This is a genomic window from Streptomyces sp. HP-A2021, from assembly GCF_022807935.1.
Taxonomy (GTDB): Bacteria; Actinomycetota; Actinomycetes; order Streptomycetales; family Streptomycetaceae; genus Streptomyces; species Streptomyces afghaniensis.
Genome location: NZ_CP094344.1, coordinates 6141356 through 6197496 on the forward strand (window position 1 = coordinate 6141356; position 56141 = coordinate 6197496).

The window sequence follows — 56141 nt, forward strand, 5'->3', positions numbered from 1 at the left end:
GGGCCGCGCGCTGGGCGAGACGCCGACGACGAAGACGGCGGACCCGCTGGTCGACGCGTACCTGTGGGTCAAGCGGCCGGGCGAGTCGGACGGCGAGTGCAAGGGCGGACCCAAGGCGGGGCAGTGGTGGGGGGACTACGCGCTGAAGCTGGCCAAGGCGAGTTCCTAGAAACCGGGGCAGACGTCCTCGACCTGGTCCGGATCGGCCGCCAGGTCCTTCTCCTCGTCGGTCGGCTCCCGCTCCGCCAGGGCGCACAGCCGGTCCGTCCAGCGCTCCGGATCGAGCGGGATGGTGGAGGTGCGGGAGCCGTCGACGAGCGTGAGGTTCTTGCCGTCGGTACTCGGGGAGAGGGCGGAGCCGTACCCCACGTAGTAGCGGTAGGTGTCCTGGCGCTTGTCGATGTCCCAGACGACTTGTTCGCCGGCGGCGGTGGTCGTGTGGAGAAGGCGGTCGCCGAGGAAGCGGCCGAGGTAGTAGACGCCGTGGTAGGTGAGGGACGGCTTCCAGCCCTTCTTTCGCACGTCCCACAGTCGCACCCGACCGCCCGCGTATTGCACGGCGAGGACCTTGCCGTCGGGGGAGAGGGCGAACGACCGGACCGACCGGTCGTAGTCCTCCTTCTTGATCCACCTCTTGAACTCACCGGTGGTGAAGTCCCACACGCCGATCTCGGCCACCGTCCGCACCACCGCCTGCGGCTTGCCGGGTACGGCGGAGGCGAAGGTGCCGGCCGCCTCGTTGGCCAGCTGGGCGCGGTCCTGGACGGGCGGCCGGTAGATCTCGCCCTCCGGCTTGCCGGTCTCGAGATTCCAGCGGGAGACGTACGACAGTCCCGAGATCACGGCGTGGTCGTTGTCGGAGAAGCTCAGATTGATCCAGGACGGGACGCGCCCCGTGGTGGGGTCCGGACCGGACGCGGTGATGCCGTCGGGTGCGGGCAGCTCGAGGACGTGCTCCTCTCTGAGGGAAGAGCCGTCGATCCGCCAGACGAGCACCGTGCGCTGGTCCTCGGCGATGGTCAGCATTCGCCGCCCGCCCGGGCTGAAGGCCGCGTACATACGGGCCAGCGGCCGGGACGGTCGCGCCGTCGCGAGGAGACGGTGGTCGGCCAGGTTCCACAACTGGAGCCCTGTGCCCTTGGAGTCGACGACCGCCATCCTGCCGCTCGGCGCGTCCGGTGTGCGGATGCGGTTGAGCAGGGCGTTGGTGTCGAAGGACGTGGGCGGCTTGACGCGTACGGTGACGATGCTGCCGCCGACTCCGACGGCGGCGCGCAGGTCGTTGGGCGGGCCGGCCAGGGCGACCGGGGGAGCGAAACCGCGGCCGGTGATGTTCTGGTCCTCCGGAGCGGCGGCGGGCGTGTCGAACGTGGCCGGCCAGCCCCTCTCCAGGTCGATGACGAGGAACCGCATCCGGCCCAGGTCCGTGCCGATGCGCCCGGTGGGATTGATCAGGTAGCGGCCCGTCGCGTCGACCCGGGGCGTGTAGAGCGGGCACAGCCCCTGGAAGCTGCTGTTGCTCCAGCTCTGGAAACGCCGCGGGGCGGTGCCCAGCCGCCAGGCTTCGAGTGCGCCCTGCTCGGTGCAGGTGACCAGGACGCGGCCGTTGCCGCTGACGGTCGCGGAAGCCGTGGTCCGCTCGTCCCAAGGGCGGTGCAGTGAACCCGTCTCCAGGTCCCAGGAGACCAGCCGTCCCCGGGTGTCGTCCGCTTCCGCTCCGGAGGGCACGATCCGCGCCACGACCGTGTCGTCCGCGGCGAACCAGGCCTGTGCCGCGTCCCAGCCGCGCGGCGGAACGAGGGTGCGGCCCAGCCGTCGGCCGTCGTCCGTGCGCCACATCAGCACGCCCTCGCGCGGGATCGTGGCGAGAATCCGCCGACCGTCCCCGTCGAAGCGCAGGTCGTAGGCGGCGCGCGGGTTCTTCTTGACGGGGTCGCCCTCACGCAGCGGGACGGTCCTGAGGACGCCGGGGTCGGCGGCGGTCGGCACTCCGAGCGAGACAAGGCCCCAGTTGCTCGCCCGGGCCATGATCCGCCCGTCGGGCGACACGGCGATCCGCTCATTGTCGCTCCGCTTTTCACGGAGCGTTGGCACGGGCCGTTTCTTCCCGCGTAGGTCCAGCTTCGCGAAGTCCCCGTTGCTCAGCAGGGCATAGGCGTGCGTGCCGTCCTCTGTGAGCTTCACGTCCTTGACCTCCGCGTGCCCTTCCATCACCACCCGCTCCACGTCCTGCAACCGCAAGTACTGTGCGAGCAGGGCGGAGCGCGCCTCCGGCCTTGCCTCCGACCGGTAGGCCCCGACCGCGTAAAGGGAGGAGATGGTCAGGGACGTGCTGTCGATACTCGCGGCCTGCTGCGCCAGCCGATCCGACGCCAACCGCCGCTGCTCCCTCAGCAGATTCAGATACAGCACGGACACCACCGTCGCGGCCACGACGGCCAGGACCGTGACAACCGCCCACAGCATCCGCAAGTACCGCTTCCGGCGCTCGGACCGTGCGGCCTCGCGTTCCTTGCGGTCCCGCAGCCCGACACTCGCCTCGATGAACTCGCGGTCCTCCTCCGTCAGTTCGTCACGCCGCTCGTCGAGCGTTCGGACCGCCACCGACAACGCCGGATCCTCCAGCAACAGCCCGTCCGGCCGCCCTGCCCGCCACCACCGGGCACGGTCGTAGCGCAGTTCGCCGCGCCAGGTGAGGAATGTACGGTCCTTTTCCAGCTGCTGCGCGAGCGGCTGCCAGTGTTCGATGAGGGCCTCGTGGGCCAGCTCGACCGTCTCGCCCCGCTCGGGGTCCGCGCCCAGGACCAGAACCCGGGCCTCGGCGAGTGCGCGGGCGATGGCCCACTGCTCCTCGCCCACGTCGCGGCGGGCGAGCCGGGCGCGCAGGGCCGTGCCGCTGCCGGGCGGGATCTGGACCAGCGCGCGGAGCAGGCCGGTCGCGGCTTCCTCCGCCGTGCCCCGCAGCGCCCGCTGCCACGCGGAGTCCGCCCTGCTGCTCAGCACCCCGCCGAGGCCGCCGAGTTCGCGGTAGGTGTCGAGGCGCAGCCGGCCGCCCACCTGCCGTTCCCACAAGGTGGTCAGGACGAACCCGAGCAGGGGCAGGGCTCCCGGCCGGCCCGCCGCGTCATCGATGAGCCGGTCGGCCAGTCCGCTGTCGTACTCCACGCCGGGGAAGGCCCTCAGCGGCAGCCGGACCACCTCGGTGAGCTGCTCGCGGGTCATCAGGCCCAACTGGTGCGCGGGCGCCCCGCCGACCAGCCGGCTCAGCTCCGGGTGGCGCAGGGCCGCGTCCTGGAAGTCGGTCCGCAGCGCGACCAGGACCGCCACTCCGGGGTGCCGGCAGGCGTCGAGGAGGGCGTCCACCAGGGCGCGCAGCTCCTCCTCGGGGCGCAGCAGCAGCGCCTCCGCCTGGTCGAGGGCCAGCACGAGTCCGCGTGCCGAGCGGTGGGTTCGCGTCGCGTCCCGGACCGTCGCGGCGTCCGGTCGGCGGCCTTCCGCGCGCAGGGTGACGACCTCCGCCTCCTGCTCCTGCAGGCGGGGCAGGACGCCCGCCATGAGGAGGGAGGACTTGCCGGAGCCGGAGGGGCCGGTCAGCGTCACGCAGCCCTCGGGCGGCCCGTGCGGGCAGAGCAGGTCGACGACCGCGGTGACGTCCTCGTCCCGGCCGAAGAAGTGCGCGCTGTGCTCCTCGGTGTACGGGCGCAGGCCCGGGAACGGGGAGTCGGGCGCGAGCAGTTCGGCCAGCTCCGGCAGTTCGTCGAGGACAGTACGGGTCGGGATGCAGAAGCTCTGCCCGCGGTGTGCCGGTGAGATCGAGGCGACGATGCCGACCACGGCACCGAGGTCCTCGTCCCACACGGCGGAGCCGCTGAAGCCGGGCTGGATCGGGTCCGACTGCCCGTCGAGCGGCGACATCTGAAGCCGGCCGGTGCCGGTCCGGGCACGCAGCCGGGCGGTGTGCCAGCCGCCGCCGGTGTCGTCACGCGGCAGTCCGAAAACGATGGCTCTGTGGTCCCAGACGTCCCGGGGCGCCGCCATCAGGACCGGCCGGGCCTCCGGAAGCGGGCGGGACAGGGACAGTACGGCGACGTCGCCGGTGCCGTTCGCGCGTACGGGCACCCAGTCGCGGACGACGGCGTCCACCGGCTCGCCCTCGCGCAGGACCAGACGGACACCGAGGGGGCCGTCGGGGCGCTCCTCCTGGTGGGACGGCCGCCCCGAGGCCTCCAGTACGACATGGGCGCAGGTCAGCACCAGTGTGGGCGCGATGAGCACCCCGAGGCCGCCGATGTGCCCGTCCGTGCCCGTGACCTGGACGGTCGCGGCGGCCAGGACTTCCTCGGCCACCGGATCCGACGTGGTCGACTCGGTCATCTCCCGTTTCCCCCGCCACCGCCCGCCACACGTGTCGATCTGGTACCGAGGGCACACCATCTACGTGCACAGGTCAAGCATGTTTCCCGTCAGCCGTCGGACTCCGGCGACGGGAGGTAGGCGCCCGGCACGTCCTTCGGCGCGTACACCTTCTTGTCACCGGGGTACGGCTTGGTGAAGGTGTGCGTCTGGTACCAGGTGTAGCGGTTCATCTGCTCGGGGTTGGCGTAGTCGGGCACGGCGTTCGGGCCGGTCAGCCGCTGGTGCGACGCCCAGGTCTTCCACTGCGCCGCCACCGTCCGCGCCGCCTGTGGCACCGCCGTGGACGTCGGCGCGGCCGCTGCCTTGGCGTCCTGCGGCGCCGGGGTGTCCGAACCGCAGGAGGGCTGGGGGCTGACGCCGAGGGTCAGCGAGGTCCGGTTGGGCACCGCGGTGAACGGGGTGTCGTCCGCCTTCCGGGTGAACGCCCCGTGCATGGGGGTGGCCGCGCTGTCGAGCTGGTTCATCGGGTGGATGCCGAGGATCTGCTCGATGGTGCGGACCATCGTGATCTGCGAGTAGTAGTGGTTGTCGACGGTGCCGTGCTCGGCGTACGGGCTGATGATCTGGACCGGCGCACGGTGGCCGTCGACGTGGTCGAGACCGTTCTGGGAGTCGTCCTCGGCGACGAAGATCGCCGAGTCCTTCCAGTACTTGCTGTGCGAGATCTCGTCGACCATGCGGCCGACCGCGAGGTCGTTGTCCGCGACCTCGGCGGAGGCGTTCGCCGGGCCACCGGTGTGGTCGTTGGAGAACCAGAACATGTTCAGGTTCGCCGGGCCGTTCTTCTCGAAGTCCTGCTTCCAGATCTGTTCCTTGTAGATGTCCGGGACATCGAGGTCGAACAGCGGGAAGCCCTGCACCGAGACCTTGTTGAGCGAGGGGATCGCCGAACCGGTCTTGATGGGGTACTGGGTCTGCGCCCCGGTCGCGGCCATGTTCTTGCTGTCGCAGTACAGGTTCTGCCAGGTCGCGCCCGCCGGCTTGGACTCGATCGACTGGAACTCGCCGAAGTCCTTGACGGACTTCCCGGCCGCCTGCGCGCCGGTCCAGAGGAAGCCGGTCTTCTGGTGGCCGAGAACGTCGTCCTCGGTGTCGTAACTGCGCGTGTATTCGCCGGCCGAGGACTCGGTGTACTCCGGGTTGTCGGCCTGCATCATCCAGTTGTGGCCCTCGGCGGAGTTCGTGCCGACGTCGTAGAAGTTGTCGTACAGCCCGAACTGCCGGGCCAGCGCGTGCTGGTTGGGCGTCACGTTCTCGCCGAACGTCGTCAGCGAGGAGTCGCCGTCGCCCTGTGGCATGTCGCCGAAGACCTGGTCGTAGGTCCGGTTCTCCTTGACCAGCAGGAAGACGTGCTTGATGGTCGAGGGGTCGCCGAGGCGCGCCGGGACCGGCAGCGGCTTGGCGTGGCGGTTGCCCTGGGCGGTGAGGACCGAGCCGGCCGTCCAGCCGTTCTGCTGGAAGACCTTGGCCGTCTGGGAGCGGACGACGCTGTCGTCGGGCAGGGTGAACTGCGTCAGGCTGGACGTCGTGTCGTGGGTGCCGTGGCCGGCGCCGGCGGTGGGACGGCGGGCGTCGACACCACGGGTGTTGGAGACGACGACCTGCTTGCCGACGGTGGTGATCTCCGAGGGGAAGTAGTCCGTCGGGAGCAGACCGACGTAACGGGCCGGCTGCTGCGCGGAGGTGTAGCGGTAGACGGCCACGGCGTTGGCACGGCCGAGCGTCACCAGGAGGCGGCCGTCGTCGGTGAGCGTCACGGCGTCGGGCTCGTAACCGACCGCTGCCTCCGGCCACGGCTGGGTGGCGATGGTCTGGACGACCTTGTCCTTGGCCGTGTCGATGACCGAGACGCTGTTGTCGGCGGTGTTGGTGACGAACACGGTGCCCTTCTCGGCGTACACGGCGGTCGGGTGCAGACCGACGTCGATGCTGCCGACGGCGGAAGAGGGGTCCGCCGTGTCGATGACGCTGACCGTGCCGGTCGTGGCGGCACCGGTGTCGGGGTCGGCGGGCACCTGGGTGCCGTAGGAGTTCATGGTGGTGTCGCCGGCCTTGGCCGGACGGCCGCCCTCGTTGCTGACGTAGAGCTTGCCGCCGACCAGGGCGAGACCGCGCGGGGCGTTGCCGACGGCCCAGCTCTGCTTGATGGTTCCGCCGGCCGCGTCGATGGCGACCACCCGGTTCTGGCCGTTGACCGCCGAGTAGACGGTGGAACCGTCGGCCGAGAAGACCGCCGCGCCCACCAGCGCGTGCTTGGTGCCGTCGGCCGGGACGGAGACGGTCACCGGGTCGGTGAGGGTGCCGTCCGCGTTGACGGTGAACTTGGTGTAGCCGTCGGCCTGGCCCAGCCACAGCTGCTTGCCGTCGGGCGAGTACGTCGGGCCCTCCTGGCCGACGGAGCCGGTCTTGATGCGCAGGTCGTCCGCCGCGTTGGTGCCGACCTTCTGCTTCACCTGCCCGGTTGCGCGGTCGAGGACGACGAGTGAGGCGTCGCCGTCGGTGACCGCGGCCGCCAGGTGGGTACCGTCCGGGCTGACCGTCGACGACATGATCTTGCCGTCGTTGACGACGGTGCGACTGCCGTAGGGCTTGATGTACTGGTCGCTGGAGATGACCTGGCCGTTGCGGGTGGTCTGGGCGACCTGCTGCGTGCCGAACTGCCACGTCGAGGCGACGGCGGTGCCCGTGACGCCGAGGGCGACGGCGATGCCCGCCGTCACCAGTACGGAACGACGGCCGACGTGTCTGCCGAAGAGGCTGATCTGCTCTTTCTCGTCAACTCGGCGTTGCCGTGTTACCTGCATGGGATTGTCCCTTCGAGGTGGTGTCGAGCAGCTCGACGTTGCCGTCGAACTGCCAAAGGGGGTTCGGGGCGTCCCCGGTGGGGGTACGGACGAGGAAGTAGCCGTTGACTTCCTTCGGTCCGTCGCCGTCGGCCACGAACCGCCCGTCTGAGGCGACGTCGAGCTGGTAGACGGCCGTCCCGGCCACCGCGACGTCGGGGAGATGCCAGGTCACGACGCAACGCCAGTCGTTGCCCGCGCCCTCTTGAGCGCCCTGGCCGTCGCTCTTGGTGCACGCCGCCGTGGCCCGCAGCCGCGCCTCGGTGACGGCGGGGCGGTGCAACTGCCGGGTCTGCAGGCGGTAGAGGTGCGCGAAGGCCGTGGCCACCGACCGCTGGACCTTGTCCTGCCGGATGCCCGAGCCCATGGACGGGGTCGCCACGGCGATCACCGCGACGGTGAGGGCGGTCAGTGCGGCCAGGGGCAGCAGGCCGAGCGTGAACGCGCGGCGCCCGGCACCGTCGTAGGCCGGGTTGGTGAAGTCCCGCCGCAGCAACAGCAGATGGGCCAGCGCCGTCGCGAGCACGGCCCACACCAGGCTGACCACGACACCGATCAGGAGCGGGCCGGCCTGGGCCGGGCTGGTGAACAGACCGTTCCAGGAGATGAAGGCGTAGCCGGGAAGGGCGAGGCGCACGGCAACGGGCAACGGCAGCATCTGGGCGACCTGCATCGCGAGCGCGACGAGCGCGGGCAGCAGCAGCCCCATCGGGGACCGACCCAGCGCGACCGACCCGAGCAGTCCGATCGCGGCGAGGGCCAGGGTCGGTGCGAGTGCGCAGGCCCAGGCGAGCACAACCCTGCCGGCGGCGTCCCCGGGCGCCAGCAGTTGGCCGTCGAGGCCGACCAGCGGCCGGCTGCCGACCGCCACGACCCCGCCGGCCGCGCTGGAACAGGCCAGCCCCGCCACGAGCAGCAGGATGACGGTGAGGCCGGCCAGTGCCTTCGCCGCGAAGATCCGCCCGGGTGAACGGACCGCCACGAGCAGGTGGCGCCAGGTGCCGAGCCGGTCCTCGGAGGCGAACACGTCACCGGCGACCACCGAGGTCAGCAGCGGGAGCGCCCACGTGCCCGCGAAACCCAGCATCACCAGGGGTCCGGCCCACCCGGTGGCGTGCATCCAGCGACCGAAGAGGGTGTCGGAGGGGAGCGTGCTCTGCAGACTCACGCCGGCGACGAAGAACGCCGGAGCGATCCAGCAGGCCAGGACCAGCAAGCGGATCCGCCACTGCGACACCAGCTTGACCAGCTCGAAGCGGTAGCCACGTGGAAGGGGGACCGGGCGGGCGCTGACAACGTTGTGGGCGATGGCCGCGGTCATCGGCCGGCCTCCTGCCGCTCGGTGAGGGCGAGGAACGCGGCTTCGAGCGGCGACACCAGGGGTGCGAGTTCGCGCACCGCGATACCCGCGTGCACGAGCCCCGCCACCAGTTCGTCGACGGCGGGCACCGGCGCGCGTACGACGAGCACCTCGGGGTCGTGCCGTGCTCCGGCGTCGTCGACGACGCTGATTCCGGCCGTGTCGACAGCCAGCCGGCGGGCGGCTTCGGGGTCGGAGGTCCGCAGCCGGTAGTCGAGTTCACGGCTCTCGGCTGCGAGCTTGCTCAGCGGCCCGGAGAAGACGACCCGTCCGGTGGCGAGGATGGTGACCTCGGAGCACAGTGCCTCGAGGTCGTCCATGCGGTGGCTCGAGAGCACGACGCTGGTTCCGTCCGACGCGAGCCGCGTGAGGACACCGTGTACGTGTTTCTTGCCGGCCGGGTCGAGGCCGTTGGAAGGTTCGTCGAGCACGAGAAGCCGGGGCCTGGTGAGCAGGGCGGCGGCGAGCCCCAGCCGCTGACGCATGCCGAGGGAGAAGCCGCGGGCCCGGTCGTCGGCGACATCGGTGAGCCCGACCTGGTCGAGCGCGTCGTCGACCCCCGCTGTCCGCGCGTCGCGGCCGCGGAGAGCGGCCAGCGCGGCGAGGTTCTGCCGGGCGGTGAGCGAGGGGTAGAGACCGGGCCCGTCCACGAAGCCGGCGACACCGTCGGGAGCGGCGAGCGCCCGGCCGACCGGCGTTCCCAGGATCTCGAGTCGGCCGCTGTCCGCGACGGCCAGGCCCAGCAGGAGACCGAGCAGTGTCGTCTTGCCGGCGCCGTTGGGTCCGGCCAAGCCGTGGATCTGCCCCTGCGTCACGTCCAGATCGACGCCGTCGAGTGCGACGACATCCCCGAACCCCTTGGTGATCCCGCGAGCGCGGACTGCGAGGAGTGTGTCCATGAGTGCCTTCCTTCAAGCCCTCAGGGACCTTAGGGACGGCACACAGGCAGACGCGGACGGAGGACTGAACGGGCACGGAACGGGTCGTCAAGCCGTCGGCAAGCATTGGTCATGAACAGCCGACATTGAGCCGGACTTGGGCAAGGCGCGGACGCACGAGTACGGATGAAGTACCCTGCGTCCGCGATGCGCGGTGGCGCCTACGGCACCTTGACCCACTGCGCCTTGCTCGGCGTGCCCCGGTCGTCCGTCACGAACAGCATGTACCAGCCCGCCTGGACGAGGTTCCGGTTCTCCGGCACGGTCACCGTCAGCTTGTCGCCGGACGCCTTGAAGTCCAGCGCGATCGACCGCTGGTCCACGTCCGTGACGTGCGTGGCGGCGCTCGGGCGGATCAGCCGGACCTTCTTGACCTTGGCCGCGTCCGACGAGGTGAACGTGCCCGTACCGCCGCGCTCGATGGTCTGCGGCCCGCCCGACAGCGAGGGCTGGTCGCCGTCGCCGTAGAGGTACGGCGGCGTGTAGATCTCGATGCGCTGCTCGAACTTGCCCGGCTTGGTGTTGGCCTTGTCGCCGTACAGCGAGTCCGAGCCGAAGAACATCACGCGGCCGTCGGGCAGCAGGATCGACCCGGAGTGGTAGTTGCGGCCGACCAGCGGGTCGGCGACCCGCCGGAGCTCGTTCTTCTCGGTGTCGTAGAGCCGCGCCTCGAAGATGTTGGAGTCGCTGCGGCCCCGGTAGTCCTCCGAACCGCCGGAGATCAGCACGCTGTCGTCGGGCAGGATCGAGGCGTTCGGGTAGCGCGTGCCCTTGTCCAGGGACGGGCCGTCCACGAAGCGCGGGTCGTCGGCCTTCAGGTCGACGATCCGGGTCTTCTCGCTGGACTCCTCGGACTCGCCGACGCCACCGCCGCCGATCACCATGTACTTCTCGTCCTGCGCGGGCGGCAGCAGCACCGTGCCCGACGTCTCCATCAGCTTGGAGTCGCTCAGGCCGGGAATCTTTGTGAACTTGTTGGTGTCCACGTCCCACACGCCCGGCTCACGGCCCACGTTGTCCGGCCCGTAGCCCGCGTTGGAACCCGAGTAGAAGACCTTGCCGTTCTGCATGAGGAACAGCGCCGGGTAGGTCGGGAACTGCCGGACCTTGTCCGTGTAGCTCCACTTCTTGGTCTTCGGGTCGAAGACCTCGTTCTTGCCCGGGACGAGCTGGCCGATGTCGTCGAGGCCGGAGACGCTGAGGATCTTGCCGTCGCTCAGGGTGGTGAGCGTCGGGTACCAGCGGGCCTCCTTCATCGGGTCGACCTTGATGTACTTCTCGGCTACGGGATCGAACTCGAAGGCGTCCCGGATGCCCTGGAAGTCCTTCTTGTCGAGGGCGAGTTTCTGCGCGATGCCGTAGGTGTTCTTGGCGTCGGCGCCCTTCAGACCGTGCACGCGGTAGTTGTCCTGCGTGCCCGTCTCGTACTTCTGGCCCCGCTTCTGCGCCTCGACGTAGATCCGGCCGAGGCCGGGGTCGTTGCGCAGGAACTTGCCGGTCGCCTTGTCGAAGACCTTCTTCGCCCGCGGCACGAGCACCGGGTCCTTCGACACGAAGGTCTTGCCGTTCTGCTTGCCCGTGAACTTGGTGCCCGCGGGCAGGGTTATCGGCTTGTCCGGGTTCTCGTTGTGGACGATCATCAGGCCGCCGGCCTTGGTGACGTCACCCTTGAGTTTCTCGTACCGCTTGGTGCCGCCCGCGATGAGCAGGTTGCCGTTGGCGAGCTGGGTGTGTCCCGTGCAGAACAGGTCGCTGGGCGTCGGGACCTTCTTGATGGTGCCCTTGACCGGGTCCCAGATCCGGGTGTCGAACTTCTTCGCGTCGAAGTTGTCCTGGTTGTTGCCCGACCCCGCGACGAGCAGCACCTTGCCGGTGCGCAGCAGCGCCGCGTGGATCGTGTTCTGCCGGTACTCCTCGGGAAACTCGATGATCTCCCACTTGCCGTTCGCGGCTTTGTACTCCGGCTTGTTGATTGTGTACTGGTGGTATTTCTCGGTGCCGAAGCGGTAGAGCCACGGCCCGTTCATCCCGGCCAGCGCGAGTACCACCGCCGTGCCGATCGCGAGTCGACGGGCCCGGCGGCGGCCTGCACGGTCGTTCATTCCTTACGTCCCCCAAGTCCACCAAGGGCGATCTGCATGGTCTGGTCGGTCCCCCCGACCTCCCCGTTTGCGCCAGGGGTGGCGGCCCAACTGGGCTTGTGCTGCGGGGCGTGCGTCGCCGACGGCTGCTGTGGGATGGGCAGCGGCTGCGTCCGGTGCGGCCCCGCAGGGTCCTGCGGCTGCTCCGCGGCGGGAGCGGCGGGCTTCTTCGCGTCCTGCCGCAGCTGCCAGCGCCAGGCGAAGACCGGCGAGGCGGTGATCAGCAGCGCGAACGTCGCCCAGATGATCATCGCGGGGTGCGAGTGGCCGAAGACGAAGCCGGCCGCGATCGACGCACCGAAGATCGCGACGAAGTACCAGTGGTAGCGGAACGTCCCGAACCAGCGGTCCGGGCTCGCCGAGTCGCCCTTGGGCGTGACCACGAACTTGCTCTTGCGCCGCAGCACGGAGTCGATCAGCGCCTTCGCGTACAGCGGCGCCGACAGCGCGGACATCACCATGCCGGCTACACCGCCGGAGCCCTCCGGCTCGTGCGGCGAGACGTTGTGCCGGCGGTTCCAGACGTACAGCCCGATCTGCAGCGCGGAGGCGTTGCCGTAGAGCATCAGCCAGACCGCCGGGTCGATGTTCACACCCGAGGCGCCCAGGCCCAGGAACAGGCAGCAGCTCAGCGCCGCCAGGATCCAGTTCAGGGCCGACATCGGGTAGAAGATGATCATCATCGTGTAGTTGAAGAGCTTGCTCGGCGGCAGCGAGTACCAGCCCTTCCAGTACTGCTTGAGGATCGTCTCGTACGTCCCTCGCGACCAGCGCATCTGCTGGGTGAAGAAGTCCGTCCAGGCGCTGGGGCCCTCACCGACCGCGAGCACGTCCGGCGTGTACACCGAGCGCCACTTCTTCCCCGTCGCCGGGTTCTTGTGGCGGTGCATCTCGAAGCCGGTCGCCATGTCCTCGGTGATCGAGTCGTACAGACCGCCGATCTGCTTCAGCGCCTTGATGCGCACGGCGTTGGAGGTGCCGACGAACATCGGGGAGCCGTAGCGGTTGCCCGCGCGCTGGATCAGCGCGTGGAACAGGAACTGCTGCGACTCGGCGGCCTTGGTGATCGGGTTGTCGTAGTTGCCGTAGACCTGCGGGCCGATGACGAAGCCGACGTCCGGGTCGCGGAAGAAGCCGAGCATCCGCTCCAGGTAGTTGGGCAGCGGCACGTGGTCGGTGTCGACCGAGGCGAAGAAGTCGTAGTCGTCGCCGTGCGCCTCCAGCCAGGCGTTGTAGTTGCCGTGCTTGGTCTTGGCGCGGTGCGGGCCCTTGGCCTGGTTCCACTTGGCGACGCCCTTGCGGGAGAAGTGGTGCACGCCGAGACGCTCGCAGACCGCCTTCACCTCGGGGTCGTCGCCCTCGTCGAGCAGCCACACGTGCATCAGGCCCCGGTGGCGGATCTTGACGGCCGCCTCCAGGGTCTTCGTCACCATCTCCAGCGGTTCCTTGCCGGGCACGAAGGAGGTGAGGAAGGCCACTCTGGTGCCGGTCTCGGGCACCACCGGGATCGGGTCGCGGGCGACCAGCGTGGCGTGCGCGTTCGACACCACGTTCATGCAGCGGAAGAACTCGATCAGACCGATCGCGACCAGCATCACGATGTCGAGCGCGGGCAGCCAGTCGAAGGCCGGGTAGTCGCGCTCGGTCCAGTGCTCGGGCTGGAGCAGCCACACCAGCAGCACCACGGACAGCACCGGGGCCGCGGCCAGCATCAGCGCGACTCTTATCCGGTGCGGTTCCTGCGAGATCAGCGACCGGTACTGCACCTTGTACGGTCTGGTCGGATCAGGCTGGGTGAGGGGACCCGCGAGCCGGCTGTAGTGCTCGTAGTCATATCTCGGCAGCGTCTTCTTGATCCGCCGGAACGTCCCCGTGGTGCTCATCCGATGCGCCGGAACCCTGAGCTGGGTGGTCTGGGACGGGTCGTGGTCCTGCTGCCGGGCGCCCGTCGGCCTCGACGTCATGAGTCATTCCCCCCACACGCGGACACCGCGTGTTTCGTCGCTTCCTTCCGTCTGCGGGAGGTCCCCCTCGACCTTCACAGACGTATCAGTGGTGGGTCGCTGTCACCACGTCATCCACACCTTATAGACATGGCAACGCGACCTTCCGGTTGCATGATGCCCCCCTCGGCATCGCTTCAGGTACGGGGCCCCTACCCCCGCCCGGCCCGCAACCGGCTCTGAATCCCCCCAACTGCCGCGAAACCGCAGCATCTTGAAAAACCAGAAAACCAGGGTTCTACGGCGTTCATCATGATCGCAAGATGCGAAACGCGGTGTTTACCGGTCATACGCGTTCATTGTGGCGGGTGTGGGGGCCCTGTGGAGCCGTTGTGGACAGGCGGGCGCGGATGTTCCCGAAGTGCTCTCTTATGGCCTCCTCCGCCCGCATCGAGTCGCCGGACCGGACCGCGTCGAGGATCTCCCGGTGCTGCCGACAGGTCACCTTGGGGTCCTGCGGCTCGCCTCCGAGGTCGGTGCGGACCCGGTGGAAGGCGTCCCAGAACGCCTCCAGGACCTCGCTCAGCAGCACGTTGTCCAGCCCTCGGTAGAGGGTGGCGTGGAAGGCCCGGTCGGTCTCGGCGAGACCGGCTCCGCGCGCGGCCTGCTCTTCCATACGGTCGACGAGCCCGTCCAGTTCAACGAAGTCCGGTTCCGGTATCCGCCCCGCGAGCCGGGAGACCAGACCGGTCTCCACGGCCTCCCGCAGTTCCAGCAGCTGGAGCAGGGAGTCCTCGCCCCGGTAGTGCCCGGCGACCGTGCGGAAGGCGAGGCCCTCGATCATGGGGGCCAGGGACATCGGGCCGACGTAGGTGCCGAAGCCGTGCCGGATCTCCACGATGCCCATGGCCTGGAGCGCCTTCAGCGCCTCCCGCACCGAGTTCCGGCTCGCGCCGAGGTACTCCATCAGCTCGGGCTCGGTCGGCAGCGGGGCCCCGGAGGCCAGCCGGCGGTCGATGATGAGCTTCTTGATCCGCTCCTGGAGGTCTCGCGCTGCCATGGCGAGAGGGTATCCGGCCAATCGCACGGTGGGCCGGGTTCCGGCCAGACCGCACCGGGGCCGTACACAGGCATGCGAAAAGCCCCCCGCTTCCGCGAGGGGCCTCCCAGTCGGTGCGCCGCCAGGGACTCGAACCCCGGACCCGCTGATTAAGAGTCAGCTGCTCTAACCAACTGAGCTAGCGGCGCGCGCTGACGACGTAACTCTACAGGACGCTCGGAGGTGCTCCGGACCACCCGGTGCGGCCCCGGGAAGGGGTCCGTACGGCGCGGCGTACATCATTCGGACCGTCAGCATGCGCGTGCGGATGACAGTTGAGAAACTGGCGACGCGCGCCCGGACGGATACAGGCGCGGGCCTTTTCCGTCGGAAGTGTGAGGGGTGTCGCATGAGGTCTCCGGTATTCGAGGAATTCGATCCCGGGAGCGACTGCGACTGCCCCGGATGCGTCCACTGGCGCCGCGTCCTGCCGCATTCCCGGGCCGGCCGCACCACCGCCCACCCGGCCGCACACCGTGCCCTCGCCCTGGCCGCCGTGGCCTCGGCGGCGCTCGGCGCGGGCCACGCCGTACCGGCCGCAGCCGCCCCGCACGCACCCCACCGCCCCGGTGTTTCCGCAGGTGACGAGCATGACACCCCTCAGGGCGGCCAGGCCCCGCTGTACGGCCCCGGCGGCCGTCCCGCGGAACCCTCCGCCACCCTCAAGCCCACGGCCATCACCCGTACGGAGATCATCAACCGGGCCAAGACCTGGGTCGCCGCGAAGGTCCCGTACAGCATGAACGGGTACTGGTCCGACGGTTACCGGCAGGACTGCTCGGGATATGTCTCGATGGCCTGGAAGCTGCCCGGAAACGAATGGACGGGCAGCCTCGCCCAATACGGTGAGCGGATTTCCAAGGAGGAACTCCAGCCGGGCGACATCCTGCTGTTCCACAATACGGCCGACCCGGAGAGCGGCTCGCACGTCGTCATTTTCGGCGGCTGGACGAACCGCACGCACACCTACTACACCGCCTACGAGCAGACCCGCCCGCACACCCGCCGGAAGTCCACCCCGTACGCCTACTGGAACGACTCCGACCGGTACGTCCCCTACCGGTACAAGGGCGTCACCGCGGAGGAGCCGGCCACGGAACCGGGGACCGTACCGGGCAAGGAACCGGTCAGCGGGGGCGCCCTGGCCGCCACGCCCTACCCGGGAGCGGCGTATTCCGGCCCCGGCGCGCACAGCGCATACGTCACGCTGCACGGCCTGACGCTCGTCGGGGACGAGGACGTGAAGGCCGGGGCGGCCGGGCCGTCGCCCTCCTCCCACGGTGTCCCCGGCTACCCGGGGCGGGCGATGTTCCGGCCCGGCGCCGACAACGCCTACGTCACCCAGCTGGGGAGGCAGCTGGTGCGGAAGGGGTTCGGCGGGTTCTACCCGGCAGGGCCGGGGCCGCGCTGGGGTGAGGCGGACCGGCGCGCCGTCGAGGCCTTCCAGCGCACCCAGGGCTGGCGGGGCGGTGCGGCGGACGGCTACCCGGGCCCGGAGACCTGGCGGCGGCTCTTCTCGTAGGCCCCGGCACACACCGGGGACCACCGTTGTGACGCATCTGGCGCGGAGGCTGGAGGCACCCATGAGTACGACCACTTCCCACCCGTCCGAACCCGACGGGCCGGCAGACGGGCCGGCCAGACCCGCCCGGCTCATCCAGAACGAGTCCACCACCGAGATCCCCGTCCACCTGCTGTTCCGCGACGAACCCGACCCGGCGCCGCTACCGCTGAAGCCGGCGGTCATCGCCCGCAGGCAGGGCACGGGGGAGCAGCCGCGCCTCAGACGCCCGGCGGCCGTGACGCCGCGCCCGGCGCCGCAGGTCGATGCCGACCTGGCGGAGCGGCCCGCGCGGGTGCTGCCCGGGGCGGCGGGCGTGCTGGCCGGGGTGTGCGGGGCGGCCGGGTGTGTGGCCACCACCTGGTGGGCCGGGCTGCTCCCGCCGCTCGCGCTGGAGGCACTGCGGCTGCCCGCGCACGCCGGGGCAGGGCTCGGCCCCGCGCAGTGGGCGGCGTACGCGGGGGCCGGGGCGCTCGGGCTGTTCGGGTTCGGCGGGCTGGCCCGGGGCCGGACCGGGCGGGCCTGGGTGCTGGATCTGTTCGGCCGCTACCGGGGGACCGTCCGGCGCTCGGGTCTGTTGTGGGTCAACCCGCTGCTGCTGCGCCGTCGGGTGGACGTACGGCTGCGGCACTGGCGCAGCGAGCCGGTACCGGCCGCCGACGCGAGCGGGGTCGCGCTGCGGGTGGTCGTGCAGGTGGTGTGGCGGGTGCGGGACACCGCGCGGGCCACGCTGGGCGTCGAGGACCACGAGACGTATCTGCGCGAGTGCGTCGAGGCGGCCCTGACCCGCGTGCCGGTGGAGATGCCCGGCGGGACCAAGGGCTCCACGGACGCGGCGGCCGAGGCGCTGACCCGGCTGGTGGCGGCCGACGCGGCGCCGGTCGGCCTGGAGGTGTTCTCGGTGCAGCCGCTCCGGGTGGAGTACGCGCCCGAGGTCGCGGCCGCGATGCACCGCCGCCACATCGCCGCGCTGGACGCCCGGCACCGGGCGAGCGTGCTCACCTCGGTCGTGGACTCGGTGGAGGACACGGTGACCCGGCTGACCATGCGGGGGCTGGTCGAACTCGACGACTACGAGCGGAAGGTGCTGGTGCGGGACCTGACGGTGGCGTTCTGCGCGGGCCGGGGAGAAACAGCTCCGTGATTGGTATGGACATGTTCAACTAGCGTCCTTATTCTCAGACTTGGTCTAGACCTACGTGCACAGCTCACTGAACCTCCCCCACGTTCTCCAGGAGCGGCAGCATGCGCACAAGGACCAAGTTGTCCGCAGCCGCGGTGGGACTGGCCACGACCGGAGCCCTCGTACTCTCCTCCGGCGGCGCCAGCGGCCACGGCTACACCGACCTCCCCGTCAGCCGGCAGAAGCTCTGCCAGAACGGCACCGTGACCAACTGCGGTCCGATCCAATGGGAACCGCAGAGCGTCGAGGGCCCGAAGGGCTTCCCGGCCTCAGGTCCGGCCGACGGACAGATATGCAACGCCGGACTCGGCCAGTTCAGCCAGCTCAGCGCACCGCGGACACCGTCCGGCGGGGCCTGGCCCACCACCAGGGTGACGGGCGGCCAGACCTACACGTTCCGCTGGCAGTTCACGGCCATGCACGCCACGACCGACTTCAAGTACTACATCACCAAGCCGGGCTGGAACCAGAACCACAACCTGGCCCGGTCCGACCTCAACCTCACGCCGTTCTTCACGGTGCCGTACAACGGCCAGCGGCCCCCGTCCACGCTCAGCCACAGCGGCAGGCTGCCGTCCGGGCTGAGCGGCCACCACGTCATCCTGGCGGTGTGGACGATCGCCGACACGGGCAACGCCTTCTACGCGTGCTCGGACGTGACGTTCTGAGGTTCTCCTGAGGCGGTGGTACGGCCGGTGTGGGTAGTTTCCCCATGCCGGCCGATCGCGACCGTGCGGGACATCGGGGGACACCATGGCGGCATTCCAGGCCTTCTTCTACGTCGTACCGGCACTCATGATCGCGTTGGCGGTCTTCGCTCTGACCGGGATCGCCCGCCGCGCGCAGGATGTGAGCAGGGCCTGGAGCAGCGGGTACACCTCCCAGGCGCGGTGCCTGCGGGCGTACACGACGACCAGTGGTGGCGGTGACACCGGTGTGCGGACCACCTTGCACCACGTCTACGAGTTCGCCACGTTCGACGCCCGCGTGATCCGCTTCGACGAGGCGAACGGCCCGGCGACGACCGTGGAGGGTGACATCGTCACCGTGCACTACCTGCCCGACCGCCCCGAGCGTGCAACGGCCCACGCGCCGGCGCGGGGGAGGCTCGCGGCAGGCATGGGCTGCGCGGCGGTGTTCCTGGGCGTGGTCATCGTCTTCTGCCTGGTGTTCATGGTCATCGCCCATCTCATGTTCACCGTGGTGTGACGCCGTGACAGCCCTCCACATCTGACATGGCATCAGCTACCTTGCGGCCCATGGAGTCCACAGGACGTACGGTCGCGGAACTCATGGCCGATCGGTGGGGCGACCACCGGCCGGGACTGTGGTGCGAGGACGAGGTCCTGACCCACCACGAGGTGGCGGCCGGAGCCGCGGCCCGGGCGGCCCTGCTCGCCGACCTGCTGCCGCCGGACGCCGAGCCCCACATCGGGGTGCTCCTCGACAACATCCCCGAGTTCCCCCTGTGGCTGGGCGCGGCGGCCCTGGCCGGAGCGGCCGTCGCCGGCGTCAACCCCACCCGGCGGGGGGCCGAACTCGCCCGCGACATCCTGCACACCGAGTGCCGGATCCTGGTCACCGAGCGGACCCACCTGCCGCTGCTCAGGGGCCTGGACCTGCCCGGCGTGCGGGTGCTGGTGACGGACAACGAGGAGTACGCCGACCTCCTGGCCCCCTACCCCGACGCCCGTCCGGACGCCTCCCGCGCCACCCCGCGCGACCGCTTCCTCCTCTACTTCACCTCCGGCTCGACCGGCGCGCCCAAGGCCGCACTCTGCTCCCAGGGCCGCCTGGCAGCCGCCGGACGCTCCCTGGCCGGCCAGTTCGCCCTGGGGTCGCAGGACGTGCACTACCTCTGCATGCCGATGTTCCACGGCAACGCGGTGATCGCAGACTGGGCCCCCGCGCTGGTGACGGGCGCGGGCGTGGCGCTGCGCCGGCGCTTCTCGGCGTCCCGCTTCCTGCCGGACGTCCGCCGTCACGGCGCGACGTACTTCACCTACGTCGGCCGGGCGATCCAGTACGTCCTGGCCACCGAGCCCGGCCCCGACGACCGGGACAACCCGCTGCGCCTGGGCTTCGGCACGGAGGCGGGCGCGGTGGACGCGGCGGCCTTCGAGCGGCGGTTCGGGGTGCGGCTGGTGGAGGGATACGGCTCCTCGGAGGGCGGGGCGGCGGTGCAGTGGTCGCCGGGGACACCGCCGGGCGCGGTCGGCCGGGCGGCTCCGGGGCTCGTCGTCCTCGACCCGGAGAGCCGCGAGGAGTGCCCGCCGGCCCGCTTCGACGCGGCGGGGCGGCTGCTCAACGGGGACGAGGCGATCGGCGAACTGGTCAACCAGGGGCCCAGCCCCTTCGAGGGCTACTGGCGCAATGCGACGGCTGAGGCGGAACGGCGCAGGGACGGCTGGTACTGGACGGGCGACCTCTTCTACCGGGACGCCCACGGCTACCTCTACTTCGCCGGCCGCACCGACGACCGCCTCCGCGTCGACGGCGAGAACCTGGCCGCCGCGGTGATCGAGAACATCCTCGCCCGGTACGAGGGGGCCGCCGCCGTCGCGGTGTACGCGGTGCCGGACCCGGTGACCGGGGACCAGGTGATGGCGACGATCGCCGGGACCTTCGCCCCGGAGGGGTTCGCGTGGTTCCTGCTCGCGCAGCCCGACCTGGGCACGAAGATGGCGCCCCGGTTCGTGCGGGTGGCGGGGCGGATGCCGGTGACGGCCACGAACAAGATCCATCGGGCGGCGTTACGGAGGGAGGGCCTGCGGTGCGCGGACCCGGTGTGGTGGCGGCCGCCGGGGGAGAGCACGTACCGCCTGCTGACCAGGGAGGATCTCGAACATGCCGAAGGGCCTCCCGCTCCCACGAGAGGCCCTTCACCAGTGCGCCGCCAGGGACTCGAACCCCGGACCCGCTGATTAAGAGTCAGCTGCTCTAACCAACTGAGCTAGCGGCGCATGACTCCCGCCGACCGCGTTCGCATCGCGTTCTCGCGGCTGGCGACAGAAAAATAATACCCGGTCCCGAGGGGTGCTCCGGACCACCCGGAGCGGGGTCCAGCACCCCCTAGATCGCCATGGACAGCAGGACCGGCGCCGCGTTGCGGTTGAGGGCGTCCGCGGCCTGGCGGAGCCGGTGGGCGTGCTCGACCGGGAGGGACAGGGCCAGGCAGCCGACGGAGGAGCCGGCCGTGACGGGGACGGCCGCGCAGACCGTGCCGACCGCGTACTCCTGGAGGTCCAGGACCGGCACGGTGGGCGGCTGGGACTCCAGCCGGGAGAGCAGCAGCCGGTCGCTGGTGATGGTGCGCGAGGTGAGGCGGGCCATCTTGTGCCGGGCGAGGTGGTCGCGGCGGCCGGCGTGGTCGAGCTGGGTGAGCAGGCTCTTGCCGATCGCGGTGGCGTGGGCCGAGGACCGGAAGTCGACCCACTCGTTGACCTTGGGCGTGGCCGGGCTGTCGGCGTACTGGGTGACGCTGATCTCGCCGTCGACGTACCGGCTCATGTAGACGGCGGCGCCGACCGAGTCGCGCAGCCGGTCGAGGGTGTGCTGGAGCTTGTCGCGCAGGGCCTGCTCGCGGTGCTGGGCGGAGCCGAGGCGGGCCAGCGTCTCGCCCGTGACGTACGCGCCGTCGGCGATCTGCTCGACGTAGCCCTCGCGGCGCAACATGCGCAGCAGTGCGGTCAGCCGCTCCGGTCCTATGCGGGTGTGCCGGGCGAGCTCGGTGTCGGTGACTCCGGTGGAACTCCGCGCCACGGTCTCCAGGACGCGCAGGGCTTCCTGGGCCGAGTGGTACGGGGTGGTCGGCGGCTCGTGCTTCAGCGCCACGGTGGTCTCCCCCTGCGCTTGCTGTTGGGCCGTGGATCCGGACAGCGATTCCCCTCCACGATAACCGGCAAAGGGCCTGCGGAGAGCGGGGGTTGACAAGATTCCCGGGTCCCGGACTGGGGCATCGATCCTCTGGCATATGCCAGAGGAATGCCCCAGTCGCCGGGCCCGGACGTTCCGCCTGGTCACGCGGTGTAGTCAGAGGACCGCGCTGAGGAACTCCCGCGTGCGGTCGTGCTCCGGCTCGCTGAAGATCTTCTCCGGCGGGCCCGACTCGATGACCCGGCCCGAGTCGAACATCAGTACCTGGTCGGAGATGTCCCGGGCGAAGTTCATCTCGTGGGTCACACAGAGCATCGTGATGTCCGTGGAACGGGCGATGTCCCGCAGCACGTCGAGGACGCCCGCGACCAGCTCCGGGTCGAGCGCGGAGGTCACCTCGTCCAGGAGCAGCACCTGCGGCCGCATCGCCAGCGCCCGGGCGATCGCCACCCGCTGCTGCTGCCCGCCGGACAGCTGCGCCGGGTGCGCGTCGCACTTGTCGGACAGGCCCACCAGGTCCAGCAGGCCCTTGGCCCGCTCCACGGCCTCGTCCTTGGACATGCCGAGGACGGTGACCGGTGCCTCGGTGATGTTCCGCAGCACCGTCATGTTCGGGAACAGGTTGAACTGCTGGAAGACCATCCCGATCTTCTTGCGGACCTCCCGCACCTCCTTGTCGGAGGCCGGGAACAGCCTCTGCCCGTCGACCGTGATCGTGCCCTCGTCGGGCTTGAGCAAGGTCATCAGCAGCCGCAGGATCGTGGTCTTGCCGGACCCGGACGGTCCGATCAGGGTGACGTGCTTGCCGGCGTCGACGGAGAAGTCCAGGTGGTCCAGGACGGTGTTGCTCCCGAACCGCTTGGTGACCTGCTCCAGCCGGATCAGCTCGCCGGTGCTCCTGGCGGGGTTCTTCTCGGGGTTGGGGAGAGTGTCAGTGGGCAAGGCGTCGCTCCAGGGCTCGCAGGAGAAGGGAGGCCAGATAGGAAATGACGATGAAGGCCACGCCGATCACCGTCAGCGGCTCGGTGAACTGGAAGTGCTCCTGCGAGAACAGGCGCGCGTGGCCGAGCATCTCCAGCACGGAGATCGCCATCAGCATGGGCGTGTCCTTGAGCATCGCGATGACGTAGTTGCCGAGCGCGGGGACGACCCGGCGCACCGCCTGCGGCAGGATCACCGCGGTCCACGTCCGGCGCAGCGGCAGGTTCAGCGCCGTCGCCGCCTCCCACTGGCCGACCGGCACGGCCTCGATACCGGCGCGGTAGACCTGCATCGTGTACGTCGAGTAGTGCAGCCCGATCGCGAAGACGCCCGTGGCGAGCGCCGAGAAGGTCAGGCCCCACTCGGGCAGCACGTAGTAGAGGAAGAACAGCTGCACCAGCAGCGGGGTGTTGCGGACGAACTCCGTGACGACGCCGACCGGCCAGGTCACCCAGCGCGTCGGCAGCCGCATCAGCAGCGCCCACACCAGGCCCAGCACGAACGAGACCAGCGAACCGATCACCAGGATCTGAAGGGTGACCAGCAGACCCTTCCAGAAGTCCGGCATGAAGTCGGAGACCGCGCTCCAGTCCCAGTTCATCGGACCGCCTCCACCACGACCGGCTCAGGCGCCCGGGTCTTGCTGTCGGGCTTCTTCCCGACACCCGCCTTGAGCCTCTTCTCCAGCCCGCGCATGACCCGGGTGAGCAGGAAGGCGATCACGAAGTAGATGAGCAGGATGTACGTGTAGATCTCCGCGCTCTCCTGGAGCGCCAGACGCACCAGGTTGCCGCTGAACGCCAGGTCGCCCATGCCCATGATCGACACCAGGGCGGTGCCCTTGAGCAGCTCGATGAGCAGGTTGGAGAACGGCGGGATCATCTCCGGCACCGCCTGCGGCAGCAGGATCAGCCGCATCCGCTGCCAGGGCGTGAAGCTGAGCGCGATCCCGCCCTCCTTCTGCGCCGGGTCGACCGCGGTCAGCGCGCCGCGCACGATCTCGGAGCCGTAGGCCCCGTAGGTCAGGCCGAGCGCCAGCGTGCCCGCCCACAGCGGCACCAGCTGCCAGCCGAAGGCCGGGGGCAGCACGAAGAACACCCAGAAGATCATCACCAGGGCCGAGGTCCCGCGGAACACCTCGGTGTAGAAGCCCGCCAGGAAGCGGACGATCCACAGCCGGTGGGTGCGCGCGACGCCGACCACGAAGGACACCGCAGCCGCCAGCAGCGCGCTGCACACGAGCAGCTGGATCGTGACCCAGACGCCCTTCAGTACGAGTTCCCAGAGTCCCGAGGTCATCCGCCGCAGAGCTCCTTCGCGGTCAGATCCGTCATCTCGGCCTCGGTGAAACCGAACGGCTTGAGGATGCGGAAGAGTTCGCCGCTCTTCTTGAGCTTGCGCAGCTCGACGTTGAAGGCGTCGCGCAGCTTGGTCTCGGTCGGCCGGAACGCGAAGGCGCCCCCGTCGACGTGCGGCTTGCCACCCACGATCGGCTTGAAGGGCTCGGTGGCCTCCGCCTTGGCGGACTTCTTCACCACCTCGCGTACGGTGAGCGCCGTACCGGCGAACACGTCCACGCGCCCCGCCTCGACCGCGTTCAGGCCCGCGACCTGGTCCGGGACGATCAGGATCTCGCTCTCCTTGTACCCCGCCTCGACGGCGTACTGGATCTCGGCGTATCCGGTCCCGGTGGCGAACTTCGCCTTCTTCTCGACGACGTCCTTGTAGTCGCGCAGCCCCTTCGGGTTGCCCTTGCGGACGATGAACGAGTCGAGCATCTGGTAGTCGGGGTCGGAGAAGATGACCTGCTCGCAGCGCTCGGGGTTGACGTACATCCCGGCGGCGACGACGTCGAACTGCTGGGAGTTCAGGCCCGGGATGAGCGAGCCGAACTCGGTCGGCACGGGCTGGACCCGGTCGACGCCGAGGCGCTTGAAGATCACCTTGGCCAGTTCCGGTGCCTCACCGGTCAACTCGCCGTTCTTGTCGATGAAGCCGAACGGGATCTCACCGGCGATGCCGAGGCGGACGACGCCCGCCGCCCGGAGCCGGCCGAGCAGGTCACCGCCCTCCGTGCTCGACGCCGTGGCCACTCGGCTGCATCCGGCGGCGCCCAGCGCGCCGAGCGCCGCGACCCCCGCGAGCAGCGACCGGCGTGTGGGCCTGGAGGCGGCCTGGGATATGGGTTCCGGACTTCTCAGTGGGCTTCTCTGTGGTGGAGCCATGGGCGCGCGGCTACCCGACCGCATCCGAGTTATGCCGATCTTTTCAAGCCCCGCACGTCTCCCGGTGCGCCCTTGACCGCGGGGGCGGCGGGCACTCCCATGGAGGCATGGCTGATCGCTATATCGAAGTCTCGCTGGTCAAGCGCGACGTGACCTGCCGGGCCAGGCTCCTGGACGACCGCGCGCCGATCACCTGCGCGGCCGTCTGGGACGCCCTTCCGCTGGCCGGCGACGTCTACCACGCGAAGTACGCACGCAACGAGATCTACGCCCTTTTCCCGCCCTTCGCCGAAACCGAACCACCCCTGGAAAACCCGACCGTCACTCCCATTCCGGGCGATCTGTGCTATTTCGCCTTCGCGGGCGCGGAGTTGGGCACCAAGGCCTACGGCTACGACCGCGAGGTCCGCGCCGGGACCACGCTCGTCGACCTGGCCCTGTTCTACGAGCGCAACAACCTGCTGCTGAACGCCGATGTCGGCTGGGTCCCCGGCACCGTCTGGGGCCAGATCGTCGAGGGCCTGGACACCATGGCCGAGGCGTGCAACGACCTGTGGAGGTCGGGAGCGGCGGGGGAGACGCTCAGCTTCCGGAGGGCCTGAGCCGGCCGGCGGACGCCACGCCGGCCTCGTACAACGCGTGGGCCGCCCGCAGCACCAGATCGTCCCGGTGCCGGGCGGCCACGAGCTGGAGGCCGACCGGCAGGCCGTCCCCGTCGGCGCCGACCGGCACGCTCGCCGCGGGCTGCTGCGTCATGTTGAACGGGTACGTGAACGGCGTCCACCCCGTCCAGCGCCGATGGCCGGATCCTTTCGGTACCTCGGCGCCCGCCTCGAACGCCGTGATCGGCAGGGTCGGCGTGACGAGCAGGTCGTAGGTGTCGTGGAAGCGGCCCATCCGGCGCCCCAGGTCCATCCGGACGTCCACCGCGGCCAGATAGTCCAGCGCCGAGTAGCGGGCGCCCTGTGTGCAGATCTCGCGCAGACCCGGGTCCAGCAGTTCCCGCTGCTTCGGGCCCAGATGCTCGGTCACCCGGGCCGCCCCGCTGAACCACAGGGTGTGGAAGGCCTCCACCGGTTCGGTGAGGTCCGGGTCGGTCTCCGTGACGTAGGCGCCGAGCTCCGCCAGTCGCTCCACGGCCCGCCGCACCGCCCGCGCGACCTCCGGGCGCACCGCCACCTGCCCGCCCAGCGACGGCGAGTACGCCACGCGCAGGCCGTGCACCCCGCCCGTCAGACCGTCCGTGTACGCGCCGGGCGGCGGGGCGAGCGCCGACCAGTCACGCGAGTCGGGGTGGCCGATGACGTCCATCAGCAGCGCCGCGTCCGCCGCGTCCCGGGTCATCGGCCCGACGTGCGCCAGCGTGCCGAACGCGCTCGCCGGGTAGAGCGGCACCCGCCCGTACGTCGGCTTCAGCGCGAAGATCCCACAGAACGACGCCGGGATACGGACACTGCCGCCGCCGTCCGTGCCCAGTGACAGCGGCCCCGCGCCGAGCGCCACGGCCGCCGCACTGCCCCCGCTCGATCCGCCGGCCGTGCGCGACGGGTCGTACGGATTGCGCGTCACCCCGCTCAGCGGGGAGTCCGTGACGCCCTTCCAGCCGAACTCGGGGGTCGTCGTCTTGCCGATGAAGACCGCCCCGTGCTCCCGCAGCCGGGCCACGGACGGGGCGTCCTCGTCCCAGCGCCCCGCCGGATCCACGGCCTTCGACCCGCGCAGGGTCGGCGCGCCGCGCAGCAGCAGGATGTCCTTGATCGTGACCGGCACCCCGTCCAGCAGCCCCCGGGGCTCACCGCGCCGCCATCGCTCCTCCGACTCCCGGGCCCGGGCCAGCGCGTCCTCGGCGGTCAGCCGGACGAAGGCGTTCACCTCCGGCTGGATCGCCTCGGCCCGCTCCAGCGCCGCGCGGGTCGCCTCCACAGGGCTCCACTCGCCCTTGCGGTAGCCGTCGAGGAGTCGTACGGCGGTCAGCTCGGTGAGCTCGGTCATGCACCCTCCAAGGAACGTCAGTGTCCGGGTACATACCCGCGCTGTTTGTCGACCACGTTCTCCAGCGGCTTTCCGGCCGCCCAGAGCTCGTACAGCTCCACGAACTGGGCGCCGAGCTCGTCCCGCCAGCCGACGATGTCGCCGCTCATGTGCGGGGACACGATCAGGCCCGGGACCTGCCACAACGGGCTGTCGGGGGTCAGCGGCTCGGACTCGAAGACGTCCAGTGCGGCGCCCGCGATCCAGTGCTTGGCCAGGGCCTCGGCGAGCGCGTCCTCGACGACCAGCTGGCCGCGGCCGATGTTGACGAACCGGGCGGACGGCTGCATCACGCCGAAGCGGCGGGCGTCGAACATGCCGTGCGTCTGCTCCGTGAGCGGCGCCGCGGCGATCACCCAGTCGGCGCGTGCCAGCAGCCGGTCGAGATCCTCCGGGCCGTGCACGCCGGGGCGCGGGGCGCGGCCCACGAGCGCCGTCGTGATGTCCAGCGCCTCCAGCGTGCGGGCGATCGCCCGGCCGATCGGACCGGTGCCGACCACGACGGCCCGGCTCCCGGCGATCTTCTGCGACTCGCGGTGCCGCCAGGTCCGCTCCCGTTGCAGCTGGAGCGTGCGCGGCAGGTCCTTGGCCATCGCCAGCACGAGCGCGGCGACGTACTCGGCGATCGGCTGGTCGAAGATGCCGCGAGCGTTCGTCACCACCGTGTCGGAGGCGGCGAGTTCCGGGCACATCAGATGGTCCACACCGGCGCTCGCCGTATGCACCCAGCGTGGCCGTGGGCCCTCGCCGGGCCAGGCGTCCCGCACGGCGCGCGAGGTGAAATCCCACACCAGAAGTACGTCCGCACGCGGGAGGCGTGCGGCGAGCCCCTCCGCGTCGGTGTGTTCGATACGGGCGTGGCCGGTGAGGCGGCCGAGGCGCGGGAGGGGCTCGGCGTCCAGGACGAGCAGGGTGGGGGTGGGCATGAGCAGCCGTTTCTCCAGCCGTGCGGCGGGGGCGGCCTGCCTTCGGGAGGCGGCCGGTGACGACGAGTTAACACGGTGTTGACCAAGGAATGATCCGGGCGGATTGACCACGCTCGCACCCGAACCTACCGTCGTCAACACGGGCGTTCCCACGATCCGTTGCACACTCGTTGCCCAGTGTGAGGCCGGTGCCCTGCATGGACGTCTCTTTTCTCGGCGGGCCCAGCCCGCAGCGGGGGGTCGGCGTCGTCGCCCCCTTCGACTTCGCACTCGACCGCGAGCTGTGGCGCTGGGTGCCGGACGAGGTCTCCCTGCACATGACACGAACACCGTTCGTGCCCGTCGAGGTCAGCCTGGATCTCGCCCGCATGGTCAGCGAACACCAGACGCTGAGCGAGGCGGTCCGCACGCTCAACGCGATCGCCCCCGAGGTCATCGCCTACGCGTGTACGTCCGGCAGTTTCGTCGGCGGCGTCATGGGCGAGCGCGCGATGTGCGAGGCGATGAGCCGGGCGGGCGCAGTCCCGGCGATCACCACCTCCGGCGGGCTGCTGGAGGCCCTGGTGGAGCTGGACGTACGACGCGTGGCGCTGGTGACGCCGTACACGGTGTCGGTGACGCAGTCGCTGGAGGCGTACGTCGCCCAGGCGGGCGTCACGATCTCCGGCTGTGCCTTCATGGGTCTGACCCGGCACATCTGGAAGGTCCCCTACCGGGAGGTGGTGGACATGGCGCGGCAGGCCGTACGCGACGACGCCGACGCGCTGTTCATCAGCTGTACCAACCTGCCGACCTACGACGTCATCCCGCAGCTGGAGGCCGAACTGCGGATCCCGGTGATCTCGGCCAACCAAGTGACGATGTGGGCGGCGCTGCGCCGACTGGGTACCCGTGCGGTGGGACCGTATCAAGCGCTGATCAATCCGGAGGCGCGTGCCGGTCTCGGATCGCCGGGGGCGGACCCCGGTCCCGTCGTGCCGGAAGAAGAGCAGCAGCAGGAAGGCTGGACATGACAGCACTGGGATTTCTCTACCCGGGCCACTCCGCCGAGGACGACTATCCGCGCATCGAGCAGTTGCTCGGCAGCGACATCCGGGTGGACCTGGTGCACACCGACATCGGTGAGGACGCGCACCGGGTGGACGCGCTGCTGGAGATGGGCTCGGCCGGGCGACTCGCGGCGGGCGTCCAGGAGCTGCGGCACGCCGGCGCGGACGCCGTGGTGTGGGCCTGCACCAGCGGCAGCTTCGTCTACGGCTGGGACGGCGCGCAGGACCAGGTGCGCACCCTGGCGCAGACCGCAGGCATGCCGGCCTCCTCGACGTCCTTCGCCTTCGTGCACGCGGTACGGGAGCTGGGGGCGCGCCGGGTCGCGATCGGTGCGACGTACCCGGACGACGTGGCCCGGCTGTTCGCCGAGTTCCTGCGCGCGGACGGCGTCGAGGTCGTCTCGGTGAAGAGCTCCGGCATCATCACGGCCGCCGAGGTCGGCACCTGGGGCGAGGCGGAACTCCTCGCCCTGGCCCGGCACTCCGACCACCCCGAGGCGGAGGCCCTCCTCCTGCCCGACACGGCCCTGCACACGGCGGCCCACATCCCGGCCCTGGAGAAGGAGCTCGGCAAGCCGGTCCTCACCGCCAACCAGGTCACGGTCTGGGAAGGCCTCCGCCTGGCGGACCGCCGCGTGAACGCGCCGGAACTGGGCGCCCTGTTCACCAGGGAGCCGCTCGTCCAGGCGTGAGTCCGCGCGCCGTGCTCGCCACCGACGCCCGGAATCGGTCCCACCTCTTCGGCGGGGCAGATCCGGGCATAGGGGGTGAACGATCCGCCCAGAGGTGAGGAACCTTCAACTCCGCCGTCTCGCAGGGCCCTTGAGTTGACCGAAAGCGCGTTCCCCTTCTCTTGTTCTCCCCGTGCACACTGGCCACGTCCGCAGCCAGTCGCGCCGTGAAGGACTCCCCGATGGCCGAAACGGGCCCGTTCAGATCCCCTGTAAGCGCTGTCCAGTTCTCCGGGTGCCTGCTGTGCTGGAGCCTGGCCGCAGCGATGATCACCGCCGCGGTGGACGCCGTCCTCGATCCGCAGGTGCGCTGGTGGGGTGCCGTGTGGTCGCTGCCCTGGTGGCTCGCCTGTGGAGCCGCCCTGGCGTGGATCGTGCTCCGCGTCCGCGAGAAGGCCGCCCGGCGGCCCCCGTCCGGCGGAGTGCAGAGCGACTGGGAGCGGGCCGCCTGACCCTCCGGCACCTCCCGGGAATAACCGGAGACAGTCCCCTGTTAAGGCCGGAACGACAGCACACGGCCCACAGCAGGAGGCACCCCACCGTGGCGGCAGAAGAGATACGCGGCGCAGCGCAGGGCAGCGCCCCCGTCCCCCTCTCCGTACTGGACCTGGTCACCGTCGGGGCCGGCCGCACCGCCTCCGACGCGCTGCGCACCAGCGTCGACCTGGCCCGCCTCGCCGAGTCCCGCGGCTTCCACCGCTACTGGGTCGCCGAGCACCACTCCATGCCCGGCGTGGCCTCGTCGTCCCCGGCCGTGATCCTCGCCCACCTCGCCGCCCACACCGGCCGCATCCGCCTCGGCTCGGGCGGAGTGATGCTGCCCAACCACGCTCCGCTCGTCATCGCCGAGCAGTTCGGCACCCTGGAGGCCATGGCCCCGGGCCGCATCGACCTCGGGCTCGGCCGCGCGCCGGGAACGGACGGTGCCACGGCCGCCGCCCTGCGCCGCACCGAGCGGCTCAACGAGGGCGCCGACGACTTCCCCGAGCAGCTCGCCGAGCTGACCCGGTTCCTCGACGACGACTTCCCCGACGGGCATCCCTACCGCCGTATCCACGCCGTCCCCGGGCCGATCCAGGCGACCAGTCCCGGCGGCGTCCAGTCCCCGCACCGCCCGCCTGTCTGGCTGCTGGGATCCTCCGGTTTCAGCGCCCGCCTCGCCGGTGTCCTCGGACTGCCCTTCGCCTTCGCGCACCACTTCTCGGCGCAGAACACCGTCCCGGCCCTGGACCTGTACCGGGAGTCCTTCCAGCCGTCCGCCGTGCTCGACGAGCCCTACGCCCTCATCGGTGTCTCCGCGCTCGCCGCCGAGGAGGAGAAGGAGGCCCGCCGCCAAGTGCTGGCCGCCGCGCTCAGCATGGTCCGGCTGCGCACCGGACGTCCCGGCCTCGTGCCCAGCCCCGAGGAGGCGGAGGCCTACGAGTTCAGTCCGATGGAGCGGGACTTCGTCGACTCCTGGAACGCCAACGTCATCCACGGCACCCCGGACGAGGTCCGCTCCGGCTTGGACGACTTGCAGAAGCGCACCGGCGCCGACGAGCTGATGATCACGGCCAACGCGCACGGCGGCGACGTACGCGTGCGCTCCTACGAACTCATCGCCGACGCCTACGGGTTGCCGACGCCCGCCTGAACACCCGGCGTGCCCAGCAGCTCGGAGATGCGATCCGGCGGCACCGGACGGGAGTAGAGCCAGCCCTGTCCGGTGTCGCAGCCGATGCGCCGCAGCCGGGTCGCCTGGTCCGAGGTCTCCACGCACTCGGCCGTGACGGTCAGACCCAGCCGGTGGGCGAGCTGGATCATCGCCTCGACCACGACCTCGTCGGCCGGGTTCGGGCGGGTGGCCGTGCTGTCCCGGTCGTCGTACTGGAAGCCGCGGACGAAGGTGCCGTCCAGCTTCAGTACGGACACCGGCAGGCGGCTGAGGTAGGCCAGGTTCGAGTAGCCGGTGCCGAAGTCGTCGATGGCGATGCGCACGCCCATGTCGCTGAGGGCCTTCAGGGTCTGGAGCGGCCGGCCGGCCGAGCCCATCACCGCCGACTCGGTGAGCTCCAGCTGGAGCAGGTGCGGCGCGAGGCCCGTCTCCGCCAGGATCTCCGCCACGTCCGCCACCAGGTCGGAGTCCCAGACCTGACGCACCGCCACGTTCACGCTCACGAAGATCGGCGGCTCGTCGGGGTGGTCCAACTGCCAGCGACGGGCCTGTCGGCACGCCGTCCGCAGCACCCAGCGGCCCAGCGGAACGATCGAACCGTCCTCCTCGGCAAGTCCGATGAACCGATTCGGCGTCAGTACGCCGAACTGAGGATGATTCCAGCGGATGAGCGCCTCGACCCCGTGCAGCCGGTCGTCCTCCATGCCGACCAGCGGCTGGTACTCCAGCCGGAACTCGCCCCGGTCGATGGCCGGCCGCAGCGTGGAGGCGAGGGCCTGGCGGGTCATGCGGTGGGCGTTGCGCTCCGGGTCGAACAGCGTCCAGCGGGACTTGCCGTCGGCCTTCGCCCAGTAGAGCGTGGTGTCCGCCGCCTGCATCAGGGCGGTCGGGGTCGTCCCGGCCGCGTGCCGCTCCACCACGCCGATCGACGCCGAGACCGACAGCCGCTGCCCGGAGATGTCGAACGGGTCCTGGATCGCCTCCAGCACCGACTCGGCGAGCTCGGCCAGTTGCTCGGTGCCCGTGGAGTCCTCGACGAGCAGCGCGAACTCGTCACCGCCGAGCCGGGCCACCAGCGGGATGCTGGGCCGGGCCTGCCCGGCCTCGTCCGCGCAGCGCGTGAGGCGCTCGGCGACGGCGGCCAGCAGCCGGTCGCCCACGCGGTGGCCCAGGGTGTCGTTGATGGCCTTGAACCCGTCCAGGTCCAGGTAGCACAGCCCGATCCGGCCCGTGCCGCTCTGCTCGTACGACTCCGCCTCCAGCGCGGCCGACAGGCGTTCGAAGAACAGCGTGCGGTTGGGCAGCCGGGTCACCGGGTCGTGCATCTGCAAGTGCCGCAGCCGGGCCTGGAGTTCCCGGCGGGAGCTGATGTCGGCGACGGACAGCAGGACGGCCCGGTCCTCGGCGGGCAGCGGGGCGACCGTCACCTGCACCCACAGCGAGTGCCCGTCGGGGTGTTTGAGACGTCGGGCGCAGCGCAGCCGGGACTGCCGGCCGCGCAGCACCTCGCGGTACGCGTGCCAGGTGCGGGCGTCGGCGGTGAGGTCGACCAGGTCGGCGGCGACGGCCCCGGCCAGCTCGTCCGGGGCGGTACCGAGCAGCGCGCCGAGCGAGTCGTTGGCGCTGACGACCATCCCTTCGCGGTCGACGACGGCCATGGCGAGCGGGGCGGCCGTGAAGACGGAGCGGTAGGGCGGATGCGCCGGGGGCTCGGTACGGGGAGACGTGTCGATCTCACTCTCTGTGACGACCGGCCGGTCGAGGTCTGCCGCGGGCGCCGGCCCTTCGGAGGTTCCGCTCACCGCTCGCTCCCGCATGTATTCGATCTCTGTCCGTGCAGGAAAGGTCAGGAAAGTGTGCCGATCATAGAGGCTGGCCCCAGGGCCTTCCAGCCGGTGTCCAGTGTCCCGGGCCAGCCCGCCCTTCTGCCAGATCGTTTCTGCTCACGCCTGGACGGCTTCTTCAGGCCCCCGACCAGTTGTGACGTTCTGTGAGTGCTTCGCGGGTGTCGGCGTCCGCGATTCTTCGGCTTCTTCACCCGACTGGTGCAAGCAAACAGGACGCAGTACGACAAATCATCACAGGCTGGGTGCGGTGTCCCGCGAACCGTACCCGGAGGTACCCGTGCCGCGTCAGTTCCCGCGCGCCCGACTGCGCAGCACCGCGGCCGTGTTCACCACCATGTCGGCGCTCGCCGCGACCTCCCTCGGCACCGGCCCGTCGGCCGCCGAACCCGACTCGGCCGCGCCCTGCGCCCTGACCCGCACCGACGCCCACCACTCCGAGGGCCTGGACACCTGGAACGCCGCCTATCCGCGCCCGGCCCGGGCCCTGGACGCGGTCATGGTCTTCCTGTCGTTCCCGGACGCCCATCCGCTGACCACGCCGCAGGAGCTGACCGCCGACCACTTCCCGGCCACCACCCGCTTCTTCGAACGCGCCTCCTACGGCCGCTTCACCCTGCGCCCGCATCCGCTCGGGCACTGGATCCAGATGCCTCAGCCGTCCACGGCGTACGACATACAGCGCGACTGGAGCGCCGCGCACCGGGCCGCGTACCTGCGGGACGCGCTCTCCGTGGCCGACCCGCAGGTCGACTTCTCCCGCTACGACGTCGTGTACTTCGTCGCCGACCCGGACGCGCCCGGTGTGGACTCCGACGCGACCAAGGTGGTCAACCTCACCAGTCCGATGCGGGCCGACGGCACCGATCTGCGCCGGGTCGTCACCGTGTTCGAGCAGCATCCGCCGGACCGGCTCGTTCTCGCCCATGAGACCGGGCACGTGTTCGACCTGCCCGACCTCTACCACCGGCCCGTGGACGGCAAGGGCGACTGGGACACGCACGTCGGCGACTGGGACCTGATGGGCAGCCAGTTCGGACTGGCACCCGACCTGTTCGGCTGGCACAAGTGGAAGCTGGGCTGGCTGGACCAGCGGCAGGTGCGGTGCGTGCAGGACGCCGGGCCCGCCCGGCTGACCCTGGAGCCGCTGGCGGCCGGGCCCGGGGTGCCGGTGGCGGGTGCGGCGGGGGCGCCGGCCTTCGGTCTCGGGCGGGGCACCAAGCTCGCGGTGCTGCGGACGGGTCGCGACAGCGTGCTCGCCTTCGAGGCGCGCGGCCCGGTGGGCAACGACCTGGCCGCGTGCCGGCAGGGGGTGCTCGTGTACCGGGTGCGGGGCGGGGCGCAGTCCGGGGGCGGGCCGATCGAGGTGATCGACGCCCACCCGGGCACCGAGGCCTGCTGGGAGGACTCGGTCTACCCGCCTCTCGCGGATGCGCCGATCGGCCCCGGGGAGAGCTTCACGGTGCCGGGGGAGGGCGTCCGGGTGGAGGTGGAGGGACGTACGGCGTCCGGGGCCTGGACGGTGAAGATCACAGCGGGCCGTTGAAAGTGCTCCGTCACGGGCACGCAGAAGGCCCCTCGCTCTCGCGAGGGGCCTTTGCCGTCTGTGCGCCGCCAGGGACTCGAACCCCGGACCCGCTGATTAAGAGTCAGCTGCTCTAACCAACTGAGCTAGCGGCGCCTGCTGACGTCGTAGACCTTAGCACCCTGGTCGGCGGGAGGAAAAATCGATATCCGCACGGCCGAACGGGCCGCCCGGACGGCCGCCCACAGCAGTACCTCGGGGCCGGGCAGCCAGGGCTGACGGGTGTCGGGGGCGACGAGCCAGCGGGCGCCGGAGCGGCTGGGGGAGGCGTCGTCCGCCGCCGCCGGGACGGTCACCGCGTCGCCCGTGCCGTGGCACAGCAGGGGCGGGACCCCGCCCGTGCGGCCGGGCTCCCGGGTTTCCCCGCCGTGCTTGCCCCACTCCTCCCACTCCAGCAGCGCCGGCAGCCGCTGCGCCGTGCCGGGCGCGGCGAACAGCAGCATCCGGCCGCGGAACTCCGCGACCGGCCCCGAGCCGGGCCCGTCGTCCCACAGCCGGTCGAGCATCCGCCGCCCGAACATCGCGGGTGCGCTGACGACGTCGAAGACCGACCCGCAGGGCAGCACGACCGGCGCGGCCGGCCGCTCCTCCCAGAGGGCGAGCGTGCTCCGCGGATACGTTCCTGCCGAGGCGAGCCAGGCGGCCCCGTCCGGGGTGACATAGGAGGCGTTCCATGCGCTGCTCATGGCATCAACATCTACCGGCCGTGAACGCGCGGTTCCCGAGGGTTGCGGGAAATCGGGACAGGAGGGGGTGGGAGGGGGTATCTTGCCCGCCTGGCATATGCCAGGTAGATCGAGAAGCGGCGGGATCTCCCCGGTCTCACACCGGGTCGACGGGCCCGAGGCCCTCGCCGCCGCCCCGCATCAGGTCCCGACCGAACTCGACCATCTTCTTGGCGTAGTCCTCGGTCCACTCGGCCCGCTCGGCGATGTCCGCGGTGGTCAGCCGGTCGAACCGCCGCGGATCGGCCAGCTGCGCCGCCGCGATCGCCTGGAACTCCACCGCCCGGTCCGCCGCGGCCCGGAACGCCAGCGTCAGCTCCGTCGCGCGGGACAGCAGCGCGCGGGGGTCGTCGATCGACTCGAGATCGAAGAAGTGCTCAGGGTCGGAGGCCGCCTCCGCGGGCTCGAAGAGCAGGGGCGCGGGGCGTAGCCGCGGTTCGTTCCGACGCGGCGTGGGCTCCGCCATGTCTACTCCTCCTCGTACGTCGCGCTGACCCTCCAGGTGGAGTGGGCCACCGTCCATTGTCTCGCGGGCGCGCAAGTGGGCATCGCGGTAGTGGGTACGGCTGCGACACCCCCCGGCGTTCGTCACGGCTGCCAGGACACGCGATGTTCGGCCAGGTGCGCGAGCACGGCGTGATTCGCCTCCCACCCATCCGGGCTGTTTCATCGGCCGCCTCCGGCGGTGTGCCGGCCTCCGGCCGGCGGAGGGTGGGGCGCTGGTGGGTCATGGCCGCCACTCCACGCGGTGCTCTGCCAGGTGCGCGAGCACGGCGTGATTCGCCTCCCACCCATCCGGAAACTTCACCACCGTCCCCAGTTGCACCGGCTCTGTCGACGGATAGTCGTCCAGCAGGTCGCCGACCCCCGCCCGGCAGACCACGACGCAGGCGTGCCGGTGGCGGGAGGCCAGGACGCACAGGCGGCCCGTCTCCAGGTGGAAGGCCGTGGCGTCGGGGCGGCCGGAGAGGGGATGCAGGACCACCGTGACGTCGTACTCGCGGCCCTGGAGCCGGTTCGCCGTGTCCACGACCACGTCGGTGACGCCTAGGTCGGCCAGGGCCGCACGGACCGCCGCCGCCTGGTCCCGGTGCGCCGTGCCGACGGCGATCCGGTCGGCGGTCAGGGGGGCGGGGTCCGGTGAGCGTTCCGAGGTCGCCGCGCCGCCCCGGTCCAGCAGGCGCCGTACGACCGTCGCCACCGCCCGTACCGCCTCCGGGTCCGTGCGCGGGGTGTGCCGCGCGGGCAGCTCCAGCAGGCCCCAGCCGGACTCGGCCGCCTCGTCGATCACCCGGTCGGGGCCCGAGCCGTCCGACGGCACGGCGAAGGACAGGCGGCGGTCGTCGTGACCGGTGCCGCTGCGGAACGGGGTGTAGGGGTAGAACGCGTCCGACACCAGCGGCGCCGCCGAGGCCGGGAGCCGCCAGGACACCGGCAGACGGTGCTGGGGCAGGTCCGGGTTGTGCGCGAGCAGGGTCGTCACCGCCGAGGCCGACGGGTCGTACGTGAGGCCGGCCCACTGCTCGCTGCCCACGATCGCGAACGGGTCCAGCTGCCCCGGGTCGCCCACGAACAGCGCCCGCTCGAACAGCCCGGCCACGGCGAGCAGCGCGTCCGAGCGCATCTGGTACGCCTCGTCGACGATCGCGTACCGCCACGGCTCGTCGGCCTTCACATGCGCCCACTTCGCCGCCGTCGAGATCACCACGGCCAGCCCGGCGAGATCGGCCGCCTTCGCCGACTTGCGGACGTTCTCCAGGTCGTCGAGCGCCTTGTCGTACGGGTCGGCGTCGCTGCTGTGCAGCCGGCCCACCGGCAGCTCGGGGTTCTTCTCGGCGAGCCGCAGGACCAGGTCGTCGACCTGGGCGTTGGTCTGCGCCACCACCATCAGCGGATGGCCGGCCTCGGCCAGTTCCAGGGCCGCGCGGACCACGAGCGTGGACTTGCCGGCGCCGGGCGGGGAGTCGACGACGACACCGCGCGCGGTGCCGTGCAGCGTGTCGTGGAGGATCGCGTCGGTGGCCTGGGCCGCGGCGGCGGAGGGATCGAAGAGCGTCGTCACAGCAGGTCCTCCGCGGTCACCGGATCGGCGGCTTCCAGGGTCGCCTCACCGGGCGGCCCGCCGTGCGTCCAGGGTGTCTCCTCCGGGTCGGGCAGCTTCGCGCCGCCCCGCTGCTCGTGCTCGAAGAGCGTGAAGCAGACCCGCTCGCCCTTCTCCGGCACCGACCCCGGCTCGGGCTCCTTGCCGCGGCCCATCTTGTCGAGGATCCGCAGCACGACGTACCCGCCGTCCTCCTCGGCCCCGACGAACTCCGCCGACTGCGGCTTCCCGCCCAGCGACCGGTACACCTTCGTCCGCTCCCCGAGATGGGGCCGGTCGTCCGTGCGGACCGTGACCAGGGGGCGGGGGCTGGGGCGCTTGCCCTCGCTGTACGCCATCACGACGTCCGTGACCTCACCCGCGAACGCCTCCCCGGACAGCCGTCGTCCCGCCATGACCAGCAGGTCGTCGAGGGCCTCCTGCGCCTCCAGCCGGGCCTGCTCGCGCTCGCGCGTGGCGAGCTTGTTGGCGGCGGTGACCGCGTCGTCGCGGCGAGGCTGCGGCGGCTCGCCGGCCAGGACCCGGTCGCGGTGGCCGGTGAAGGACCAGCGGTCGCGGGTCCAGCGCTCCTCGACGTGCGCCCCCTCGGGCAGCTCCCGCAGCAGGTCGAGGCCCTGCCAGACCTTCTCCCAGGTGGGCAGGGTGCGGCTGCGCACCAGGTCCCGGATCTCCCGCTCGGCGGCGGTCAGCGCACCGAGCCGGTCGTCGGCCTCCAGGCCGTCCTCGGCGGCGGCCAGGGCCGTGCGGGCACGGTCGTAGCGCTCGATGGCCGGGGCGAGCAGTTTGTTGTCGAACGCCGGGTCGGTGGCGGGACCGGCCGGGGGACACGTCAGCTGGCCCTGCGCGTCCCGCTCCAGCTCGGCCCGCAGCGCCGCCTCGGCGCCGGTCAGGCCCTCAGGCGGGTCGATCCAGGCGAGCAGCGCCCCCAGGTGCTGGTCCTCCAGCGTGGACTGCCCGGTCGCCCAGTGTCGTCCCAGTACGTCCGTCATGGCCAGCAGCAGGGAGGAGCCGGGCACCCGGGCCCGCTCCCCGAAGTGCGTCAGCCACCGCCCGAGCAGCGGCACCCGGGGTGGCGCCGGATACGGAGCCTCCGGGTCCTGCTCGGCCGTACGCCGGAAGCGCATGGAGCGCCCGAGCAGGCGCACCAGGTCGATGCCCCCGCGGCTCGGCACGATCAGCTGCGGCGCGTCCGCGCACAGGTCGACCTCGACCTTGACCCGCTTGCCGGTCTCCGGGTCGGTCTCGGTGCGCTCGGCCGCCTCCACGACCTCGGCGAACGCGTCGACGTACGGCAGCACCACGTCGGCCAGTTCGGCCAGGAACGCGAACCTGAGGTCGCGGTCGCGGGGCTGCGGGACGACCAGCAGACGCGGCGCGTCCCGGTCGGTGCCCACCAGCGCACCGAGCGGGGCGCCGGCCTCACCGGCGGTGGTGAGCGGCACGAACACCAGAGGACGGTCGGACAGGTGCCGGTGCCGGACCGTCGCGGCGGGCTGGGCACGGCCCGTGCTGACGGCTTCGAGCCGGGCCAGGGTGGAGATCAGCGACACGCCGCCTCCAGTGCCTCGGCACGCAGGGCCGCCGCCCGCCTGAGTGCCGCCACCGCCGGATCGGCGGGGTCGCCCGCCTCGCCGCGGGCCGCCGCGAGGACGTCCTCCACGGTCGTCAGCCCGCCCAGCTCCGCCCGCACCGGCCGCCCGAGCGAGGTCACCGCGCCCGTCTCGCGGGAGCGGGCCCGGCAGTGGAAGGCCAGCTCGCACGCGGACAGGCACTCCGGCGCGTACGTCGCCGGGACCGACTCGACGGCGGCCGTCAGCTCGTCGGCGGGCAGCTCCGGGGAGAAGCACGTGCCCTCGGGGAGCGCCTCGGCGATGTCCTCGATGCGGGTCAGCCGGGTCAGCTGGCGGGCCGTCACAGCGCGCTGCTTGCGGATGTCGACGGCGGACGCGGCCGGCAGGTTGGAGAAGTCCCTGGGGCAGACGAGCAGGATCCGGTGCCGCACGCGCGGGGAGGGGTCCAGACGGGCCGCGACCTCCTCCAGCGCCAGTACGTACACCGCCGCCTGCCGGGCCGCCGCACCGACCTTCGCCGGGTCCGCCGAACCGTCCAGCAGCGGGAACGACTTGATCTCGACCACGGTCCAGCTGCCGTCCGGATGCACCACGACGGCATCCGGCTCCAGGAACGCGGGGGAGCCCGCGACGTCGAGCGCGAGCATCGGGTGGTCGAGCAGGGTCCACGCGCCCGGGTGCGCGGCGGCCTCCCGCAGCTCCAGCGCCGTACGGGCCGTGCGCCCCTGGGGGCCGGTCGCCGTCAGGTCGGGCACGCGCGCCTCGGCGGGCGGTTCGGCGGAACGGTCGAGCTTCTCGTGCACCAGCCGCAGCAGCTCCGCGCCGCCGTCGGCCTTGACCTTCGCCTCGAAGGCGTTGCCCCGCGTGAGCGCGAACTGGGACTGACCGAAGGCCGACGGCGAGCCCAGCGCGCTCGCCAGCGCCGCCTTGTTCACCCCGGCCCCGTCGAGGATCGCTCTGCGCGCACACCCGGGGTTGGCGGCCAGCGCCGCCAACGCGCGCGCATCCAGGGCCTTCGCCGGTACGTCGGGACCGCGCAGCTCAGCGAGCCGGTGCCGGAGCGCCGTCCCCCGCGTCCTTGGGGGAGGCACTCGGCTCGGCTCCCGCTCCGAACCGCGACTCGCGCTGCCGTGGAATTCGCTCACCCGCGGAAGTCTGGCATCCGGCACTGACAATCGGGGAACCCGTGGCGGGAGATGCGGCCGTGACCGGTGCGACCCGCGGCACGAAACGCGCCCTGCCCCGGTCCGCCGCGCGCATCACGACCGGGGCCAGCAGCAGCCCGACGCCCATGACGGCCGCGCCCGCGACCGCGTCGAGGAAGTAGTGGTTGGCGGTGCCCATGACCACGATCGTCGTGATCAGCGGGTAGGCGACTCCGGCGGCCTTCGCCGTGCGCGTACCGCCGTAGCGCCACAGCATCACTCCGCACCACAGGGCCCAGCCCACGTGCAGACTCGGCATCGCCGCGTACTGGTTGGTCATACCCCCCATGCCCCGCGGGGCACTTGCCGCGCCGCCCCACCAGCCGTACGAGCTGTACTGCGCCATCGTGTCCACGAAGCCGTGGCTCGCGTCGAGGAGCCGGGGCGGGCAGGTCGGCATCAGTGTGAAACCGACCAGGCCTATGAGAGTGGACGTCATCAGCCAGGTGCGCGCGGCGCGGTAGCGCACCGTCCGGGAGCGGAAGAGCCACACGAGGACCGCCGGCGTGACCAGGTAGTGCAGCGACGCGTACCAGAAGTCCGCCGGTATGCCTATCCAGGCCTCGTGGGTGAAGAGGCGGTTGAGCGGATGCTCGAAGTTGAGATACAGCGCCTTCTCGGCGCGCAGGAGCGCCAGGCCGTTGTCGACCGCACCCGACACGTCGCCCCGGGCGAGGAGCCGGCCCGCCGTGTAGCAGGCGTACACCAGCAGGATCAGCGGCAGCTCCGTCCACCAGCGGAGCCGGAGCGCAGGGGCCGCCTCGGTGCCCGGTGTCTCGGTGTGCGGCATCCGATCGCCCTCCCCCTTCGTCTCCACGCGGCCCCCGGCCGGTCGGTCGTGCCACTTTACGGCGTGGGTGCGCGCCCTGGGGGCGCCCTCCGGACCTCAAAGACGCAGAGATCGCCCTCCGGGTTGCCCGCGACCAGCGTGCGCGATGATGGTGGAGTTCCGCTCGCGTTTTTCTTCCGGAAAGGTCCCCCATGGCTCCGCGCATCCTGCTGGCCCGGCACGGACAGACCGAGTGGTCGCTGTCCGGCAAGCACACGGGCAGGACGGACGTGCCGCTCCTGGAGGAGGGCCGGCGCGGGGCCAAGCTGCTCGGCGAGCGCCTGCACCGGGCGCCGTACGACGGCCTGCCCGGCGTCGAGGTGCGCACCAGCCCGCTGGCACGCGCGCGTGAGACCTGCGAACTGGCCGGCTTCGGCGACCGCGCGCAGGCGTGGGACGCGTTGCTGGAGTGGGACTACGGGGCGTACGAGGGCATGACCCCGGCGGACATCCAGGCCGTCCGGCCCGGCTGGTTCATCTGGCGCGACGGCGTCCCCGAGGGCGAGACCCTCGCCGGGATCACGGCCCGGGCGGACGAGGTGGTCTCCTGGGCACGCGCCGAGGACCGGGACGTCCTGGTCTTCGCCCACGGGCACATCCTGCGCTCCATCGGGGCGCGGTGGCTGGGCCTGCCGATCGACTTCGCGGCGCGGATACGGCTGAATCCGACGTCGCTGTCGGTGCTGGGGTGGGCTTACGGGGAGCCGGCGATCGAGAGCTGGAACGACTCGGGGCACCTCGTGGGGTGAGCCGTTTCACACCACCCTCGGCATCGACGCGTGCCTCTCGAGGAACGCCGACACCCCCGAAGCCCGCCGGTGCGGTGACAACACCCGCGCCGTGGCCGCCAGCATCGTCTGGATCCGGGACGACTGGACCTCCTCCAGCAGATCCAGCACCCGCATCCCCGCCACGGCGGCCTCGTCCGGCCGACCGCCCCGCGCGAGGTCGTCCGCCAGCTCCGCCGTGTACAGCGCGATGTTCCGCGTGAAGTGCGGATCCTGGAGCTCCGCCGCCCGCCGCGCGTGCCGTGCCGCCCGGGGCCAGTCGCCGAGCGTGGACCAGCACTGCGCCTCCAGACCCTCCAGTTCGGCCTCTCCGTAGAAGCTCATCCACTCGGGGTCGTCGTCCGAGGGGCCCCGGTCGAAGAGGGCCTGCGCCCGGGCCAGCGCCTGCTCGCAGCCGACGCGGTCGGCGAGGCCCGCCCAGCCGCCCGCCTCGCGCAGCGCGAGCAGCGACATCAGCCGGGCCGAGCCCACGGGCCGGGCGACGCGCTGCGCGGCCTGGGCTGCCCGGACCGCCTCGCGCGGCCGGCCCGCGTCGCGCGCGAGGAAGGCGGTGTTGCAGAAGGCGTGCGCCTCCAGGCCGGGATCGCCGGTCATCCGGGCGGTCGCCAGCGCCTCCGCGTAGTGGGAGCGGGCGTCGTCGTAGCGTCCCGAGTCGTGGGCCAGCCAGCCCACGGAGATGGCCAGTTCACCGGCGCCCGAGTACAGCCGGTCCGCCGTCGTCTGCCGGGTCGTACCGGCGTCCAGGAGGGCGTAGGCGGCACGCAGCGGGGCCGCCGCGCGGCGGTAGAGGCCGTCGGCCCCGTGCCGGTCGTCGAGCAGCCGGATACGGCGGACGGCTTCTTCCAGGGCACCCGCGTCACTCGCCCCGACGCGGCGCACGGGGCGCTGTGCCGCCGCGGCGTCGAGGGCGAGGCCGACGGGCCCCAGTGAGGCGGCGGCCACCGTGGCGCCCCCGCCGGTCATGAATGCGCGACGTAGCACGTCGCTCTCCTCGTAGGTGTCGTGCGGGTGGTGCGGGTCGTACGGGTTCTGCGTTTCATACGGCTCGCACGCCCCGCTGGTCTCACTCGTGGCGTTCGCCGGGTTCGCGGTGCACGTCAGGGGCGCGTCCTCGGTGTCGCGCGCCCGGCGTCCGCGTACCGATGAGCGGGGCGCGAACCCCAGATCGGTGAGTGTGCGGCCAGGGAACATGTGCAGGAACACCCGTTCGTACGCGTAGTTGGGGCAGCGGATCTCGCCCGCCTCGACCCGGCCGATGTACCGCGCGTCACAGCTGACCTGCTCGCCGATCTCCAGAGCGGCCCGGCGGATCACCGCGGCGAACTCGGCCGGCGAGCGCTGTCCGCGCAGGTGCCGGAAGGCGAGGTTGGGCCGCGGTGGCCGGTCGGGTTGAGACGAGGTCACCGTTGACGACGCCATGGCCGGGTCCTCTCGTGCGAACCGTCGAACCATGCCGGGTTCAGGGCGGGTTGTGCGTAATGTCCCGCATGGTGTGCCCCGTGTCCGGCGGGCAAGAACGTACCTGCTGTGCCGGAGTCCTCACGCTGGGTTTGGCTACAAACCGGATATCTCATCCGTGATCTGCCATGAAGTGCCATCCTTTGCGGCTGACTTCCGCCGTAGCCGTTGACGGTCTGCCGCGTTGAACCCTGCGGACCGGGAGGCCCCCGACTCCCGACCGCTCGTCCAAGCAGGGGTTCCGTCGTGGAGGCCGGGATGGAGACCAGCCAGATCAACGATCCTCGTACACCGCCGAGTACGGCGCCGAGCCCGCCGCCGGCCGGCTGCGATGTCGTGACGGTGCCGGCGCGGCAGGGGCTGGAGGCGGTCGACATCCTGCGGCGCGGGGCCGGGGAAGCGGTCGGACCCGTACTGCACGACGACGGCGGTGACACGCTGGGCTTCCTGGTGCCGCCGGGGACGGCCGCGGCGTGGGACGTGCCGGGGAGCACGTGCACGGAGACCGACGGACGTGGAACTACCCTGGCCCCCGAACCTCCGGTGGAGGGCTCGGACTGGCTGCTGCCGCCCGGCGAGGCGGACCTCGCGACGGACCCGGCGGTGCTGCGCAAGGCCCTCGGGGAGGCGGCCCGGACGATCAGAGCGGCGGACAGCTGCCGCTGAGGCGCCGATGCGCTGAGGTGCCGAGGAACCGGCGCCCGGGGGAGCGTACGTCCCGCTTGACGGCCCGCCCTGATAATGACCCCATGGGTAAGTCCAGGAGCGGCCGGCGCAGGCAGGCCGGTGGGGAAGCCGTCGTCGAGAGCGTCGACGGCGGGCTCGCCGAGCTCATCCCCGACCGCGACCGGCTCCGGGCCTGGACCCTGGTGATCGACGGGGCCCCGCAGTCGCACGTCGACCTGGACGACCCGGCGTACCTGTCCTTCGAGTACCAGCGCCGGCTCGGGCATGTCATCGACCTCGTCGCCCCGCCGGGCAGGCCCGTGCACGCCGTGCACCTCGGCGGTGGCGCGCTCACCCTCGCCCGGTACGTCGCCGCCACCCGGCCCCGCTCCACACAGCAGGTCGTCGAGCGGGACGCCGCCCTCGTGCAACTGGTCCGCCGCGAGCTGCCGTTGGACGCGAACGCGCGCATCCGGGTGCGGTCCGTCGACGCCCGCGACGGGCTCGCCAAGGTGCCGGACGGCTGGGCCGACCTGGTCATCACCGATGTGTTCAGCGGGGCCCGGACCCCGGCCCATCTGACCTCGACCGAGTTCCTCGACGACGTGCGCAGGGCCCTCAAGCCCGGCGGTGTCTACGCCGCCAACCTCGCCGACGGGCCGCCGCTCGCCCACCTGCGCGGCCAGATCGCCACCGCCGCAGCCCGTTTCGAACAGCTCGCGCTGGTCGCCGACCCGACGGTGCTGCGCGGCAAACGCTTCGGGAACGCCGTCCTGGTCGCCTCCGACCAGCCGCTGCCCGTCGCCGAACTGACCCGCCGTGCCGCCTCCGACCCGCACCCCGGCCGGGTCGAGCACGGCAGGACACTCACCGACTTCACCGGCGGGGCCGCACCCGTCACGGACCTCGCGGCGGTGGCGTCGCCCGCGCCGCCCGCTTCGGTGTTCCGGTGAGCCCGTACGGCACTCACCCGTACGTCACTCAGTAGGTCCCGATCTCCACGCGCGGCGGTCCGTCGTGCCAGGTACAGAACACCGACACCCGGTCGGCGCCCGAGGAGAACTCCACGCGGATCCACGACTCCGTCTTCCACACCTGCATCGACCAGCCCGCGCCGGGAGTGGCCGAGACGAGGGACGCGGAGTCCCTGCCCAGGTCGAAGACCGCCCGGCCGCCGTCGGTGTCGTAGCTCTTGACCTCGCCGGTGGCGGCGGGGGAGGGGCGGGGCGGCCGGGTGGCGGTCGGGCTCGGCTTTCTCACCGTGGGCGGTGGGCCCGCCGTGCGGCGCGGTCGCGGACTCGTCCGTTCCGACGGCGTGGGCGGCGCCTTCGACTCCTGCCCGGCCGTATCGGCCGCCTTGATGGGCAGGGCGCGCGGCGGGTCGTAGGCCGTGCCCGCCATCACCGTGTGGACACCCCACCACGACAGCGTGACCGCCGCGCCCGTGGCGAGCAGCCAGGCCAGTACGTGTACGAGTCCTCTGCGCATCGCCGGTCATACTGCCCCACGCGTCCCACGCGTTGTCCACAAACGGGAGTCACGCGGGGCCGGTTGTCCCCAGGCGAGGAGTTGTCCACAGGCCCGCACCCGGCTGTTCGAGATGGCGTACGGTGCGGCGCATGGCAAGTGTGCTCGTGGTCGAGGACGACCAGTTCGTACGCTCGGCGCTCATCCGGCACCTGACCGACGCCTCGCACACCGTACGCAGCGTCGGGACGGCACTGGAGGCGCTGCGCGAGGTCGCCCATGTCCGCTTCGACGTGGTGATCCTGGACCTCGGACTGCCCGATCTCGACGGGTCCGAGGCCCTGAAGATGCTGCGCGGCATCACGGACGTGCCGGTGATCGTCGCCACGGCCCGGGACGACGAGGCGGAGATCGTCCGGCTGCTGAACGCCGGGGCGGACGACTACCTGACCAAGCCCTTCTCGGTCGAGCACCTGTCGGCCCGCATGGCGGCCGTGCTGCGCCGCGCCCGCTCCGGCGCGGGAGAGGGGGAGCCGTCCCCGGTGATCCGGGTCGGCGGTCTGATCGTCGACCCGCTGCGCCGCCAGGCCGAGCTGGACGGCGCGCGGCTCGACCTCACCCGCCGCGAGTTCGACCTGCTCGCCTTCCTGGCCCGCCGGCCAGGTGTCGTCGTCCCGCGCAAGGAACTGCTCGCCGAGGTGTGGCAGCAGTCGTACGGCGACGACCAGACCATCGACGTCCATCTGTCCTGGCTGCGCAGGAAACTGGGCGAAACTGCCGCGAATCCCCGCTATCTGCACACCCTTCGGGGCGTCGGTGTGAAGCTCGAACCGCCGGGGGCGGAGGCGCCGCGATGAGGTGGGCCCTGGTCAAGGTCTCGCTGGCGGTGACCACCATGGTCGTGCTCGCCTTCGCGGTGCCGCTCGGACTGGTCATCCGCGAGATGGCCCGGGACCGCGCCTTCTCCAATGCCGAGCGGGAGGCCGCGGCCGTCGCCCCGGCCCTGTCCATCACCACCGACCGCGACCAGCTCGAACGGGTCGTGGCCTCCGCCGGCTCCGACGCCGGGATGGCCGTGCACATACCGGCGGGTGACGGCCAGGAGGCCCTGGAACTCGGGCGGCAGCGCGCCGCCGGCGAGGACATCGCGGCCGTGCGGAAACTGGGCCGGGCGTCCACCACCGGCGTCGCCGGCGGCTCGACGCTGCTCCAGCCGGTCGCGCTCAGCACCGGCGAGATCGCGGTCGTCGAGGTGTACGTGCCGGAGGCGGAGGTCACCAACGGCGTGGCCACGGCCTGGGCGGTGCTCGCCGGGGTCGGTGTCGCACTGGTTCTCGGCTCGGTCGCGGTCGCCGACCGGCTGGGCGTGCGGATGGTCCGGCCCGCCAAGCGCCTGGTCGAGGGGGCCCGCGACCTGGGGGAGGGCCGGCTCGGTGCCCGTGTGCCCGAGGATGGCCCGACCGAACTGCGGCTCGCCGCGGTCGCGTTCAACTCGATGGCCGACCAGGTCGTCCAACTGCTGGCGAACGAACGGGAGCTGGCGGCCGACCTGTCCCACCGGCTGCGCACCCCCCTGACCGTGCTGCGGCTCAACGCCGCCTCGCTCGGCGAGGGACCGGCCGCCGACCAGACCCGGACCGCGGTCGAGCAGCTGGAGCGCGAGGTCGACACCATCATCCGTACGGCCCGGGAGGCCAAGCCGCAGACGGCCGCGGCCGGTCCGGGCGCCGGGTGCGACGCGGCCGAGGTGGTGCGCGAGCGGATGGCGTTCTGGTCGGCGCTCGCGGAGGACGAGGGCCGCAAGTGGCGGGTGGCCGGGGCCGACCGGCCGGTGCGCATACCCGTGGCCCGCGCCGACCTGGCCGCCGCACTCGACGCGCTGCTCGGCAACGTCTTCCGGCACACCCCGGAGGGCACCGCCTTCGCGGTCGACGTGCACAACGGCGAGGACGCGGTGATCGTCCTCGTGTCCGACGCGGGCCCCGGCATACCCGACCCGGAGGCCGCGATGGCGCGGGGCCGCGGCTCCGGGAGCGACGGCTCGACCGGGCTCGGCCTGGACATCGTGCGCCGGCTCGCGGAGTCGACCGGCGGGGACGTACGGATCGGCTCCTCGGTGCTCGGCGGGACCGAGGTGCGGATCTGGATCCAGCTGGACGGGCGGGCGCCGGTGAGCAGCAGGGGGCACCGCGGGCCGGTGCGGCGCCGGCGGCGGGGAAGGCCGGCCGCTGCATACAACCGCTCCCGCTCGCTCTGACCCCTCCGGCGGCTCACGGCCTCCCTTCCCTGCGGCCGGCCTGCGTCCGCGCTCACGGGTCGGTCACATTTCGACAAATGAAGTCGACGGCCCTTGACGCATGACCGGACATACGGCTGTTATTGCGCCACCGTGTTCGGTCAAGTTGATTTCTGGTCGATTAAGACCGGATTTCACGCCACACCCTCGTGGCCGAACCCTGCCTCAGGAGCCGTTCATGCACGACCTCTCTCCTTCCGGACTCTCCCTCCCCGCTGCCAGCCGCCGCTCCGTCCTGCGCGGCATAGGCGGTGCGGCCCTGCTCGGCGCCGGCATACCCCTGCTGAGCGCCTGTGGCGGCAGTGGTGCGGCCGCCGACCCGAAGACGGTCAGCCTCGGCTCGAACTCCTCGGACGCGGTGCCGAAGAAGGCGTTCGCCGAGATCTACGCCGCCTTCACCAAGAAGTCCGGCATCAAGGTCGACGTGAACACCAAGGACCACAACACGTTCCAGGAGCAGATCAACTCCTACCTCCAGGGCACGCCCGACGACGTGTTCACCTGGTTCGCCGGGTACCGCATGCAGTTCTTCGCGTCGAAGAAGCTGGCCAGCCCGATCGACGACGTGTGGCAGAAGATCGGCGGGAACTTCCCCGAGGCGATGAAGAAGCTCAGCAAGGGCGAGGACGGCAAGTACTACTTCGTGCCGCTGTACACGTACCCGTGGGCGGTCTTCTACCGCAAGAGCGTCTTCGCCCAGCACGGCTACGAGGTCCCCACCAACTGGGACGACTTCGTCGCACTGTGCAAGCGGATGCAGAAGGACGGGCTCGTCCCGATCGCCTTCGGCGACAAGGACGCCTGGCCCGCGATGGGCACGTTCGACCAGATCAACTTCCGCACCAACGGCTACGACTTCCACGTCGAGCTGATGGCCGGCAAGGCCTCCTGGACCGACCCCAAGGTGCGCAAGGTCTTCGACCACTGGACGGAGATCCTCCCCTACCACCAGGAGGGCGCGGTGGGCCGCACCTGGCAGGACGCGGCCCAGACCCTGGTGGCGAAGAAGGCCGGCATGTATCTGCTGGGCACCTTCGTGGGCCAGCAGTTCACCGACAAGGCAGACCTGGACGACCTGGACTTCTTCGCCTTCCCGGAGATCGACCCGCAGTTCGGCCAGGACACCGTCGAGGCGCCCACCGACGGCTTCATGCTCTCCAAGGCCCCGAAGAACCGCGACGGTGCCGTCAAGCTGCTGGAGTACCTGGGCACCCCCGAGGCCGAGGAGATCTACCTCAAGGCCGACTCGAGCGTGGTGGCCGCCTCCACCAAGGCCGACACCGCCTCCTACACCGCGCTCCAGAAGAAGTCCTTCGAGATGATCTCCAGCGCGAAGAGCCTGACGCAGTTCATGGACCGCGACTCCCGCCCGGACTTCACCTCCACGGTGATGCAGCCCGCGCTCCAGAACTTCGTCCGCAACCCCAAGAACGTCGACAGCATCCTCTCGTCGATCGAGCGTCAGAAGAAGACGATCTTCGCGTCCTCATGAGCACCGACACCTCCACCGAGAACCCGGAGACGGCCCCCGCGCCGTCTCCGGGCGCCGCCCCCGCGAAGAGCTCGACGGGCCACCGCCGGCTGCTGACCCGCCGCGACCGCATCACGCTCGGCCTGATGGCGGGCGTTCCGACGATCCTGCACGTCGCCCTGGTGTGGCTGACGGCCCTCGCCTCCATCGCGCTGGCCTTCACCAGCTGGGACGGCATCGGCTTCGACTCCATCCACTGGGTCGGCCTGGAGAACTTCAGGCAGCTGTTCACCAGCAACCCGCAGTTCTGGCCCGCCGTCGAGCACAACGTCGTCTGGTTCGTCGTGCTCATCCTGCTGCCCACGCCCTTCGGCCTGTTCCTGGCCGTGCAGCTGGACAAGAGGATCCGCTTCAGCCGCGTCTACCAGACCGCGTTCTTCCTGCCGGTGGTGGTCTCGCTGGCGGTCACCGGGTTCGTCTGGCAGCTCGTCTACAACCCCGACACCGGCCTGATCAACAGCCTCATCGGAGCCAACAAGCCCGGCCACTACATCGACTGGATCGGCGACCCGGACCTCAACCTCTGGGCCGTCCTGGTCGCCGCCTCATGGCGGCACGCCGGCTACATGATGATCCTCTACCTGGCCGGCCTGAAGGGCGTCGACCCCGCGCTGCGGGAGGCGTCCTCGCTGGACGGCGCCAACGAGTGGCAGACGTTCAAGAACGTCGTCTTCCCGACCCTGCGGCCCACCAACACCGTCGTCCTGGTCGTCACGATCATCGAGGCCCTGCGCGCCTTCGACCTGGTCTTCGTCTTCAACAAGGGCGCCCAGGGCACCGAACTGCTGTCGATCCTGGTGACCAACAACATCATCGGCGAGTCCAGCCGGATCGGATACGGCTCCGCCATCGCCGTCGTCCTGCTGGTCATCTCGCTCGCGGTGATCATCCCGTACCTGATCGCCACCTTCCGGAAGGAGCGGCGCGCATGAGCCACGCCCTGGCGAGCAAGCAGCGCACCCCCGTCCGCCCCGCCCGGATCCTGCTGCACACCTTCCTCGTCGTCACGGCTCTGGCCTGGCTGGCGCCCCTGCTGTGGGCGCTGCTCGCGGCGATGCGGCCCTACTCGGAGACCAGCACGAAGGGCTATGTCTCCTGGCCCGACAAGCTGAGTTTCGACAACTTCACGAACGCCTTCCAGCAGTCGGACATGCTGCACTACTTCGGCAACACGCTGATCGTCGCCGTGCCGGCCGTGCTGCTGACGCTGCTGCTGTCGTCGATGGTCGCCTTCTACGTCAGCCGCTTCGACTTCCGCCTCAACCTGGCGCTGCTGCTGGTCTTCACGGCGGGCAACCTCCTGCCCCAGCAGGTCATCATCACCCCGCTGTACCGGCTGTACCTGCTGATCGACCTGCCCGGCATCACGATGAGCGGCAAGCTCTACGACTCCGCGCTCGGCCTGGTCCTGATCCACGTGGCGTTCCAGTCCGGCTTCTGCGCGTTCGTGCTGAGCAACTACATGCGCTCGCTGCCCCACGAGCTGACCGAGGCCGCCCTGGTCGACGGCGCCTCCGTCTGGCGCCTGTACTGGCAGATCGTGCTGCCGCTGTGCAAGCCCGCGATGGCTGCCCTGGCCACCCTGCTGTCCATCTGGATCTACAACGACTTCTTCTGGGCCATCGTCCTGATCTCCACCGGCGAGAACATGCCGATCACCTCGGCGCTGAACAACCTCTCCGGCCAGTACTTCACCGACCCCAACCTGGTCGCGGCCGGAGCCCTGCTCACGGCCATCCCCACCCTCATCGTCTACTTCGTGCTCCAGCGCCAGTTCGTCAGCGGCCTGACCCTGGGCGCCAACAAGGGCTGACCTTCCCGAAAGAGATCACCGTGCAGCACCCCTTCACGCCGCTGGCCTCCGTGCCGGTCGACCGCCGCCGCGCCCGCGTCCACGAGGAGGGCTGGCAGTCCTGGAGCCCCAGCGGCGCCTACGCCCTGGGCACGGCGCCCCACCGTCCGGCCAACGCCAACTGGGCCACGGTCTGCTACCGGCCCGGCGTCACCGTCCCCGCCGGCGTCTTCCAGGGCGAGGGCCTGCTCGCGCTCGACCCCGGCGACGGCTCACCGGTCCGGCTGTGGGCGGCGGCCGAACCGACGCGCGAGGTGCCGTCGATCCGGCTCGCCGTACGGGGCGGAGTCGCGGAGATCGGTGCCGACGGCCCGGTGAAGGAGTGGACGGGCGAGGACATCCAGGCGGTGCTGGGCCACTGGGCCTTCGGCCTCGGACTGGAGGTCCCGCGGCCGGCGCCCAGTGTCTGGTGCTCCTGGTACGAGTACTTCACGCAGGTCACCGAGGACGACATCCACGAGAACCTCCGCGCGATGGACACCCTCGACCTGCCTGTCGACGTCGTTCAGATCGACGACGGCTACCAGCGGGCCCTCGGCGACTGGCTCACCCTCTCCGGCCGCTTCCGCTCCCGCGCCGGAATCGCCGACAAGATCCGCTCCCGCGGCCGCCGCGCCGGCATCTGGACGGCCCCCTTCCTCGTCGACCCGGCGAGCGACCTGGCCGCCGAGCACCCCGACTGGCTGGTCCGCGACACCGCCGGCGGCTTCGCCCACGCCGGCCGCAACTGGGGCCACGACCTGCGCGTCCTGGACACCACCCACCCCGACGCGGCGGCGTACCTGACCGAGGTCTTCACCACCCTGCGCGCGGAGGGCTACGACTACTTCAAGACCGACTTCCTCTACGCGGGCGCCCTGGCCGGCATCCGCCACGCGGACGTCGACCCCCTCACGGCGTACCGCTCCGGCATCCGCCTGATCCGCGACGCGATCGGCCCGGACTCCTACCTCCTGGGCTGCGGCGCCCCGATGCTCCCCTCCATCGGCCTGTTCGACGCCATGCGCGTCAGCCCCGACACGGCCCCGCACCGCCGCCCCGAGGCCGACGACTACTCCCAGCCGGGCCAGGACCCCGCCGAGTTCACGGGCGCGGCCCGCCAGTGGCAGCACGACCGCCTCTGGACCAACGACCCCGACTGCCTGATGGCCCGCCCGGCCGTCGAGACCCGCGAACAGTGGGCGGCGCACGTGGAGTCCACCGGAGGCCTGATGGCCTCCAGCGACCGCTTGCTGTCGCTGGACGAGTGGGGCGTGACGACGACCCGCCGGCTCCTGACGCCACGCGTCGTCTCCTGAAAAGCCGGGGCGCGTGAAAAGCCGGGGCGCGGCACTCCCCTAATGGTGCCGCGCCCCGTCCCCCCGCCTCCGCAGTGGCTAGACGGCCTCCACCTCCGGCAGCGTGCCCGTCCGGGCCGCTCGGGCGTACCAGTGGGCGCTGGACTTCGGGGTGCGTTCGAGTGTCGCGTAGTCCACGTACACCGCGCCGAAGCGCTTGCCGTAGCCGTACGACCACTCGAAGTTGTCCATCAGGGACCACAGGAAGTAGCCGCGGACGTCCGCGCCGTCGGCGATCGCGCGGCGGACCGCCGACAGGTGGCCGTGCAGGTAGGCGACGCGCTCCGGGTCGTGCACCCGGCCGTCCGAGTCGATCTTGTCGTCGTAGGCCGCGCCGTTCTCGGTGATGTACAACGGCAGGCCCGGCGCCTCCCGGGTGTAGCGCATGATCAGCTCGTGCAGGCCGGTCGGGTCGATCGTCCAGCCCATCTCGGTGCGGTCGCCGGGCGTCTGGTGGAAGGCGACGTCCTCCGCGGCCGGCCAGGGCGAGTGCTCGCTGGAGCCGTGGCCGTCGGCGCGCGGTCCCTTGGCCGCCGGGTCGGCCGCCGAGACCAGCGCGGGCGTGTAGTAGTTGAGGCCCAGCGCGTCCAGCGGCTGGTTGATCAGCGCCAGGTCGCCGTCGAGGACGTAGTTCCAGTCCGTGAGCCCCGCCGTCGCCACGTACAGCGACTCCGGGTACGCGCCGTGCAGGACCGGGCCGTGGAAGACGCCGTTGGCCAGGTCGTCGATCTTCCGGACCGCCGCCAGGTCCGCCGGGCTCTGCGAGAGCGGCCTGGCCACCGTGGAGTTGAGGCTGATCGCGACGGAGTTGCGGGCCGGCATCACCGACCGCAGCGCGGACGCGCCCAGCCCGTGCGCCAGGTTCAGGTGGTGCGCGGCGCGCAGCGACGCCGCGGGATCCGTCCGGCCCGGGGCGTGCACCCCGGAGGCATAGCCCAGGAACGCGCTGCACCACGGCTCGTTGAGCGTCATCCACTGCTCGACCCGGTCGCCCAGCGCCTCGCCGACGATCTGCGCGTACTCCGCGAAACGGTACGCCGTGTCCCGCTCCGGCCAGCCGCCCGCGTCCTCCAGCTCCTGCGGCAGGTCCCAGTGGTAGAGCGTGACGGCCGGCTTGATGCCCTTGGACAGCAGCTCGTCGACCAGCCGGCGGTAGAAGTCCAGGCCCTTCTGGACGGCCGGACCCCGGCCGGTCGGCTGCACCCGCGACCACGAGACGGAGAAGCGGTAGGCGCCCAGGCCCAGCTCCGCCATCAGCGCCACGTCCTCGCGGTAGCGGTGGTAGTGGTCGACAGCGATGTCACCGGTGTCTCCACCGGCCGTCTTGCCCGGCGTATGGCTGAAGGTGTCCCAGATCGACGGCGTACGGCCGTCCTCCCGCACCGCGCCCTCGATCTGGTACGCGGAGGTCGCCGCGCCCCAGAGGAAGGCGGGAGGGAAGGTCACCGCAGTGGCCGGGTTCTCGGAGTCAGGCATGGAAGCGCTCCCATTGGAGGTCGTGGAGACCGGGGGTGGAGGGGGAGGGGGAGAAGGGGGAGAACAGGGGCCGGAGCAGCGCCGGCCCGGCCCCTGGAGACAGGGCGTCAGCCCTTGACGGCGCCCTGCATGATGCCGCCCACGATCTGCTTGCCGAAGATCGCGAAGACCAGCAGCAGCGGCAGTGTGCCCAGCAGCGCGCCCGCCATGATCAGGGACTGGTCGGGGGTGTAGCCGCGTCCGAGGCCCGCGACCGCGACCTGCACGGTCGGGTTGCCCATCTGGGTCAGCACCAGGAACGGCCACATGAAGTCGTTCCAGGTCTGCACGAACGTCAGCATCCCGAGCACGGCCATCGCCGGCCGCGCCGCCGGGAACACCACGTGCCACACCACACGCCAGCTGCTCGCCCCGTCGACCCGGGCGGCCTCGATGATCTCGTCCGGCAGGGCCTGGATCAGGTACTGCCGCATGAAGAACACACCGAACGCGCTCACCAGCGACGGCAGGATCACCGCCTGCAACTGGTCCGTCCAGTCGAGCTTGGCGACCATCATGTACAGCGGGATCACGCTCAGCTGCGGCGGCACCATCATCGTGCCGATCACGATCAGCATCAGCGCGCCACGGCCCCTGAACCGCAGCTTGGCGAAGGCGAAACCGGCGATCGTCGACAGGAAGACGATGGTCAGCGCCGAAGTACCCGCCACGATCGTGGTGTTGAAGAAGGCCTCACCCAGATTGGCGTCCTTCCAGGCGATCTCCAGCTTGTCGAACAGGCCCGAGCCGAACCAGAACGGCGGCGGCGTCTGCGCGAGCCGCTGGTTGTCACGCGAGGCGGCGATCGCCGTCCACACCAGTGGGAACAGCGAGACGATCGTGAACACGATGAGGATCGCGTACGCGATCGGACCGCCGTGCAACGTCCCGCCGGCCCGCGCGGACTTCGGCAGGCGGGGGCGTTTGGACTCCTTCGCGGGCGCCGCGCCGGGCGGCGGGGCGTCCTGGGGCGTCACAGTCGTCGTCACGGCCGGAACTCCTTAACTACTGGCGCGCAGCCGGCGCGAGATGACGTAGTTGACGATGCCGATGACGATCAGCATGAGGAACATCGTCCAGGCGATCGCCGAGGCACGGCCCAGGTGCTGGGCGACCCAGCCCTGCTCGTACAGGTACAGGCCGAGCGTCTGGAACTGGTGCTCCGCGCCGCCCGACGTGCCCTTGTTGGCGTCGAACAGCAGCGGCTCGCCGAAGACCTGGCTCGCGCCGATCGTCGACACGACACAGGTGAACAGGATCGTCGGACGCAGTGCCGGCAGCGTCACATGGATGAACTGCTGCCAGCGGTTGGCCCCGTCCAGCGCCGCCGACTCGTACAGGTCCTGCGGGATCGCCTGCATCGCGGCCAGGTAGATCAGCGCGTTGTAGCCGGTCCAGCGCCAGATGATGATCGACGATACGGCGATCTGCGAGAACCACTTGTCGTTCTGCCAGTCGACCGGGTTGATGCCGACCATGTCGAGCGCCCAGTTGATCATGCCGTAGTCACGGCCGAAGAGCAGCACGAACACCAGCGAGGCGGCGGCGATCGACGTCGCGTACGGCGCGAGCATCGCGACCCGGAAGAAGGTCGAGGCCCGCAGCTTGTAGTTGAGGATGTGGGCGATGCCCATCGCCATCAGCAGCTGCGGGACGGTGGAGATGATGCCGATGGTCAGGGTGTTCTTCGCCGCGTTCCAGAAGAACTCGTCGTCGAAGATCCGGGTGTAGTTGCGCAGCCCGACCCAGTTCATGTCGGTCGGCGCGGTCAGCTCCACCTGGTGCAGCGAGGCCCAGCCCGTGTAGATCAGCGGGAACAGGCCGAACGCGATGAACAGCAGGAAGAACGGCGAGACGAAGGCGTACGGGCTCCAGCGGATGTCCCGCTGCCAGCGGCGGGACAGCCGGTCCCGGCGCCGCCGCTCCTTCTCCAGAGACACGGGATCCGCGGGCGGGCGGCCCGGGGCCGCGCCCCCCTCGGAGGGGGGCGCGGCGGTGTCGTGGCGGGTGGCCATACGGGTCACTGGTCCAGCTTGTTGTCGATGGTCTTGGTGGCGGAGTCCCAGGCCTCCTTGGCCGACTTGCCCTTCGTCGCCAGGATCACGCCGTTGTCCGTCAGGCCCTGCATGATGATCTGGTCCTTCGGGCCGATCACCTGGACCGGGGCGGCCTTGGCGGCCTCCGCGAAGATCGGGCCGATCTTCTGGTCACCGGTCATCTCGTTCGTCGCGCCGGTCACTTCGGGCATGGTGTAGGTGGACGGCGCGCTCGGGAAGCTGGCCTGCACCTTGAACAGCTTCGCCTGCTGCTCCGGCGCGGTCAGCCAGGTCACGAACTTCTGGGCTTCCTTCACGTGCTTGCCGCTCTTCGGCACGGTGAGGAAGGTGCCGCCCCAGTTGGCGCCCTTGGGCGCG

General features: G+C 71.1%; 48 protein-coding genes and 3 tRNA genes (2 of these 51 running past the window's edge). 21 read left to right on the forward strand and 30 right to left on the reverse strand.

Features of this window, described 5'->3' with window-relative positions; genetic code table 11:
• On the forward strand, positions 1-169 hold the end of the coding sequence (locus tag MQE23_RS27835) for a glycoside hydrolase family 6 protein (protein ID WP_037670601.1). The gene continues 866 nt to the left of window position 1, outside the view; 169 of the gene's 1035 nt are visible here — the last part of the coding sequence; its start codon lies off the left edge, out of view; it ends in the stop codon at positions 167-169.
• Here MQE23_RS27835 and MQE23_RS27840 read toward each other — a convergent pair.
• From MQE23_RS27840 to MQE23_RS27875, 8 genes are all read right to left on the reverse strand, one after another.
• On the reverse strand, positions 166-4374 hold the full coding sequence (locus tag MQE23_RS27840) for a trypsin-like peptidase domain-containing protein (protein WP_243380573.1): 4209 nt from the start codon (positions 4372-4374) through the stop codon (positions 166-168). The genes MQE23_RS27835 and MQE23_RS27840 overlap by 4 nt on opposite strands.
• An 89-nt stretch (positions 4375-4463) precedes the next feature.
• A complete protein-coding gene (locus MQE23_RS27845; protein ID WP_037668309.1) occupies positions 4464-7220 on the reverse strand; it encodes a bifunctional YncE family protein/alkaline phosphatase family protein in 2757 nt (918 codons plus the stop codon).
• Positions 7192-8580, reverse strand: coding sequence for a putative Collagen alpha-1(XXVII) chain (locus tag MQE23_RS27850; RefSeq protein WP_020271721.1), 1389 nt, complete (start codon positions 8578-8580; stop codon positions 7192-7194). The genes MQE23_RS27845 and MQE23_RS27850 overlap by 29 nt, the downstream gene beginning before the upstream one ends.
• Positions 8577-9518: an ABC transporter ATP-binding protein gene (locus MQE23_RS27855; protein WP_243380574.1), complete on the reverse strand. Its 942-nt coding sequence runs from the start codon at positions 9516-9518 to the stop codon at positions 8577-8579. Before MQE23_RS27855 ends, MQE23_RS27850 begins: the two co-directional genes overlap by 4 nt.
• Positions 9519-9718: 200 nt before the next feature.
• Positions 9719-11659 (reverse strand): kelch motif-containing protein, encoded by a 1941-nt coding sequence (locus MQE23_RS27860; RefSeq protein ID WP_020271723.1) that lies wholly within the window; start codon positions 11657-11659, stop codon positions 9719-9721.
• A complete protein-coding gene (locus tag MQE23_RS27865) occupies positions 11656-13662 on the reverse strand; it encodes a cellulose synthase catalytic subunit (RefSeq protein WP_037668312.1) in 2007 nt (668 codons plus the stop codon). The genes MQE23_RS27860 and MQE23_RS27865 overlap by 4 nt, the downstream gene beginning before the upstream one ends.
• Positions 13663-13987: 325 nt before the next feature.
• A complete protein-coding gene (locus MQE23_RS27870) occupies positions 13988-14701 on the reverse strand; it encodes a FadR/GntR family transcriptional regulator (RefSeq protein WP_020271726.1) in 714 nt (237 codons plus the stop codon).
• 114 nt (positions 14702-14815) lie between these two features.
• Positions 14816-14889 (reverse strand) — tRNA-Lys (locus tag MQE23_RS27875).
• Positions 14890-15089: 200 nt separating this feature from the next.
• On the opposite strand from MQE23_RS27875, the gene MQE23_RS27880 reads away from it, so the two are divergent.
• From MQE23_RS27880 to MQE23_RS27900, 5 genes are all read left to right on the forward strand, one after another.
• Positions 15090-16262 carry a peptidoglycan-binding protein gene (locus tag MQE23_RS27880; protein ID WP_020271728.1) on the forward strand — a complete coding sequence of 391 codons (1173 nt, stop codon included), beginning with the start codon at positions 15090-15092 and terminating at the stop codon, positions 16260-16262.
• Between the two features lie 61 nt (positions 16263-16323).
• Positions 16324-17445, forward strand: a complete 1122-nt coding sequence (locus MQE23_RS27885) for an SPFH domain-containing protein (RefSeq protein WP_037668315.1) — start codon at positions 16324-16326, stop codon at positions 17443-17445.
• Between the two features lie 101 nt (positions 17446-17546).
• A complete protein-coding gene (locus MQE23_RS27890) occupies positions 17547-18152 on the forward strand; it encodes a lytic polysaccharide monooxygenase (protein ID WP_020271731.1) in 606 nt (201 codons plus the stop codon).
• 85 nt (positions 18153-18237) lie between these two features.
• Positions 18238-18693, forward strand: coding sequence for a DUF3592 domain-containing protein (locus MQE23_RS27895; RefSeq protein ID WP_020271732.1), 456 nt, complete (start codon positions 18238-18240; stop codon positions 18691-18693).
• A gap of 50 nt (positions 18694-18743) precedes the next feature.
• On the forward strand, positions 18744-20408 hold the full coding sequence (locus MQE23_RS27900) for a long-chain-fatty-acid--CoA ligase (RefSeq protein ID WP_243380575.1): 1665 nt from the start codon (positions 18744-18746) through the stop codon (positions 20406-20408).
• Here the strand turns inward: MQE23_RS27900 and MQE23_RS27905 are convergent.
• The 6 genes from MQE23_RS27905 to ehuB all read right to left on the reverse strand — a co-directional run bounded on the left by MQE23_RS27905 (position 20374) and on the right by ehuB (position 24566).
• Positions 20374-20447 (reverse strand) — tRNA-Lys (locus MQE23_RS27905). The genes MQE23_RS27900 and MQE23_RS27905 overlap by 35 nt on opposite strands.
• Before the next feature lie 109 nt (positions 20448-20556).
• A complete protein-coding gene (locus MQE23_RS27910) occupies positions 20557-21318 on the reverse strand; it encodes an IclR family transcriptional regulator C-terminal domain-containing protein (protein ID WP_020271734.1) in 762 nt (253 codons plus the stop codon).
• 198 nt (positions 21319-21516) lie between these two features.
• Entirely contained in the window at positions 21517-22302 is a 786-nt protein-coding gene (gene ehuA / locus MQE23_RS27915) for an ectoine/hydroxyectoine ABC transporter ATP-binding protein EhuA (RefSeq protein WP_020271735.1), read from the reverse strand.
• On the reverse strand, positions 22292-22942 hold the full coding sequence (gene ehuD, locus MQE23_RS27920) for an ectoine/hydroxyectoine ABC transporter permease subunit EhuD (protein ID WP_020271736.1): 651 nt from the start codon (positions 22940-22942) through the stop codon (positions 22292-22294). The genes ehuA and ehuD overlap by 11 nt, the downstream gene beginning before the upstream one ends.
• A complete protein-coding gene (gene ehuC, locus MQE23_RS27925; RefSeq protein ID WP_020271737.1) occupies positions 22939-23640 on the reverse strand; it encodes an ectoine/hydroxyectoine ABC transporter permease subunit EhuC in 702 nt (233 codons plus the stop codon). The genes ehuD and ehuC overlap by 4 nt, the downstream gene beginning before the upstream one ends.
• The gene (gene ehuB, locus MQE23_RS27930) at positions 23637-24566 is read right to left on the reverse strand and encodes an ectoine/hydroxyectoine ABC transporter substrate-binding protein EhuB (protein ID WP_063610747.1); all 930 of its coding nucleotides are present in this window, start codon (positions 24564-24566) and stop codon (positions 23637-23639) included. Before ehuB ends, ehuC begins: the two co-directional genes overlap by 4 nt.
• Before the next feature lie 107 nt (positions 24567-24673).
• Here ehuB and MQE23_RS27935 point away from each other — a divergent pair, with 107 nt between their 5' ends.
• Positions 24674-25168, forward strand: coding sequence for a DUF3830 family protein (locus tag MQE23_RS27935; RefSeq protein WP_020271392.1), 495 nt, complete (start codon positions 24674-24676; stop codon positions 25166-25168).
• Here the strand turns inward: MQE23_RS27935 and MQE23_RS27940 are convergent.
• Positions 25149-26558: an amidase gene (locus MQE23_RS27940; RefSeq protein ID WP_020271393.1), complete on the reverse strand. Its 1410-nt coding sequence runs from the start codon at positions 26556-26558 to the stop codon at positions 25149-25151. The genes MQE23_RS27935 and MQE23_RS27940 overlap by 20 nt on opposite strands.
• 17 nt (positions 26559-26575) lie before the next feature.
• A complete protein-coding gene (locus tag MQE23_RS27945) occupies positions 26576-27523 on the reverse strand; it encodes a D-2-hydroxyacid dehydrogenase (RefSeq protein WP_243380577.1) in 948 nt (315 codons plus the stop codon).
• Positions 27524-27720: 197 nt separating this feature from the next.
• Here MQE23_RS27945 and MQE23_RS27950 point away from each other — a divergent pair, with 197 nt between their 5' ends.
• The 4 genes from MQE23_RS27950 (at position 27721) to MQE23_RS27965 (ending at position 30936) form a co-directional block, all read left to right on the forward strand.
• Positions 27721-28536 (forward strand): aspartate/glutamate racemase family protein, encoded by an 816-nt coding sequence (locus MQE23_RS27950; protein ID WP_020271395.1) that lies wholly within the window; start codon positions 27721-27723, stop codon positions 28534-28536.
• Positions 28533-29264: an aspartate/glutamate racemase family protein gene (locus MQE23_RS27955; protein WP_020271396.1), complete on the forward strand. Its 732-nt coding sequence runs from the start codon at positions 28533-28535 to the stop codon at positions 29262-29264. The genes MQE23_RS27950 and MQE23_RS27955 overlap by 4 nt, the downstream gene beginning before the upstream one ends.
• A 221-nt stretch (positions 29265-29485) precedes the next feature.
• Positions 29486-29755 carry a hypothetical protein gene (locus MQE23_RS27960; protein ID WP_243380578.1) on the forward strand — a complete coding sequence of 90 codons (270 nt, stop codon included), beginning with the start codon at positions 29486-29488 and terminating at the stop codon, positions 29753-29755.
• A gap of 89 nt (positions 29756-29844) precedes the next feature.
• Positions 29845-30936, forward strand: a complete 1092-nt coding sequence (locus MQE23_RS27965; protein WP_020271398.1) for an LLM class flavin-dependent oxidoreductase — start codon at positions 29845-29847, stop codon at positions 30934-30936.
• On the opposite strand, the gene MQE23_RS27970 is transcribed toward MQE23_RS27965, so the two are convergent.
• The gene (locus tag MQE23_RS27970; RefSeq protein WP_051185524.1) at positions 30912-32774 is read right to left on the reverse strand and encodes an EAL domain-containing protein; all 1863 of its coding nucleotides are present in this window, start codon (positions 32772-32774) and stop codon (positions 30912-30914) included. The two genes, MQE23_RS27965 and MQE23_RS27970, sit on opposite strands and share 25 nt — an antisense overlap.
• Positions 32775-33051: 277 nt before the next feature.
• Here MQE23_RS27970 and MQE23_RS27975 point away from each other — a divergent pair, with 277 nt between their 5' ends.
• Positions 33052-34347 (forward strand): M6 family metalloprotease domain-containing protein, encoded by a 1296-nt coding sequence (locus MQE23_RS27975; protein ID WP_243380579.1) that lies wholly within the window; start codon positions 33052-33054, stop codon positions 34345-34347.
• Between the two features lie 61 nt (positions 34348-34408).
• Here MQE23_RS27975 and MQE23_RS27980 read toward each other — a convergent pair.
• From MQE23_RS27980 to MQE23_RS28010, 7 genes are all read right to left on the reverse strand, one after another.
• Positions 34409-34482 (reverse strand) — tRNA-Lys (locus MQE23_RS27980).
• Positions 34473-35072 carry a bifunctional DNA primase/polymerase gene (locus MQE23_RS27985; RefSeq protein ID WP_020271402.1) on the reverse strand — a complete coding sequence of 200 codons (600 nt, stop codon included), beginning with the start codon at positions 35070-35072 and terminating at the stop codon, positions 34473-34475. The genes MQE23_RS27980 and MQE23_RS27985 overlap by 10 nt, the downstream gene beginning before the upstream one ends.
• 136 nt (positions 35073-35208) lie before the next feature.
• Positions 35209-35577, reverse strand: coding sequence for a hypothetical protein (locus tag MQE23_RS27990; RefSeq protein WP_020271403.1), 369 nt, complete (start codon positions 35575-35577; stop codon positions 35209-35211).
• A gap of 261 nt (positions 35578-35838) precedes the next feature.
• Positions 35839-37173, reverse strand: coding sequence for an AAA family ATPase (locus tag MQE23_RS27995; RefSeq protein ID WP_020271404.1), 1335 nt, complete (start codon positions 37171-37173; stop codon positions 35839-35841).
• Positions 37170-38762 carry a hypothetical protein gene (locus MQE23_RS28000; protein WP_243380580.1) on the reverse strand — a complete coding sequence of 531 codons (1593 nt, stop codon included), beginning with the start codon at positions 38760-38762 and terminating at the stop codon, positions 37170-37172. Before MQE23_RS28000 ends, MQE23_RS27995 begins: the two co-directional genes overlap by 4 nt.
• Positions 38753-39874 (reverse strand): hypothetical protein, encoded by a 1122-nt coding sequence (locus MQE23_RS28005; protein ID WP_037668067.1) that lies wholly within the window; start codon positions 39872-39874, stop codon positions 38753-38755. The genes MQE23_RS28000 and MQE23_RS28005 overlap by 10 nt, the downstream gene beginning before the upstream one ends.
• Positions 39825-40778, reverse strand: coding sequence for a phosphatase PAP2 family protein (locus MQE23_RS28010; RefSeq protein WP_243380581.1), 954 nt, complete (start codon positions 40776-40778; stop codon positions 39825-39827). The genes MQE23_RS28005 and MQE23_RS28010 overlap by 50 nt, the downstream gene beginning before the upstream one ends.
• Positions 40779-40969: 191 nt before the next feature.
• Here MQE23_RS28010 and MQE23_RS28015 point away from each other — a divergent pair, with 191 nt between their 5' ends.
• Positions 40970-41566 (forward strand): histidine phosphatase family protein, encoded by a 597-nt coding sequence (locus MQE23_RS28015; protein WP_020271408.1) that lies wholly within the window; start codon positions 40970-40972, stop codon positions 41564-41566.
• Between the two features lie 6 nt (positions 41567-41572).
• On the opposite strand, the gene MQE23_RS28020 is transcribed toward MQE23_RS28015, so the two are convergent.
• Positions 41573-43024, reverse strand: a complete 1452-nt coding sequence (locus MQE23_RS28020; RefSeq protein WP_243380582.1) for a hypothetical protein — start codon at positions 43022-43024, stop codon at positions 41573-41575.
• 297 nt (positions 43025-43321) lie between these two features.
• Between MQE23_RS28020 and MQE23_RS28025 the strand changes: the two genes are divergently transcribed.
• Both MQE23_RS28025 and MQE23_RS28030 read left to right on the forward strand, forming a co-directional pair.
• Positions 43322-43729 (forward strand): hypothetical protein, encoded by a 408-nt coding sequence (locus MQE23_RS28025; protein WP_037674646.1) that lies wholly within the window; start codon positions 43322-43324, stop codon positions 43727-43729.
• An 83-nt stretch (positions 43730-43812) separates the two neighbouring features.
• A complete protein-coding gene (locus tag MQE23_RS28030; protein ID WP_020277825.1) occupies positions 43813-44682 on the forward strand; it encodes a fused MFS/spermidine synthase in 870 nt (289 codons plus the stop codon).
• A 28-nt stretch (positions 44683-44710) separates the two neighbouring features.
• Here the strand turns inward: MQE23_RS28030 and MQE23_RS28035 are convergent, their stop codons facing one another.
• Positions 44711-45217 (reverse strand): hypothetical protein, encoded by a 507-nt coding sequence (locus tag MQE23_RS28035; RefSeq protein WP_243380583.1) that lies wholly within the window; start codon positions 45215-45217, stop codon positions 44711-44713.
• A gap of 131 nt (positions 45218-45348) precedes the next feature.
• Between MQE23_RS28035 and MQE23_RS28040 the strand changes: the two genes are divergently transcribed.
• The 6 genes from MQE23_RS28040 to MQE23_RS28065 all read left to right on the forward strand — a co-directional run bounded on the left by MQE23_RS28040 (position 45349) and on the right by MQE23_RS28065 (position 52173).
• Positions 45349-46053, forward strand: coding sequence for a response regulator transcription factor (locus MQE23_RS28040; RefSeq protein WP_037674643.1), 705 nt, complete (start codon positions 45349-45351; stop codon positions 46051-46053).
• On the forward strand, positions 46050-47453 hold the full coding sequence (locus tag MQE23_RS28045) for a HAMP domain-containing sensor histidine kinase (RefSeq protein ID WP_243380584.1): 1404 nt from the start codon (positions 46050-46052) through the stop codon (positions 47451-47453). Before MQE23_RS28040 ends, MQE23_RS28045 begins: the two co-directional genes overlap by 4 nt.
• A 217-nt stretch (positions 47454-47670) precedes the next feature.
• Positions 47671-48984 carry an ABC transporter substrate-binding protein gene (locus tag MQE23_RS28050; protein WP_243380585.1) on the forward strand — a complete coding sequence of 438 codons (1314 nt, stop codon included), beginning with the start codon at positions 47671-47673 and terminating at the stop codon, positions 48982-48984.
• Complete coding sequence (locus MQE23_RS28055) at positions 48981-49955, forward strand: sugar ABC transporter permease (RefSeq protein WP_020277820.1); 975 nt, start codon at positions 48981-48983, stop codon at positions 49953-49955. Before MQE23_RS28050 ends, MQE23_RS28055 begins: the two co-directional genes overlap by 4 nt.
• Entirely contained in the window at positions 49952-50836 is an 885-nt protein-coding gene (locus tag MQE23_RS28060) for a carbohydrate ABC transporter permease (protein ID WP_020277819.1), read from the forward strand. Before MQE23_RS28055 ends, MQE23_RS28060 begins: the two co-directional genes overlap by 4 nt.
• Before the next feature lie 20 nt (positions 50837-50856).
• On the forward strand, positions 50857-52173 hold the full coding sequence (locus MQE23_RS28065; RefSeq protein WP_243380586.1) for a glycoside hydrolase family 36 protein: 1317 nt from the start codon (positions 50857-50859) through the stop codon (positions 52171-52173).
• Positions 52174-52251: 78 nt separating this feature from the next.
• On the opposite strand, the gene MQE23_RS28070 is transcribed toward MQE23_RS28065, so the two are convergent.
• The 4 genes from MQE23_RS28070 to MQE23_RS28085 form a co-directional block, all read right to left on the reverse strand.
• Positions 52252-53688: a GH1 family beta-glucosidase gene (locus tag MQE23_RS28070; protein WP_243380587.1), complete on the reverse strand. Its 1437-nt coding sequence runs from the start codon at positions 53686-53688 to the stop codon at positions 52252-52254.
• Between the two features lie 107 nt (positions 53689-53795).
• The gene (locus MQE23_RS28075) at positions 53796-54716 is read right to left on the reverse strand and encodes a carbohydrate ABC transporter permease (RefSeq protein ID WP_037673950.1); all 921 of its coding nucleotides are present in this window, start codon (positions 54714-54716) and stop codon (positions 53796-53798) included.
• A gap of 12 nt (positions 54717-54728) precedes the next feature.
• A complete protein-coding gene (locus MQE23_RS28080; protein WP_020277251.1) occupies positions 54729-55742 on the reverse strand; it encodes a sugar ABC transporter permease in 1014 nt (337 codons plus the stop codon).
• A 5-nt stretch (positions 55743-55747) separates the two neighbouring features.
• Positions 55748-56141: the 3' end of an extracellular solute-binding protein gene (locus tag MQE23_RS28085; RefSeq protein ID WP_243380588.1), read on the reverse strand. Its footprint extends 932 nt past the window's final position; the window shows 394 of its 1326 coding nt (coding positions 933-1326); its start codon lies off the right edge, out of view — the gene reads right to left on this strand; it ends in the stop codon at positions 55748-55750.

Excerpts from the sequence above, each read along its gene's own strand:
- MQE23_RS27840 (WP_243380573.1), bottom strand. The coding sequence starts at position 4,374 with ATGACCGAGTCGACCACGTCGGATCCGGTGGCCGAGGAAGTCCTGGCC.
- MQE23_RS27845 (WP_037668309.1), bottom strand. The coding sequence starts at position 7,220 with ATGCAGGTAACACGGCAACGCCGAGTTGACGAGAAAGAGCAGATCAGC.
- MQE23_RS27850 (WP_020271721.1), bottom strand. The coding sequence starts at position 8,580 with ATGACCGCGGCCATCGCCCACAACGTTGTCAGCGCCCGCCCGGTCCCC.
- MQE23_RS27855 (WP_243380574.1), bottom strand. The coding sequence starts at position 9,518 with ATGGACACACTCCTCGCAGTCCGCGCTCGCGGGATCACCAAGGGGTTC.
- MQE23_RS27860 (WP_020271723.1), bottom strand. The coding sequence starts at position 11,659 with ATGAACGACCGTGCAGGCCGCCGCCGGGCCCGTCGACTCGCGATCGGC.
- MQE23_RS27865 (WP_037668312.1), bottom strand. The coding sequence starts at position 13,662 with ATGACGTCGAGGCCGACGGGCGCCCGGCAGCAGGACCACGACCCGTCC.
- MQE23_RS27870 (WP_020271726.1), bottom strand. The coding sequence starts at position 14,701 with ATGGCAGCGCGAGACCTCCAGGAGCGGATCAAGAAGCTCATCATCGAC.
- MQE23_RS27880 (WP_020271728.1), top strand. The coding sequence starts at position 15,090 with ATGAGGTCTCCGGTATTCGAGGAATTCGATCCCGGGAGCGACTGCGAC.
- MQE23_RS27885 (WP_037668315.1), top strand. The coding sequence starts at position 16,324 with ATGAGTACGACCACTTCCCACCCGTCCGAACCCGACGGGCCGGCAGAC.
- MQE23_RS27890 (WP_020271731.1), top strand. The coding sequence starts at position 17,547 with ATGCGCACAAGGACCAAGTTGTCCGCAGCCGCGGTGGGACTGGCCACG.
- MQE23_RS27895 (WP_020271732.1), top strand. The coding sequence starts at position 18,238 with ATGGCGGCATTCCAGGCCTTCTTCTACGTCGTACCGGCACTCATGATC.
- MQE23_RS27900 (WP_243380575.1), top strand. The coding sequence starts at position 18,744 with ATGGAGTCCACAGGACGTACGGTCGCGGAACTCATGGCCGATCGGTGG.
- ehuD (WP_020271736.1), bottom strand. The coding sequence starts at position 22,942 with ATGAACTGGGACTGGAGCGCGGTCTCCGACTTCATGCCGGACTTCTGG.
- ehuC (WP_020271737.1), bottom strand. The coding sequence starts at position 23,640 with ATGACCTCGGGACTCTGGGAACTCGTACTGAAGGGCGTCTGGGTCACG.
- ehuB (WP_063610747.1), bottom strand. The coding sequence starts at position 24,566 with ATGGCTCCACCACAGAGAAGCCCACTGAGAAGTCCGGAACCCATATCC.
- MQE23_RS27935 (WP_020271392.1), top strand. The coding sequence starts at position 24,674 with ATGGCTGATCGCTATATCGAAGTCTCGCTGGTCAAGCGCGACGTGACC.
- MQE23_RS27940 (WP_020271393.1), bottom strand. The coding sequence starts at position 26,558 with ATGACCGAGCTCACCGAGCTGACCGCCGTACGACTCCTCGACGGCTAC.
- MQE23_RS27945 (WP_243380577.1), bottom strand. The coding sequence starts at position 27,523 with ATGCCCACCCCCACCCTGCTCGTCCTGGACGCCGAGCCCCTCCCGCGC.
- MQE23_RS27950 (WP_020271395.1), top strand. The coding sequence starts at position 27,721 with ATGGACGTCTCTTTTCTCGGCGGGCCCAGCCCGCAGCGGGGGGTCGGC.
- MQE23_RS27955 (WP_020271396.1), top strand. The coding sequence starts at position 28,533 with ATGACAGCACTGGGATTTCTCTACCCGGGCCACTCCGCCGAGGACGAC.
- MQE23_RS27960 (WP_243380578.1), top strand. The coding sequence starts at position 29,486 with ATGGCCGAAACGGGCCCGTTCAGATCCCCTGTAAGCGCTGTCCAGTTC.
- MQE23_RS27970 (WP_051185524.1), bottom strand. The coding sequence starts at position 32,774 with ATGCGGGAGCGAGCGGTGAGCGGAACCTCCGAAGGGCCGGCGCCCGCG.
- MQE23_RS27985 (WP_020271402.1), bottom strand. The coding sequence starts at position 35,072 with ATGAGCAGCGCATGGAACGCCTCCTATGTCACCCCGGACGGGGCCGCC.
- MQE23_RS27990 (WP_020271403.1), bottom strand. The coding sequence starts at position 35,577 with ATGGCGGAGCCCACGCCGCGTCGGAACGAACCGCGGCTACGCCCCGCG.
- MQE23_RS28010 (WP_243380581.1), bottom strand. The coding sequence starts at position 40,778 with ATGCCGCACACCGAGACACCGGGCACCGAGGCGGCCCCTGCGCTCCGG.
- MQE23_RS28015 (WP_020271408.1), top strand. The coding sequence starts at position 40,970 with ATGGCTCCGCGCATCCTGCTGGCCCGGCACGGACAGACCGAGTGGTCG.
- MQE23_RS28020 (WP_243380582.1), bottom strand. The coding sequence starts at position 43,024 with ATGGCGTCGTCAACGGTGACCTCGTCTCAACCCGACCGGCCACCGCGG.
- MQE23_RS28025 (WP_037674646.1), top strand. The coding sequence starts at position 43,322 with ATGGAGACCAGCCAGATCAACGATCCTCGTACACCGCCGAGTACGGCG.
- MQE23_RS28030 (WP_020277825.1), top strand. The coding sequence starts at position 43,813 with ATGGGTAAGTCCAGGAGCGGCCGGCGCAGGCAGGCCGGTGGGGAAGCC.
- MQE23_RS28035 (WP_243380583.1), bottom strand. The coding sequence starts at position 45,217 with ATGCGCAGAGGACTCGTACACGTACTGGCCTGGCTGCTCGCCACGGGC.
- MQE23_RS28040 (WP_037674643.1), top strand. The coding sequence starts at position 45,349 with ATGGCAAGTGTGCTCGTGGTCGAGGACGACCAGTTCGTACGCTCGGCG.
- MQE23_RS28045 (WP_243380584.1), top strand. The coding sequence starts at position 46,050 with ATGAGGTGGGCCCTGGTCAAGGTCTCGCTGGCGGTGACCACCATGGTC.
- MQE23_RS28050 (WP_243380585.1), top strand. The coding sequence starts at position 47,671 with ATGCACGACCTCTCTCCTTCCGGACTCTCCCTCCCCGCTGCCAGCCGC.
- MQE23_RS28055 (WP_020277820.1), top strand. The coding sequence starts at position 48,981 with ATGAGCACCGACACCTCCACCGAGAACCCGGAGACGGCCCCCGCGCCG.
- MQE23_RS28060 (WP_020277819.1), top strand. The coding sequence starts at position 49,952 with ATGAGCCACGCCCTGGCGAGCAAGCAGCGCACCCCCGTCCGCCCCGCC.
- MQE23_RS28070 (WP_243380587.1), bottom strand. The coding sequence starts at position 53,688 with ATGCCTGACTCCGAGAACCCGGCCACTGCGGTGACCTTCCCTCCCGCC.
- MQE23_RS28080 (WP_020277251.1), bottom strand. The coding sequence starts at position 55,742 with ATGGCCACCCGCCACGACACCGCCGCGCCCCCCTCCGAGGGGGGCGCG.